Raw genomic sequence first — 52608 nt, 5'->3', positions numbered from 1 at the left:
ATTGCGAAGACGCCGACGGCTCCGGCGATCAGCGCGACGATGAACGTCCACTTGTCCGGGTGCCAGATGAACTCCGTCTGCGGTCGATCCGCGGTCACGTCGCTGACGCTGAGCAGCTGCCCGGCGCGCGCGAGCAGCGCCAGGATCGTCACGACGGCAATCGCGAAGACAAAGGACAGGACGAGCAGTCTGGCGCTGCGCCATACGAGATGAGGTCGGGCGAAGACCACACCGGTGCACAGCGCTGCCACCGGGGCGAAGTCGGGGCTGACGACCATGACGCCCACCACCAGCACCGACGAGTCGGTGATCACCGCGATCGCCGCGAGGATCGTCGCCATCACCAGGAACAGGTGGTAGGAGACGGTCGGTCTGCTGGCGGACTCAGCGGTGTCCAGCACTTCGTCCCAGATCACCGCATCGTCCGGGTCGCCCGGTGCAGCCGCCTCCAACTCCTCGGCCCGCCGGAACGGCGTGCTGCTGGGACGGCTGATCAGGATGCCACCGCGCTTGCCCAACCCGGCATCGTCGAGCGCGTCGACGAGGGTGCCGGCCGACTCGCGAGGGCAGTCGCACTCGATCAGGTCTCCGCGTGGATCGCGGCATACGTCTTGCAGCACAACGAGATTCGTCACGCACTCATCCGCTTCGAGGATGCGCACAATGGTCCCGGCGAGATCCGCCGGGGCGGTCAGCCGCAGGTGCACCAGCATGCTGCGAACTCTATGGCGTCCCGGCGGCCGGCGCGGCACACCGCGCGTGCGCTGCGACGAGTCTCGCGCGGATACGGCGCTCCGGCGGGCGGCCGTTAGAATGCTGAACCCGTGGCACTCACTATCGGAATCGTCGGACTTCCCAACGTCGGCAAGTCGACCATGTTCAACGCACTGACCAAGAACAACGTGCTCGCCGCGAACTACCCGTTCGCGACCATCGAGCCGAATGTCGGGGTGGTGCCGCTGCCGGACGAGCGCCTCGACAAGCTCGCCGAGCTCTACACGTCGGTCAAGACGGTGCCGGCCACCGTGTCGTTCGTCGACATTGCCGGTATCGTGCGCGGCGCGTCCGAGGGGGAGGGGCTGGGCAACAAGTTCCTGGCCAACATCCGTGAGGCGGACGCGATCTGTCAGGTGATCCGGGTCTTCGTCGATGACGACGTCGCGCACGTCGACGGCAAGGTCTCACCCGAGTCGGACATGGAGACCATCAACACCGAGCTGATCCTCGCCGACCTGCAGACCCTGGAGAAGGCGCTGCCGCGCCTCGACAAGGAGGTCAAAGGCAAGAAGACCGACAAGTCGGTGCTCGACGCGGCGAAGGAGGCGCAAGAGATCCTCGAAGCCGGAGACACGTTGTTCTCCAAGGGTTTTGACGTCACGCCGATCCGTGAGCTTGGCCTGCTGACCGGCAAGCCGTTCCTCTATGTCTTCAACGTCGACGAGGACCAGCTGACCGACACCGAGCTGCAGGCGTCGTTGCAGGCACTCGTCGAGCCCGCCGAGGCGATCTTCCTCAATGCCAAGCTGGAGATGGATCTCACCGAGATGTCCGAGGAGGAGGCGCTGGAGATGCTCGAGGGCTTCGGCGCCACCGAGTCGGGGCTGCATCAGCTGGCGCACAAGGGTTTTCGCACCCTTGGACTGCAGACCTATCTCACGGCCGGGCCGAAGGAGTCGCGTGCCTGGACCATCCGGCAGGGCTCGACCGCGCCGCAGGCTGCCGGCGTCATACACACGGACTTCCAGAAGGGTTTCATCAAGGCCGAGGTCATCTCGTATGACGACCTCATCCAGCTCGGGTCCGTGGCCGAGGCGCGCTCGCACGGCAAGGCGCGCATGGAGGGCAAGGACTACGTGATGGCCGACGGCGACGTGGTCGAGTGGAGGTTCGCGCTCTAATGCATGGCGTTTACGGAACGTTGCACGCGAAGCACTGGAGGCACAGCCGCGACTGCGACTTCCCGATGTGAGCAAGTGCGCGTGATCGCCTTCAGGGCAGTCGCCAGAACTCCCCGGTGAGCCCACGGTCCTCGAGAGGCCGCTGGTTGTGCTCGCGGGTGCGCGGCGTGAAGTCCGGGTCGATGCGGTCCCCGTACCAGGCCTGAGCGAGGTCCCACACGGTGCGGGCTGCGGCTATGTACCCCTGGCTGGGCGCGTGCTCGTCGGTCCACTGCTCGGCATGCTTGCGCGTGCAGAACAGTCGGATCATCGTGCAGGTGCCCACGACGTCCTCCCACCACTCGGCGGCTGGGCGCGGGAATCGGACGGCGTACTCGCGCTGAGGTGGCGTGTCGGGTCCGGCGGCGATCGAGAGGTGCTCGCCGCACTGAGGGCAGCCGGTGTCGATGCGCACGTCCAGCTTCAGCGCGGCGCTGATGCCGAAGGAGTCCGAGGCGCAGCCGCCCCACCAGCGTCGGTCGTCGTGGCCATCGACGGGGGTCAGGACGAACGCCATCGGCGCGGCGGTGAACGGGTGCGCCATTCGGATCCGGTCGCCCTGGGCATTGAGCACGAGAGCGTGGGCATCGACGAGCTCGTGGAGCAGTTCCTGCACGCGAGAGGGATCGCTGCCGGTGCTGCTGGCGAGCTCTCCCACGGATGGGGCGCGCCCCTCGGCGGCGAGCGTCTCGTAGACGAGATCGCGAATGCGGCGGCTCGCAGGGTACTGCATCGGGTCGGGACTCAGTCATGGAACCGTGCTCCTTTCACGACGCGGTCCACGGCGTTGCGAGGTCCGCGCACGGCGATGCCGACCAGGTCAAGGTCATCCGATGAGACTGCCGCGACGGCAGCGCGGTTGGCCTCGTCGTGGCCGGTGGCGAACAGCTCGCGGGTGTAGATCGCCAGCGCTATGTCTAGGCGCGAAGCCGCCTTGCGACGAGCCTCCTGCAGCAATGCACCGTCTCCGGTCATCACGAGGACGGGCTCGCGCAGCATGGGCAGGTAGTCAACGCCGTCGGCGTCGCGGTAGGGCTCCCCGGTCAGTCCCTCATCGCTGATGGCGATGCCGGACATGAGGAACGCGGTCACGTTCAACTCCTGCCAGGGGACCAGGCCCTCTGCGAGCACGACCACCACCTTGGTGTCGAACCGTCTCGCCGCGGGGATCTCGGGGGCCATGGTCTCTTGGGTCATCGCTTCTGTTCCTTCTTCTGTTTTGATCTGTCAGGTAGTCCGTATCATTGCCGGGCGACGAGCAGCGGCTGGCTCACGGCACCGAGGTATCCGTGCGTGTCGTAGAGGTCTTCGGCGGTCACGTGGCGACCATCGGGCGAGATCACGGTCCGCACATCCATGTGCATTCATTCCGAGGCCGGTTCCCGACCGAGGGTGAGGGGCATGGTCGGTGAGATGAACGCCCACTCCTGCTGTGAGAGCTCGGCGGAGAGGCCGTTGGCAGAGTCGGAGACGATCGCCAGGCGCTGGACGGGGCTGGTCGTCTCTTCGGCGACGAGCGGGATGTGCGGTCTGGCCCAGACGCTCGCGGGGCCCGTCTCTCGGTATGAGCCGTCGACGAAGCGCACTCGATGGCTCGGCCGTAACCCCAGTCGGGGGCCATGCCAGGGAAGAACAGCTGCTGCTGTGCGGCAGGCATCGGTAGCACTGTCAACTACACCGGGAGCACACTTCACCGGGGTGCGTCTCCCGGTGTCTGCGGAGGTACTCGGCCCCCATGGAGAAGCGGGGCGCAGCCGCGTCGGATCGGGAGGCATGCATGATCACCGCGTCACGGATCGATTGGTCGTTGCTCGGGCGCGGGTAGGCATCGCGCACCGGCTGAGCGAGTTCCGCGGGTAGGTAGGAGACGTGGCCGCCGTCAGTGAAAACGCCTCGATGGACCAGGCTTGTCAGAAGCCCAAGCCGGTCGGCGATACCGATGGTGCTGTGCAAGGCGATCGCCTCCCAGATGCGATCAGTCCGGGCCCCGGAGAACCGTTGCGATCGGAGAAATGTGGCCGCGAGGTCTGCGCCGTCGACTTCAAAGCGCGCCTGTGCGGTCGCCGTCGATCCGAGTCCGAGGTCGTGAAGAATGCACGCGGCGAACAGCGCTTGCTCGTCGTAGTCGGCATCGTGCACGCTGCCCTCATACTCGGCGAGGGCGCGGGCGAAGAGGAAAGACCGGATGCTGTGATCGACAAGGAGCTCATTTTCGGTCTCACGGATCAGTTCGAGGCAAGAGGCCGCGAACGGTGTTTTCGGCAGGGCAAGTGAAGAAGTCATGGCACCACGCTACGAGTTGACGCAGCCGACCAGAAGTGGCACGTGTGTCAAACATTGCTAGGATCAGGCCATGATTCTGCCTGCTCCGCACCGCGTCGCGGTGCTCGTTCTGCCCGGAGTCTTCCCGCTGGAATTCGGGACCGTGATGCAGGTGTTCGGCCGCGACGAGAACTACCAGGTCACAGTGTGTTCCGAGCGGCCCGGGATGATCTCGAGCACAGGCTTCTCGCTCTCGGTCCCCTCGGGTTTGGACGCGTTGCGGTTCGCCGACACTGTGGTCGTGCCCGGGTGCGAGGACAACGGAGTTGCACCGTCCCCGCTCGTGCTCGAGGCACTTCGTGGAGCTCACGCTGCCGGTGCCAGGATCGCGTCGATCTGCGCAGGCGCATTCGTCCTGGCGGCCGCGGGCCTGCTTGATGGGCGTCGCGCCACGACACATTGGCAACGGCTCGACGAGCTCGCGCAGCAATACCCTCAGACCCGTGTCGACGACGCATGTTTTTTCGTCGACGACGGTGACATCCTGACTTCGGCCGGCGTGACCGCAGGAATTGACCTCTGCCTACACCTTCTGCGTCGCGATCTCGGCCCGTCGGCCGCGAACAAGCGCGCCCGCTCGTTGGTTGTATCGCCCTACCGTCCAGGCGATCAACGCCAGCTGGCTGGTCAGCTCGTGCACCGTGCGCGCGGCGACGATCTGGCCGGGATCCGCGCATGGATCCTGGAAAACCTCTCCGAGCACCACGACATCGACAGTCTCGCCAGGCGGGCACACATGTCGAGACGAACTTTCCTTCGTCGGTTCCGCCAAGAGACCGGCTCGTCCCCGACCGTATGGATCACCGCTTCTCGCATTGACCACGCGAGGACCATCCTCGAGACAACGGATGCCCCCATAGAGCGACTGGGCGCGCTCACCGGTCTCGGGTCCCCGGCATCAGTCCGAGCTCTCTTCGCGAAGTATCTCGGCACATCACCCAGAGATTACCGAGCCGCATTTCGCGGTCCTTCTTCCGCTCCTCCGTCACCGGGCCCGAAAGGATGCGGTCGCGAATCCGCTCCATGACGTGCGCCGCTGGGGCCCCGATCATGGCGACGCTGTCACTGGCGAAGGTATCTGGGACTTTGTGCTCGTCGTGAACGACTACAACAACGACGTGCGGCGTGACATCAACCAGCTTGGTCGCGAGTCGGGGCTGCTTGACGAGTCCGAGCTCGATCCAAACTCCCCGTTGCGCTACAGGGTCCGGGTGCGGCGCTGGTCGGAGATCCTCGAGTCTGCGGATCAGCGCTTGGTCTACTACAAGCGCGGGCTGCAGCACAACGCTTCACTCCTCGACGTCAAGCGGTACCTGCGTGAACACCGTGCAGATGTGCTGCCGGAGGGGCTCTTCTCGGAGGACGATCCGAACCAGGCCGGAGTCTCATCGGTGCGCCTTGAGCTGTGCAGCGACTGGTGTCAGCGGCTGCACACGCACCGAACCGTCACCAGAGGTTGTTCTGTACCGGAACTCGGTGGAATTTAGGTTTTCGCTTTGATCTCTGGCAGCGACGAACGTGTGCCGGCCAGCAATCTGTTGCCTAGTCGCGCTCGTCGTGCACGTCTGCGCGGCGGCACTAGTTGGGAGCGTGCGGAAGTGGCGTCGTCGCCCGCGCAGAGTAGATCCAGCAGGCGGCGCTCGACGGTGGTGAACTCATCGCTCGGGCTGCGATCCGTGCGGCGGGTCATGGTTACAGGCTATGGGAATAGCTCGTAGTGGCGGCGAACCGGGATACAGTGACCGGGTGATCGATGACCGAGCCGCGCAACTCTTGCGCGAGCGCCCCGCCGACCGGACGTGGTTGCTGTGTGACGACGTGCCTCGCACCGATTTCGACGAAGCAGCGGCCGCGGCGGGCATCGCACCGATCGGGTGTGCGTGGATTGAGATCGATCAAGAGCGCGCACGGCAGATCCTCGTCCATCTGCTCAGCACTTCGATGGCCCACGGTCACGCGTTGATGCCGGCGCATCGTGCCCGATGGCTCGCAGATCAGTTCCTCAGCAGTGCCGGGAAGTTCGGCACACGATTCGCTACGAATACCGAGGGGCTTCCTGAAGCGAGCGGAGCATCCTGGAAGCCGGCCACAGAGCACGTGTTCGATGCGGGTGTCATCGCATTGGGCAGCTCCGGGGCATCGTGCTACTGGGTAGCGGAAGATAGCTGACCGGGCAGAGCGCACGCGGGCGGGATCTTCCGGCCCCCAGCGCAGATGTTTCTCCGTGCCTGAATGCGGTGGAGTTCCGGTTTAACGTCTAGCGTTATTGACGCCGGTCGTTATATCCTGGTTTCGTGATCAGATCGTTCGGGAGCAAGGACACCGAACGATTGTGGCGTCGTGAGCGAGTGCGCTCGATCGATCATCGGATCCATCGGGTCGCACTGCGCAAGCTTCGTCAGGTGGGATCGGCGGAGTCCATCGAGGATCTTCGGGTCCCGCCGGGCAACCGGCTCGAAGCGCTCAAGGGTGACCGCGCCGGGCAGCACAGCATCAGGATCAACGACGAGTGGCGGATCTGGTTCGTGCGGACCGACGCAGGACCGGAGGAGGTGGAGATCGTTGACTACCACTGAGAAGATTGCCCCGATCCACCCTGGGGAGGTCCTCATGGAGGACTTCATCGAGGGCTTCGGGATCACGCAGAACAAGCTCGCCGTGTCGATCGGCGTCCCGCCTCGGCGGATCAACGAGATCGTGCATGGCAAGCGGGGGATCACGGCGGACACCGCGCTCCGGCTCGGCAAGCTCTTCGGCACCACCGCACAGTTCTGGCTGAACCTGCAGACGCTCTACGACCTCGACCTCGCAGAGGATCGCGCGGCTGAGCAGATCGACGCCATCGTGCCGCTGCAATCCGCATGACCTTCAGCGGGATGGACGCCGCTGAGGTAGTCCGAGTCGTTGGCTGGCTCGAGGAGCGATCAGTCGTCTACCAGGTCAACGGCGGGTGGGCCGTTGACGCTCTGCACGGTTCCCAGACCAGATCGCATGGTGATCTGGATGTGTTCGTCGACTCGACGACGGTCGACGCCCTCATGGAATGGTTGCTCGGTCGCGGATACAGCATCGTGGAGGACTGGCGTCCGATCCGAGTTGAGCTGCGCGCCGGCGACAGGGCGGTCGACATCCATCCGATGGACGTGGACTGTGTCGGCGACGGGGTCCAGCAGGGCTTCGGTGAAGACTCGTTCGTCCACCGAGCGCGCGAGCGCGCGGTCGGAGTGATCGGAGATCGCTCGGTAGTTGTCGCGTGCGCCGCGCGACTCATGGCGCTGAGGCTCGGTTACGACCTCCGGCCGGAGGACCGCCACGATCTCGACGTGCTTGGGAGGTTGGTCACCGACCACTCTTGAGGTCCGTGGCGGGTAGTTGACGCAGATGGTTGTCCGTGCCGGAACTCAGTCGAGTTCCGGTTCAACGTTTAGTCGCGTTCCGCCTCAACATCTGATTCGAGTGCCCGGATCTCCCACAGGGAGATCCGGGCACTCGATCTACGTGCGACCAGCAGGCGAGTCGCCGCAGCATGGGGCTAGCGAAATGTTCGGCTGATCGCGCTGCCAGTCTGGAACAGGGTGATCCACACCAGGAACTTCTGGATGGGACGCAGCGGCCATGCGACAAGTCCTCGCCACCCTCGGCGTCGCGACCAAGACCTAGTGATCCGCAGCTGTGTGCCACCGGTCGCGTTCGCCAAGGCGAATTCAGTCAGAACCGAATTGCTCTGCGCGACGTCGGGATAGCCGAAGCTCCATGCGATCCTGTCCGGTCGGTGAATTGCGATGAGCTCAACACTGTGTCGACGAAACTGAGGTTTGATCTTCACAGGCTTGCCGTCTGGATAGGTTGCGGGTGCCGTGCCCTCCCAGACCGTACCCGGCTTCGCTTCTTGACTGGTCTGGTCGAGAGTGCCGATGCTCGGCTCCCACTCGGGGATACGTGCGGGATCTGTGAGGAACGACCACACTTCGTCCAGTGGTGCGGATATGAAATTCTCAGTCGTTCCCGTGGTCCGCCCCTTCACTTTCGCTGAGACGGGCATGGACTTCATAGAGCGCGAGTCGGCCCGATCGAGGCGTTCGATGAGCGCATCGGATGTCGTGCCAAGGCGGCCGAGGATATCCGTGATAAGGCCGCTGGGTTCTGCGACGAGTTCCCGCAGAACGGCGGCAGCGTCGCCTGGCTTGCCTTTGCTGCTGGACTTCGCGATGAGGTCCCGAGCGCGACGAGTCCACTCGTACCCATCCGTCTCATGGAACACGATGCGCCCGGCCTCGGGGAACGACGCCTCGATGCCGAGTGAGGTCAGCTGTGCATCACGTTGTTCCTCCACGGCGAGACGGGCGCTATCAAGGTCGATACCCAGCTCGCGCAGTGCGCGGCCGGCGGATTGGTCGTTGATGACCAATGCGAGGAACAGGTGGTCGATGTCGGCTTCGCGGAGCCCGAGCCGGGATGCTTCCTCCATGGCGGCCAGGGAAAGCGCTTGGCTGGTCTGAGCGGCGCGGACGAGTCTGTTCATCTGTTCCTCCTGGATGTCGAGATCGCGGGGTCAATTCTTTTGGAGTGCTTCTTGTGGGCGGCTTGTCGCGTCACTCCGAGCGCGTCGGCGATCTCCTGCCAACTCATGCCTGAACGCAACGCGGCCTCGACCTGCCGAAGTTCCAAGGTGTCCGCGAGCACGCGTAACGACGCTACGGCCCGCAATCCTGCTTTCGGGTCGCTGGTATCGGCTGCTACTGCTGCGATCCGTGGAGACTCCATGACGTCAACCTACGTTGCTAAGCAATGGGTTGTCAACCTGGGTTGCTTCCTTGCTCGGCGGGCTCGATAATCGCAGGGCCAGGAGAAGGTCGGCACTTCGAGGGATTCGCTGGGTTCTCAGAGGTTGGTACGTGCGGCGACGTGGTGGAATTTAGATTTAATGTCTAACTATCGCACAATCGGACTTCTGTTTCGATAGGTTCGGCTAGCGGCTAAAGAAAGACTGATCCCATCGGTATGCCTGGCGTTGTTTAGAAGCTCTCCGGCCGCCAGCCCGATAGGTATTTGTCCGCGAGTTGAAGAACATTGTCGTCACCCAGATTCTCGCGCACATTGCTCACGACCTCTTCGACTGTGACTTCAGATTCGAATAGCTCGACGAGAAGCTCCCAGGCGAGACGATCTTCAGATCTGACCTGTCGAGAGCCCATCGATTGCGATCGTGCAGTGGACTTAAGTGAGTGCAGTACCGCTCGCAGCAGAACAGGATCGTCATTTGACGTCAGAGGTGCTTCGCCTGTTGCTGTTTGGGCGGCATCGTAGATGCGCCAGGCATCCCACTCGCGCCACGGCTCGACTGGTGAGGTTCGCTGGAGTCGTGCAACAAACTCCTCATGGATCCGAGCTGCGAACGCTTCACTAACGAGTTTGTGCCCCGCGCCTTCGCGATAGCCCACGCTGTGGATGAAATTGAGCTGGGATGAGTACGTTTCGATGCCGCCGAGGATCTGTGAGACTAAGGTTTCTCGCTCTGCCTCATCTCCTACGCGGCGGAGGAGTCGAAGGACAACGCGACCAACAGAGATCTCGCGGCGGCCGATGTCGAAGAAGCCTCGCTCCTCCTTCTCGGGAATGGCGTCGATGAGGTTCAGAAGCGTGATTGATCCAGGGACGACCATCTCGGTCGTAAATTTTGCTTCTAATGAGGTGAGACCTTCGAGGACGGATTCGAGCTGCTTAGGGTCCAAAGCGGTCAGGTACCCCCTGAGCGCTACTCCGTCGCTGAGAAGCTCAAGGGCCTGTTCGGAGCTTCGAAACGCGACGAGTTCGTCGGGTGCGACTCGGTCGAAGTAGAGGTTGAGGAAGTCGATGTGGGCTATCCGGTGTGCGGTTCGCCAGACACTCAGCCAGTCAGGTCCATAGTGGTTGTTCTCGACGTATTGCACCGCGACCGGGAATACGCGTCTGAATAGCGCCCGAACAACTTCGTCTTCATCGGGGAACTTAGCGAGGAGTGCAGTAATAGTCTTCTGGGCCCGGTCGTCCTTGCGTCCCATGATCTCGCGTGTGCTCGTGAGCTCATTTCGAAGCTTCGATAGTTGATGGACGAGTTCAGGACGGAAGACGCGAAGTGCCTCCATTGCGAGAAGATCGACCAGATCGACTTCAACGCCGAGACTCTTAATCGTCGACCTGGCGGAGATCGCGTAACGCGTAACGTCACGCATGTTCGAAAACAGAGGATCGATCACTTCCCAATAGACGTCACTCCATCGACTGTCGTCGAGTGTGGCGTTCGCGACGGGGGAGAGGATGCGGTTCAGTTCTTCGAAAACCTGGGACCGCAGCAGCTTCTCTGGCGCATGTGGAACATTGAAGCTCAACTGGACGATTTTCTCGAGGTACGCCCGTCCGGGGATGCCGTCTTCGGTGAGGGCCTGTTCCACGCGTTCTCTGTCAAAAGCAAGCACGTAAATGATGTTTGGAAAGCTCGCCGTCAAACGGACGAGTTTGAAGATTTCGCGGATCTCGAGAGTGGTGAGACGGTCGATGTCGTCAATGACGACCACGATAGGTTGCGCGAGTGAGGCGAGTTCCTTCGTGATCTCTTCCCGTACTTTCTTGGCGCTGCGCTCTTCGTCCGTTGTCTCAGCAAGTCCGCCGAGCGCGGCTGCGGCGGCCTCACCGACAGCCGCTGCACCCGGAAGCGGAATGAACTGAGACACAGGTTTGAGGATGCTGGCGTACTGAGCGAGCCAGTCCGCAGTCTTCCCGAAGCGGCTCTTGCTTTGAACGTTGAGCTCCGCTGCGATCTCAGTCAAGAAGAAGTTGACGAGCTGGTTCGAGCCGGAGAACATCCAAGGGTTGAAGTCGACGACGGTGAGAGTGGGCGCGGTCGCAAACTGTTCGCGCATCAGGTTGATGAATGAGCTCTTTCCGTGCCCCCAAGGCCCCAAGATGCCCACCACGAGTCCCTGGCTCGCGTCGAGCTCCCGGATCGACTCCGCGAAGTCGTGCGCGACCGGTGCACGCCCGAGGTCGTCTTCGCCCGAAGAGGTGATCGGCGCGTCGATCGGAGGTCTCTGTTGGGGGTGATCGCTGTTCATAGTGCTAGCAAAGCACGGCCGCCTTGAACCTTGCGGGAGCACCTGGCGCGCAAGCTTCGTGTCGATGCAAGCCGCCATAATTAAAGGTCGGGCCGGGCGGATGTGGAGCGCCTCGCCGCCGCGGCCCTCGCCCCATCGGGGATCGCCATCGTCGCGCCAGCCCTTGTTCTTGAAGCCCTGATCGTGGCCGACGTCCTTGCGGCACGGTCCCATGCTGCGCACCCGGTGACGGGCGAATGCACGGAGGGCGGTTCCCGCAGACTGCCCTACGTGTGGGCACGTGGTGGAGTTCCGTTTCAACGTGTGACTTTCGCGCTCCGAAAGGTGTGGTGCTGACCGCCCCCGTTCCCTCGAGGGGAGGTGGCAGGGGGCATCGTCCTATGGGGCAGGATCGGTCCTGCCGTGGCTGGATCGACGGCGCTATCATGAGTGATAGCAGAGGAGGTGATCGCCGATGTCATCCATCGTCGTTCGCGGGCTTGACGACGCAGTGAAGCAGCAACTCGCCACGCAGGCCAGGGAGCACGGCCGGTCCATGGAGGCCGAGGTCCGCGACATCCTCACCAAGGCCGCTCGGCGACCACACGTCGGCTTGGCGTTGCTGGCTGCGGCGCAAGAAGTCGGCGGCGTCCAAGAACTGCCGGTCCCAGCGCGTGATGACCTCGCACGGTCGGTGGACTTCGAGTGATCGTCCTGGACACGAACGTCATCTCGGAGATCTTCCGACCCTCACCGGAGGCGCGCGTCGTCGATTGGCTTGGGTCGCTGACAGGTGACGTCGCTATCACGTCCGTGACTCTCGCCGAACTGCTCGCCGGTGTGCGGAGGCTGCCGGACGGTCGACGCAAGGCAGAGTTGACAAGGCACATCGGATCAGCGCTTGAGCCGTACAGGGGGAGTCGTTCACTGCTGCCATTCGATGAAGCCGCAGCGGAGTGCTACGCCGACGTGCTCGTCGCCCGAGAGAGGGCGGGCGCACCGATCAGCACCGCCGATGCCCAGATCGCCGCGATCTGCCTTGCTCACGACGCGAGCTGCGCGACGCGCAATGTGAAGGATTTCGAGCACACGGGCGTGACTCTGGTCGACCCTTGGACAGCTCCCTGACGACGAGTCGATCGATCGACGTCGGCTTCCCGGCCAAGCGTGATGGCGGTTGACCGATGATGGCCGTACGCGTTGGAACTCGTAGAATTTGGATACTCAAACTGACATCTGGTCGGGGGATCCAGGTAGCAAGCATGGGTCCGAGCAGGCGGGTGGCCGTGGTCGGAAGGGCTTGCAGTCGGTGTGAAACCAGGCGAGCGCGACCGCGCGCCGCGACCCATGACACTAACGGCCGGGGGTCAGGCCGCTGTATCGGGTTCGTTGTACCGCAGCAGTACGACGCCGCCGTTGAACGCGCGGCTCTCGATCAGCGTGAGATCACGCATGCTGGTTTCGTCTGAATACAGGCGTCGGCCGTGACCTACCACGACCGGGTAGACGAACAGGCGAAGTTCGTCGACTACGTGGAGCGCCAGGAGTTGCTGTGCCAGCGAGATGCTTCCGGTCAGCACGATGTCGCGGCCATCGCGGTTCTTGAGTTTGCGGATCTCGTGCTCGAGGTCTTCGCCGCCGCGCAGGATCGTGGTTCCGTCCCAACGAGGGTCCTGGATGCTTTGGGAGACGACGTATTTCTCGACGTGGTTGAGGTGGTCGGTGACGCCGGTGTTATCCCCAACTTGGCGTGGCCAGAAGCCGCGCATCTCTTCGAAGGTGATGCGTCCGACGAGGAACCCGTCCGATGCGGCGGCGTGCTCCCGGGTGGTCTGTGCTAATTCTCGTCCCTGCTCGGAGTCGTCCGTGGGGTCGAACCAGGAGCCGTCGTTCTCGACTACTCCGTCCAGGGTGATGTTCTCGGTGATGACAAGGCGTCGCGTCATTTGCTTGCTCCTCCACTTGTGTTCTTCCCATCGGCAGTTTTGGATCTGAAGGCGCGGACCTTGGCCCTATTGCCGCAGCGGGCCATGGAACACCATGTGCGCCTGCCAGCGCGAGACAGGTCGAGGAAGATCATCGGGCAGTCTGGACCGCTGCAGTTGCGTAGCCTGTCCCGGCGGTCGCGCAGGTGGATGATCGCGTCGCGTGCGATGGTCGACAGGGCCTGGGTCGTTGACGGGATGTCCTCCGGGTCGTGGCCAGGGAATGCCGGCGGTATGTCGGGGCCGGCTGCGATGCGCGCGACGAACGCGATATCGCCTTCGTTCGTATCCTCGCCGATTCCTGCGGAGGCCTTGACGAGTCGGGTGAGGTGCACACGCAGCGCGAGCGCCAGCGCCAGCTCATCTGCGGTGGCAGCGGCGAGCCGAGACGCAACGTGTTCACTGAGCCAGGAATCGAGCTCTTGGGCGGTTAGGACCATCCCTTCGCGCCAGGGGCCGACGCCGAAGTCACCGGTGTAAACGAAGTCGAGGAACAGTGCGCCGGGGTCAAGCAACCACGACTGCCCATCCCAAGTCCGGATCTGCTGCGCCATACCTGATCCTTCTCTAACCATACTAACTGGTTACGAGTAACCGTAATGACAGGTTACCCCCGTGCGGGCAGGCGTCAAAGGCCTCAAGGTGCTTCTGTGCGCACGGCCCGTCGACAAACCTGCACTCTCGCGGGCGTCGGGCGACACGTTCCATGACATGCGGGTGGTCATCGTGAGGCCAGGAACGATTGCCGGAGTTGCGCGCGATGGCCCTACGTGGATCCCCGCTGGTCGAGCGCTCGACGCTTGTATGATATCGCGATATCATCGCGATGGAGGTGGTCACGATGACGAACCTGCTGATCCGTGGACTGAGTGAGGCTGCCGTCGAGCACATCGATGCCGAGGCAGCGGCGCTGGGGCTGTCGCGCAACGAGTTCCTGCGCCGGCGACTGGAGCAGGACGCCTCGGCTCCGGCCGCCGCGACGGTCACTGCCGATGACTGGGGTCGCTCGGCGGCGGCCTTCGGGGACCTTGGCGATCCTGGCGTGATGGATGACGCGTGGCGGTGACCAGCTGGCTGGTCGACAAATCGGCATACGTGCGGATGCAGACCGGGCAGGCGGCGAGCATTGCCGAGTGGAACTCGCGCATCGAGCGTGGGCTGATGCGTCTTTCGGCGGTGACGCGGCTCGAACTCGGCTTCTCCGCACGCTCGGGTGACGCAGGTCGCGAGGCGTTCGGGCTGCCGCCTCTGTCGCTCATGCCGATCGAGCATCTCACCCCTGCGATGGAGGACCGCGCCTTCGAGGTGCAGATGCTACTTGCCGACCGTGGCCAGCACCGCGCTCCGTCCATCCCGGATCTGCTCATCGCAGCGACAGCGGAGAAAGCTGGGCTGACGGTCCTGGCCGTTGACAAGGACTTCCATCTCATCGCTGAGGTCACAGGTCAGCCAGTGGAGACGCTCGCCTTGGTCTGACTCATCAGACCCGTGCCGCCAGGTCATGAGATGGCTGTACGTGCCGGAACACGGTGGAGTTCCGGTTCAACATTCAGTGGTCGGCGCTGATCTGTTCCGCGACTAGGTCTGCAACGCTTCGTGGGGGCCGACCGAGAAGACGGGTGAGCGTCGCGTCGGTCTGGGAGAAGTGGCCGTGTCGGGTGGCCTGAAACATGGACAGGGTGAAGCGGGCGGCAGGCTCCGGTATGCCGCACGCGACCTCACCCGCGACCCAGGTCTCATCGTCGACGTCGATGCGTTCGATCGGACGGCCCGTGAGTTCAGTTGCTGCTGCTGCGAAGTCGGCGAGAGTGATCGGTGAGGACGGGACGAGATCGACAGGTCCGTCGAACTCGGCGTCGCCGGTGAGGATCGACGCTGCAGCTTCGGCTGCGTCTCGTCGATCCACCCAGGCGAGCGGCCCGTCGGCAGGCTTGGCGATCCGTCCGGTGCGCTGCCACGGCCCGAGCAACTGATCGAGGTCTCCGTAGAACCCGTTCCGCAACGCTGTCCACGGCACACCCGTCTCTGCAAGGTGCGTCTCCGTCGCCGCGTGGATGGCGAGCGGCGGATACGGGGTGTCGAATCCTGTGCCGTGCGCGCTGGTATAGAGAATCCGCCGGGCACCTGCCGCGACGGCCGCATCGATCGCACGGCGATGCTGGGCGACGACATCGGCTGCGAGGTCGCTCGAGGAGACGAGCAGCACCTGGTCGGCGTCGGCGAAGGAGTGACGAAGGGCTTCGGGGTCGTCATACGTCCCCTGACGCACTCGGACGCCGCGCCGGGTGAGTGCGTCGGCGCGAGACGGGTCTCTGACGCTGACGCCGATCTGCGCTGCGGGAACCCGCTGCAGGAGATGCTCGACGGTGGCGCCGTTGAGGCTCCCCGTCGCTCCGGTCACGACGATCACGGCGGTGCCCTTTCATCGATGTGCTCTCGCCGATCCGTTCCCGGCGAGCGAAGTTGACCACATTGGTCAATTTCTTGTGGAGTACGATGATGAGCGAAGTTGACCTCGTGGGTCAAGTTTGTGGCTTGGAGTGACGATGAGCAGTGGAGGTGGCTCCGTGGCGTTGCGGTCCGATGCGCGCCGCAACGTCGAGCGGATCCGCACGGCGGCGATCGACGTCTTCCGCGAGCAGGGCCTTTCGGCGCCGCTCGAGGAGGTTGCTGCGGTCGCCGGCGTGAGCAAGGCGACCATCTTCAACAGGTTCGGTGGCAGAGTCGGCCTCATCGATGTGGTCATCGAGGACGTGGTCGCACAGGAGCTGCTGGCAGTCATCGAACGCGCTCGTTCGGTGCCGCACGTCGACACTCGGATCCGCACCTACATCCGCGAGTTGCGGGGCCTTCAATACCGCCTGCGCGCCGTCAATGAGGTTCTGCTGCAGGAATTCCCGGCCTCCGAGCCATTGATGGCCCTGTGCCGCGCGGGTGAGCGGTTCCATGGCGAATTGGTCGACAAAGGGCAGGCGGCCGGTGTCCTGTCGCTCGAGCTCAGGCCTGGCGACTTCCACGCTTTGGCTATCGACACGGCCCTCGCGCTCAAGTATGGCAACCGCCCCCCGCAGGGGGACTACGACCGGCGCACGATGTTCGTGCTCGACGGGTTCTGCCCAAGGGTCTGATCGGCAGGTCTGATCGGCACGACGCCGCTGGTCCGCCGGGCACGAGGCTCGTGGCCACGCACCCGGCGTGGGTGCTTCACGGAAGCGCCGCGAACGCCTTCTTGGTGTCGCGATACCAGCCCATCGCCTTCATCGGGTGGCGCCAGCGGTTCTTCATCTCTTCGTGCGCCGGGGCGTGGGCGGTGTCGCCACCGCGGACGCTCTCCCGCAGATGGCGGTCCTGCGCCTTGATGATCTCGTCGGCGGTCTCGCCGCATAGGTCGGTGTCGCACGGGCCGCCGAGCTGGCGGCAGGTCATGGTCTTCATGGTGGTCTCCTTCTGATGGGCAGGATGCTCGGGCGATGGCAGGGTCAGCGGAGGGCTCGTAGCACCAGCGTCTCGATCTGTCGCTCGACCTCGTCGGTGATCTCGGTGATGGCGAAACTGGCCGGCCACATGGTGCCGTCATCCAGCTGGGCGGCATCGCTGAAGCCGAGCGTGGCGTAGCGGGCCTTGAACTTCGCGGCGTGCTGGAAGAAGCAGACGATCGTGCCGTCGAGTGCATAGGCCGGCATGCCGTACCAGAGCTTCGGTGCGAGTTGCGGCGCGCTTCTGGTCACGATCGCGTGGACCCGTCGTGCGAGGTCCCGATCGTGCCCAGGCAGTTCGTCGATCCGGGCGACGACGGCCTGCTCGGACTCGGCGGCCTTCTGTGCTGCGGACGTCCGCTTCCGGGCGGCGCGGGTCTCACGTGCCCGCTCCTTGATGGCGGCCCGTTCCTCGGCGGAGAAGTTCTCCCCGTCGCCGGGAGTGCTCCGCTCCGTGCGTGTCGAGGTGCTCGCGGTCATGGCTGTGGTCCTCTCGTTACGATCCACTAGCGGCACGATGCGTGCCGTTGAGCCCAGTGTGCGCCGATGGCGCCATACTGTCAACGGCACGCATCGTGCCGGTATGGTGAAGTCATGACCCGTCGAAAGCAGCAGCCGCCCGCGGCAGCGCGGCAACCACGGCGGCGCGGCGAGGAGCGGACTCGGGAACTGCTCGAGGTCACGCTCGAACTCGCGGCCGAGGAGGGCTACCGCGGACTGACCGTCGAGGCCGTCGCGCGTCGCGCCGGCGTCGGGAAGCACACGATCTACCGGCGTTGGCCGTCCATCGCCCAGCTGCTGTTGGATGCGTTGAACCACGTGTGGATCAGTGACCTCGACTACCGCACGACTGGCGAGATCCGAGCCGATCTCCGCGAGCAGTTCCTGCGGTCCAGTCGGGCGTTGTCCACACCGCCGATCGGTCCCATCTATCGGGCAGTCATCGCCGAGGCGCAGGCTGACCCGGAGCTACGCGCGACCTTGCACGAGCGATTCCTCGCGACCGTCGAGCGGCGCACGTTGGAGCGCATTCTGCTTGCCCAGCGCAATGGCGAGCTCGACCCCGTAGCCGACCTCGAGATCGCGGCCGAGGTGCTTGCCGGGACGCTCTACTATCGCTGGTTGCTCACGCCCCGCCCGATCGACGAGCGCACGATCGACGGCCTCATCGACCTCTTCCTCGCTGCCTACGGCACGCACGACGCCCCGTGATTCTCATGGCGGGGGCGGTGCGTAGGTCGGTCAGTCCGGCCTCGGTTGCCTGCGGTTCTGCTTGATCTCGGAGCGCTCTCGCTTGCTCGTCAGTCGGCGCTGATTGGAGCCGCGGGTGCGCCGGGTCGGCCGCCGCGGCACCGAAGGTATGACGGCGTCGCGCAGCAGCGTCGCCAGACGCTCCCGCGCTGCGGCGCGATTGCGACGCTGGGAGCGGTGCTCGGAGGCGCTGATCGTGAGCACCGTGCCCGCGAGGCGAGAGGCAAGCCGCTCGAGCGCGCGTTGACGCTGCACCTCCGTGAGCGCTGTCGTCGTCCCGATATCGAGGCTGAGTTGCACTCGCGAGTCTGCAGTGTTGACGCCCTGGCCGCCCGGCCCGGACGAGCGGGAGAACTGCTCCAGCAACTCGCCGGTCGGCACGGTCATGCCCCGGGGTGCGCCCGGGCCCGGTGAGATGTGCAGGTTGTCCACGCCGCCCAGTTTGCCTGCTTCGGACCCATTGGCTGTCACCGTACGGCGGGCTCAGGGTGTGCGGTCCTCGGCGACGGTGAAATGGTCCACGTCTCCTGGCGACTCCAATTCGTCCAGGACGGCGATCGCCAGGTCGGCAGCGCTGATCCGGGAGGCGCCGTCGGCGTCGGTGAGCAGGGTGTCGGTGCCGCGCCTGTACCGCCCGCTGCGCGTGCCCGGCTCGAGGACGGCGGGCGGACTCAGATAGACCCAGTCCCGGTGGGTGTGGTTCCGGCACAGGTGGAATTGCTCCAGGCTCGCTGCCGCGACCGGGCGCCATACCTCCGGCACGTAGACCCGGTCGTCGATCAACAGCCGGTTGGTGTCATCGGGTGAGCGCAACGGAGCAGCGCCGCCGACGACGAGGACCCGCGTGCCGCGCCGCCCGGCGACGTCGAGGAATCCTCCTGTCAACGCAGCAAGTTCGCTCTCCGCGCCAGGACGCAGTCGGATGGTCAGGACCGCGGTATCGACCGTCGCCAGGACCGAGTCGACCGCGGCTGTGTCGCCGACGTCGAGGGCGCAGCTCGTGAGGCGGTCGGCGGTGACAGCGCCCTGCGGAGTTCGAGCGACGCCGGTGAGGTGATGGCCCCGAGCCAGCCCTTCGGCGACGATCGCGCTACCCGCCATGCCGGTCGCTCCGAATACGGCAATCTTCATGAGGTGTGCCTTTCGAGGTGTTTCGAGGGGGTCAACTGCCCGGCGACCATGGCCGTCAATGCGACTGAGAAGCCAAGCAATTGAAGGAGATTGAGAGCCTCGCCGGCGATCACCGCGCCGAGGAACGCGGCCATCAGCGGAGACAGCAGTCCGAGCAGTGCCGTCGCGGTGACCGGGAGGCGCCGGATGCCGGAGAACCACAGGCCATACGTCAGCAGCGCGCCGACGAGTGTGAGCCACAGGTAGCCTGCGACGGCGGGTGCGTCGATGCCTGCGGGCACGCCGTCGATGAGCATGGCGGGCAGCGTGAGCACGACACCGGCAGCAGCGAGTTGCCAACCGGCCAGGCCGAGTGCGGAGACGCCGGCTGGGCGCCCCCACTTCTTGGTCAGCACGACACCGGTCGCCATTGATCCGGCTCCGGCGAGCCCCGCAACGAGCCCGATGGGATCGAGTCCGGCCTCCGGCCCCAGCACGACGAGTGCGACGCCGACGAGTCCGACGACACCCCACCCGACCCGCCAGATCGACAGCCGTTCGTGCAGTATGCCGACCGCCAGGAACGCCACGACGATCGGTTGCGCGGCCCCGAGCGTGGCCGCGACGCCGCCGGGCAGATGCTGCGCGGCCACGAAGAGCAAGGGGAAGAAGGCCCCCATGTTCAACGTGCCCAGCACGAAGCTCTTCCACCACCACGAGCCGTGTGGCAACCGGCGCGTGATCAATAGTGCGATCACACCTGCCGGGAGCGCGCGCATCATCGCAGCGAAGAGCGGATGTCCGGGCGGGAGAAGGTGCGTGGTCACGATGTATGTCGAGCCCCACACCATCGGTGCGAGAGCGGTCAGTGCCGTCACGTCGAGACGGGCCGGACTGACGGTGGGCGCGGTGGCGGTCGGGATCGTTGTCGTGCTCATTCATCCATCGTCAGCGCGTGTGAACCATGAGTCCAACACATTGTTTTCATTAGAATCATGCACTGACATCATGTATTTATGGAGCTTCAACAGATGCGTTACGCGGTTGCAGTTGCGGAAGAACGCAGCTTCACCCGGGCTGCAGAGCGCTGCCATGTCGTGCAGTCAGCGCTGAGTCACCAGGTCAAGGCACTCGAACGTGAGCTCGGCACAGGACTTTTCGTCCGGAACAGCAGGCGCGTCGACGTCACGCCTGCCGGCGAGGCGTTCGTGATCGCGGCCCGTGCAACACTCGAGTCCGCCGAGCGAGCGGTCACCGACGCTGCCGCAGCCAACGGGCAGATCCGCGGGACGTTGACGGTCGGTCTGATACCCACCGTGACCGCGCTCGACGCGTCGGCCGCGTTGGGTGCATTCCACCGCGCACATCCCGACGTGCGGATCAACGTGCGCGGCGGGGGTAGCGACGAGTTCATCTCGGCGATCGCAGACGGCGCAGTCGACGTGGCGGTCCTCGGCCTGCCGGGCCCGTTCTCGCACAAGGGCGTTCGAGCGAAGGTGCTCGCCCACGAACGTCATGTCGCGGTCATGCCCGCCGGGCACCGGCTCGCCTCGCGTCGCCGGCTGCGACTGGCAGATCTGGCCGACGAGACGTTCGTCGACTTTCCCGCCGGTCGTCCCGGGCGTGCCCAGACCGACCTGGCGTTCGCGAGGCAGCGCCTCAGCCGTCAGGTCGCGATCGAGGTGATGAGCGCGGACCTGATGCTCGGCCTGGTCCGACACGGGCTCGGTGTCGCGCTGCTCACGCCCCAGGTGATCCCGCAGGACGCAGGCCTGCGCACGATCGCCGTCGTCGACGGACCCACTCGCGCCGAATATCTCGCGTGGAGCGCGTTCAACCCGTCACCGGTCGCCGGTGCCTTCCTCGAGAGCGTTGCCGCCATACGGTGAATCACTCGGTGTCGCGGGGGAGTTGGGGGTAGTCGGGGATCGGGTAGACGCCGACGGCGAAACCGTGCACCACGTCGCCACGTCGGGGGAGCGTGTCGAACTCCTCGACCAGGGCCTTCATCCGACGCCAGAACTCCTTCTTCTGGCGTTCGTCGATCCGGGCATGCCGGATGAAACCCCACAGCTGCCCTTCGCTGTATGCCGGTCGCGACTCGCGAGCCGCGACCTCGAAATCGTTGAAGTCCGTGGGTGTTTCGCCGTTGCCGGCTTCCGATGAATCGAGCGACACGTAGAACATCTTGGCCGTTCTGCCGTAGAACGCCTCGTCAATGGCCCGGACCCTGCGCGTGCGAACAACCCGCGCCATGCCGGCTTCCGTGAGCACCTTGACGTGATGGGCGACAGTGCTCTTCGGCCGGCCGACAGCCGTGCTGATCTCGGTGACGCTCGCCGCGCGCTCATGCAGGAGGCCGAGGATCGTCGTGCGCAACGGATTGCCGAGTGCACGCACCTGGGCGGGCGTCGAGAGCGCCAGCTGGTCCTCGAGCTCGTAGTCGGGTGTCTTGCCGTCCATGGCAAAACATACTAGCGTGACCGAACGTTCGAAATTATTGGTTCATTAATGTGGAGTTGCTTATGGCCGAGATCATCCTGTTCCATCACGCCCAGGGGCTGACCCAGGGCATGCGGGCTTTCGCCGACGCCCTGGGCGCCGCAGGGCACACCGTGCACGTGCCCGACCTTTACGACGGGCGGACCTTCGACACGCTCGAGCCGGGTATCGACTACGCACGCGAGATCGGCTTCGACACCGTGCGCGAGCGCGCCGCTGCCGCAGCCGCATCGCTGCCGGAAAGCCTTGTCTATGCAGGATTTTCGTTGGGCGTCTCGTCGGCGCAGCAGCTCGCGCAGACTCGCCCGGGCGCGGTTGGAGCGCTCCTCTTCGACGCGTGCATGCCGGCTTCGGAGTTCGGCTCCTGGCCCGACGGATTGCCCGCGCAGATCCACGGTGGGGTCGACGACGAGTTCTTCGAGGAGGACCTGCCATTCGCTCGAGAGCTGGCAGACGCGGAGCCGACCGCCGAGCTGTTCCTCTACTCCGGCACCAAGCATCTCTTCGCCGACTCCTCGCTGGCGTCGTATGCCGAGCAGGCCGCGGAGCTGCTCCTGGAGCGCACGAAGTCCTTCCTCGCTGCGCTCTGAGCTCGCAGAGGCGGCATTGCGTCATACGCTGGTCCGCGTGAAAACAACTGGGGCGGAACGGTATCGCGAACGTAGGCTGACCAGATGATGCCGAAAGCCACGGCACGCCTCCGGTTCCGCGAGATGGCGGAGGACGACCTCGACGCGATGTCCGCCCTGCTCGGAGACCCCGAGGTGATGCGGTTCTATCCACGGTCGAAGACGCGTGATGAGGCACTCGCCTGGATCCGGTGGAATCAGCACAACTACGCGGACCACGGCTTCGGCCTCTGGATCGTCGAGACCCACGACGGCCGGTTCGTCGGCGATTGCGGGCTGACCTGGCAGCTCGTCGAGGGGGAGCAGATCCTCGAGGTCGGTTACCACACAGTGACTGATCTGCAGGGTCACGGCTACGCGACGGAAGCCGCCCGTGCGTGCGCCGCTCTGGCGTTCGGGCCGATCGGCAGCACGCACCTGGTGGCGATCATCAAAGCTGCCAATGTCCCGTCGCAACGGGTCGCCGAGAAGATCGGGCTCCGCCTCGAGCGGACCGCCGAGGTGCACGGCGGGCCTGTCGTCATCTACGGAAGTGATGCTCCCGAATTCGCTTGACGGCGAATGCCGGTGCGAGGAACGTACCTCCGGGAGTGATTCACGATGACCGAGCAGGGGAGCGCACCGACGGTCGTGTTGGTGCACGGGGCATGGCACCAACCGTGGCACTGGCACGAGGTGGTGGGCCGACTCACTGCGGGAGGGCGTGCGGTCGACCTGGTCGACCTGCCCAGCTGTGGGCCGGATCGCGGTGACCTGTATGACGATTCGGCTGCGATCCGCGCCGTGCTCGATCGGCATACGGACGTGGTGCTGGTCGCGCACTCGTATGGCGGGATCCCGGCGACCGACGCTTCAGCGGGGCACCCCGCTGTGCGTCGGCTGGTCTACCTGTCGGCATACATGGCCGATGTCGGCGAGAGTCTGGGCGGCTTCGAGCCGCCGGCCAGCGAGCCGAACATCCACCCGGAGACGGATCTGGAGATGGTCGACGAGCGCACGATGGTGATGAAGCCGGATCGCGCGCCGGACGTGCTTTTCCACGACTGCCCGGACGTGGGTGCCGCCGTCGACCACCTGCGCGGGATGAACCCTGCAGTGCTCGGTCAGTCACCCGAATCCATTGGGTGGCAAGGCATTCCGTCGACGTATGTCGTGACGACCGACGATCGCGCGACTGCGGTGAGCGTGCAGCGCCAGCTCAGTCAGCGCGCCGACTCGGTCGCTGAAATCCCTTCTGGCCACTCGTCGTTCCTGGCACGCCCCGACGACGTGTCCCGGATCATCGAGGATGCTGTCGCGACGTCATACCGCTGATCGTGCGTATGACGCGAGCCGGGTTGCCGACCGCCACGACGTCGGCCGGGATGTCCTTGGTGACGACCGTGCCGGCGCCGATCACGCTGTTGTCGCCAATGGTGACGCCCGGGCAGACGATGACTCCGCCACTGAGCCAGACGTTGTCGCCGATGGTGATCGGCTGCGCTGCCTCCAGCTTGTCGCGCCGAGGCTGCGGGTCGATCGGGTGGGTCGGGGTGAGCAGTTGGACGTTCGGGCCGATCTGGCAGTCCTCGCCGATGGTGATGGCGGCGACGTCGAGTGCGGTGAGGTTGTAGTTGGCGAAGGTGCGCGCGCCGATCGAGATGTTCTCGCCGTAGTCCACGAACAGCGGCGGCTTCACGTACGCTTCCGCGCCGAGGTGACCCACGAGTTGCTCCAGCAGCGAGCGTGCCTGCGGGTCGTCGGCCACCACGGCTCGGTAGTAGGCGTCGGCCAACTCCATGCCACGCTGCGCCAACCGCGCGTTCTCCGGATCGTCGGCAATGTAGAGGTCACCGGCCAGCATCCGCTCGCGGTTGGTCCGGGTGTCGCCCGCGAAGTGGTCCTGCATGCCGTCGAGGGTAACGATCCTGCGCGAGTGCTCCGTGGACTAGCTCGGGCGACGGGCGACCATCAGGCCGATGCTGCCGCGCTGCACGACGTCGTCGTCCTGATTGGTGAGGGTGAGCTCCCGGTCGAGGATGCCGGCCGTGCCGCTGCTGGTGGCGCGCACACCGGTGATGACGAGTGTGCAGCGGACCGTGTCACCGGCCATGATCGGTCGCTCGAATCGCCATCCGTCGATGCCGAGCAGCGCGATCGAGCATGCCTCGAAAACACCCAGCCGGGAGACCAATCGCATCGCGACGGACAGGCCGAGCACGCCGTGCGCGATCGGCTCGCCGAAACGGCCACCGGCGCTGTGCACTGCGTCGGTGTGCACGGGGTTGGTGTCCCAACTCCAGCCGGCGAAGGAAGCGATGTCCGCCTCGGTGATGGTGCGTCGCTGGGTGCGGAACTCCTGGCCGACCGCGAAGTCCTCGAAGAACCAGTCGGCAGGCGGCATACGTCCTGTCACGAGAGCAGCGCTCTCACTGCGTGCCTGCGCTTCGCTTGACCAAGTCGCGCCACTCGTCGTTGTCCATGCCCGCGGCGACCAGCTTGGCGGGGTCCTGCTCGGAGCGGACGAAGACGTGACATGTGTCGCCGTCCTGTGCGAGAACGACGTCGCTGGTGTCGCGGTCGCCGGCGTCGTTCCACGTGCTCACACTCACCAGTGCCTTCTGCGGGCTTGCCTCCAGGACCGCATCCGCGTCGGCATCCTCGGCGCCACGGTCGCCGGACGGCAGCCGCTCCCAGAGCCGGTCGTAGGTGTCGTCGGTCTTGCGCAACGAGTAGAAGTGAATGCCGAGCGCGTCGATCAGCACCTCGAGAGTGACGCCGTCGGGCTGCGGCATCAGGATGAACCGCCACGGGTGATCGGGCTCGGATCCCGTGACGCGAGCATCGATCACGGTGCGCGCCCGATGCTGCAATGCCGTCGCGAGGCCGAGGTCGCCGCGGATCTCCAACTCGTCCGAGCCGGCCTCGGTGGTGATCAGGTTGCGCGCCACCAGGGAACGCACCGCCTCCGCCACCAGGGCGGGGTCGGGCTCCTGCTCCAGCAGATGCGCGATGCCGCCGACGGCGTAGATCTCGGCGAGGGTGTAGCCGCCCAGCGGCACGGGGCCGGTGTCGACGAGTTCGACCAGGGCTTCCAGCGAGTGCTCCGGTATGCCGACCCGGTTCGCCTGGCTGCTCATGTCGTCTCCTCGTTCTTCTGGTCGGTGTGCTTGTCGGATGTGCCGGGACGGCTGTCGGCCGGCAGGCGTCGTGTCACGGTGCGCAACTCCCGGTCGCCGCCGCGGAGCACCGTCGGGCGGGTCACGCCGGCATCCGGCAGCGACCAGGACGGCGTGAACTGCGACGCGTCGGCCAGCACCGCGAGTGCCGACTCAGCCGGGGACGCCTCGACATACACCTCAGAGGCTCCGAAGAGTCCGCGCCCGTTGCGTGACCGGGGGTTGAAAACGAGCTCGGCCAAGGTGTTTCGGCGGTCCGGGGGCGGGAAGCGTCGCGCCAGGTCGGGAGACGCCGATGTCGTGTCATCCAGGTCTTCGACCCGCTCCAACGTGTCGGTGAGTCGTTCCTCCGCCTTGGGCGACACGGGGACTCGAGCCGACAGCGCAGGCGAGAGGTAGACCGGATGGCGTTCGGTCTGCTTCGACAGCCCCCACGGGCCGACGTTGCTCTTGGTGAAGCGATAGACGACGTAATCCCACAGGTGCCGGATGTCATTCATCGTGGGCAGGTGCAGCCCCGGACCCATGGCGGCAGGTGTCTTCTCCAACTGCACCCAGGTGCCGGTTTTCGTTCGCCCGTGCAGCTTTTCGCGCACCAGCGGCCCCTTCAGCCCGAGATCGGGGAATTGCTTCTTGTCGACCTTGGGGTGATGACTGGACAGGCGTTGATGCGTCTTGGGGAAGTTCCAGCGCTCGTAGAGAGCGGGGTCGTCGACGAGCACGTGCCCGCCCCACAACACCTCGCACAGTTGTGGCACGTCGAGCCCGTGGCGTTCGAGGTCGGCGATGATCGTGGCCTCGGCGGGGGTGAGGCGGTCCCCGGCGAGGGTGAGCCCCTCGCGGAACTCGCCGGCCCTGGACGTTATGTCGATCAACAGCTTCACCCGGGTGCGGACCTGCTCGGCCGCGGCGCCGCTGAGGACCGCGGCCGCCCCGGTGTCGGCGGACTTGGCATCGGTCATCCCAGCACCGTAACGCCTATGTCCCGGATTGCAGGGCGTGCCTGTCAGCGGCCGGGCTCAGTGACGCGGCTTCCTGTTCCAGAGCTGGTGGGTCAGGCCGCTGGGCGAACTGATCTGCTCGATGTCGAAGCGGTCCTCGACACCCTCCAACTCGCCGAAGAGGCTGGTGCCGCGGCCGAGGGTGATCGGCACGATGGCGAGGTGGAGGAAGTCGATCAGGTCAGCTTCGAAGAACTGCCGCACGGTGGACGGGCCGCCGCCGATGCGGATGTCCTTGCCCGGTGCCGCGTCCTGAGCCAGCTGCAGCACCTCCGCCGGTGATCCGTCGACGAAGTGGAAGCTGGTGCCGTTGTCGAACCGGATCGTGTCCCGGGGATGATGCGTCAGCACGAACACCGGTGTCAGAAAGGGTGGTTCGTCCTCCCACCACCCTTGCCAACCGTCGTCCGGCCAGTCGCCGGTCTGCGGGCCGAACTTGCGACGGCCCATGATCTCGGCCCCGATGCCCTGCGCCCAGAGTGAGGTGAGCGCCAGGTCGACGGTGATCGGTGCATCGACGCCCTCGATCCCGTGGATGCCGCGACCGTCGAATCGCCCGAACAGACGCTGGGCATCGCCGATCGGCTGATCGAACGTGACGTGCTCGGCAGCGGCGAAGCCGTCGAGTGAGACGAACATATTGTGCACGCGGGTGCGGCTCATGGTGCCTTCCATCGAGGTGCAGAACATCTGAGAGCCTAGGAGCCTCATGGGACAACCGCGCGAACTCACTTTCCGAGAGGCGATCGCGGCCGACGTGCCGGCGATCGTCACGTTGGTCGAGTCGGCATACCGAGGTGACACCAGTCGCGCTGGCTGGACGACCGAGGCCGATCTGCTGCACGGTCGTCGCACCGACGAGGGTCTGGTGAGCGAGATCCTCGACGCACCGAATTCCGTGCTGGTGGTGGCTGTCGGAGCCGGCCACCCCGCCGACCACATCGTCGCGTGCTGTCAGCTCGAGAAGCGTGCAGACAGAGCCTATTTCGGACTCTTCGCGGTGTCCCCGAGTGCTCAGGGCAGCGGCATCGGCAAGCAGCTGATCGCGTATGCCGAGGCGTATGCCGCGCAACAGTGGAGCAGCACCCGGATGGAGATGACCGTGATCCGGCAGCGCGCGGACCTCATCGCGTTCTACGAACGGCGCGGCTACCGGGACACCGGCATCCGCTCGCCCTTCCCGTATGGCGACGAGCGTTTCGGCACACCGCAGCGGGACGACCTCGAATTCACCCTGCTGGAAAAGGAACTGGCGACCGAGCGCTGAACGTCAGCGCTCCCGCTGCGCCGCACCGAACAACACCGGGCCGCCGTCGCCGAGCGCCATCGCGAGCTGCTTGACAAAGCGGGGGAGCAGCTCGGGGAGGTCGTCGACGTCGAACCACCGCACATCGTTGGACTCCTCGTCACCGACACGCGCTTCGCCGGCAACCCACCGGCAGCGGAAGGCGTGATCGAGATATTGGCAGCGGTCACCGTTGTCGTAGGCGATCGGCCGGAGGGCAGTGACAGCCAGCAGGCGCTCGACCGCGATCTCGACGCAGGCCTCCTCCTGCGACTCCCGCGCTGCGGTGACGTCCGGCTCCTCGCCCGGATCGCAGATGCCGGTCACCGGAGTCCAGCGGGCGTTGTCGGCCCGGCGCACGAGGAGCACCTGCGTGCCGTGCTCGCCCTCGCGCAAGATGTATGCCGATGCCCCCGGCATCCAGAGCAGGTCGGTGCCGATCTTCTCGCGCAGCGCGGCGACATACGGCGGAGTCGACATGCCCTCGATTCTAGGAAGGGACGGTGGCGTTCTGGCAGACCCATCCTTCGGGGGTCTCACCGGCGTGCAGGAAATCGGCCAGGTCGTCGTGCGTCGCCTCGTCGAGGTCCAGATCCGCCCGCGGGTAGATGATCGGCTCTTCCTTGGTGTTGTGCTGATCGAGCAGCGCGAGCAACTCGCGACACCGGTCCAGCAGCGCGGTGTTGTCGGCCGTGTCGTCAGCCCCGGTGAGCTCGGACTCGATGACACCCATCGCATCCCAGAGCGCACCGTGCTCGCGCAGCATGACCATGACCGGCATCATCAGCCCGGCCGCTCGCAGCGGTGGGAAGAGGAACGTCTCCTCGAGGTAGATGTGTCGTCGCAGCGCGGTCATCGCGCCGAGTAGCGGCTGGGCGCGGACCTCGCCGCGCTCCGTCCCGGCAACGAACTCCTCGATGCCCGAGTCGATTTCGCGGTGTTCGCGAGTCAGCGCCGTCGCCAGCTCACCCATGGGTGTCGAATCTTCGGACATCTCTTCGGGCATCGGACTCTCCTTGTGATTGTCAGGCGGCCATGAAACAGCCGAGCACGAGCAGGACCAGGCTGAGCGCACCGAGCGCGGCCCGCATCATGCCTGCCGTCCGGTGGCCGGAGCGGATCGCCGGGTCGGTTGCCGCGTCGCGGCCGGCCGTGACCGCGTCGTGCCGCAGGCGCGTCATGTGTCGTGCCTGTTGCACGGCAGCAGCCAGCAGCGCGACGAGCAGCACCGCGACGATCGTGCTGATGATCAACACCGCGTCCCACGAGTGGTGTCGGGCGGCCAGGGCGCCGCTGATCAGCGCGACCGCGAGGGCGGGGGTCCCGACGCGCAGGTAGGCCCGGCCCAGTGAGCGGAAGAACCTGACGCGCTGGGCAGGATCCAGAGTGGTGGTCGCGGTCCGCGCGACAACGGCGATCGCGACGTACCCACCGATCCAGACGCTCGTGCTGAGAACGAGGACGGTGATCAACACACCGTGACCGAAGCTCGACATGTTTGTCACAATAGACGGTTGTAAAAAAGGTCGGGCACCCGGCCCGGGTGGTGAAACTGTCGGCCAGTCAGGCGCTCAGTGCTGCGGCTGTGCGTCCCAGTTGCGCGCCCACTGGACCACGTCGCGGACGGTGGCGTCGGGGTCGTTCGCGAGGGCGCGCAGGACTGCGGCCGGGACCGCAGGATTGGCAGCGACCCAGCAGCGCACGCCGGCCACGGGGTCCTGCGCGAGCTCGTGCAGCAGCGACGCTGGGGTGCGGGGTTGCCGTGCGACACACTGCCGCACGGTCGGGTCGGTGTCGCGCGCGAGCAGCTCAAGCACGTCTGCCGGACACCGCTGGTTGAGTGCTGCGCTCTGCCGGATCGCGGGGTCGTTGCTGTGGGCGAGGCCGCGGATGCGGCGCAGAGTGCCCTCGGTGACCGGCGGGCTCGGGTGTGCCGCGCGGATCTCCTCGGGCGTCATCGGCTCGTCGGGCACCTCGCGCAGCGCTGCGCGTTGTGCGGCGGTCAGGAAGGTCACGCAGGACATCGCAGTCTCCTCGGCTGGCGGATTCCCACCGTATGACGCACCGGCGACACCCGCTCGGCGGGCCCTGTCACGAGCCGAAAAGAGTTCTCACTTCGGGAGTTTCGGCGAGGGACGTGTCAAGGCCGGTCAGCTCGGCGTACGAGCCCTGCGCGGTCGGGCTGCGCACCGCCAAGGAACCGGCGGTCACAGCCGAGCGCAGCGCGCGTGCCCGGCATGCACCTGCGGCGAGTTCTGCGCAGTAGACGCCGCAGAAGGCGTCACCGGCCCCGGTCGTGTCGACCACGTCAACGCTCGGAGCGGCGGCATACAGGGCCCGCTCCGTAGTGCACGAGATGGCGCCTCGACCGCCGAGAGTGGTCACCACCGTGTGTGCACCGCGATCGAGCAGCATGCGCGAAGCGCTCACGACGGCCTCCGGATCTGCGTCGCAGGAGAGCTCCGTGCCGGACACTGTGGCGAGTTCGTGCTCATTGACGATGAGCACCTCGCAGCGACGGAGAAGTTCGTTCGGCAGCGGTCTGCCCGGAGCGGCATTCAGCACGAATCTTCCCGGCCCGGAGGCTGCCAACTCCACGATCTGCAACGGGATCTCGAGCTGGCAGAGCAGAATGTCGTCGTCGCGCACCGGCAGATCGAGGTCGGTCCACCGGTGATTCGCGCCCGGCACGACCAGGATGGTGTTGTCACCCGACGCGACGGTGATCCACGCGCTGCCGGTGGGTTCGTCGTCGAACCGGTGGATCGGGCCGCAGTCGACTCCGGCGTCCTGCAGAGCCCTCAGTGCCGTGTCCCCTTCTGGATCCGTGCCGAGAACACCGGCCATCACTACGGATGCGCCCGACCTCGCAGCAGCAACAGCTTGATTCGCGCCTTTGCCCCCGACCGATTCGGTCAGCGATGTCGCGAGCAGCGTCTCACCTGGTTGCGGAAATCGATCGAGCACGATCGTGCGGTCGACATTGATCGACCCGACGACGACTACGCATGCGGTCATGACGGTGCCTGCTCCTTGCGGGGATGGGCCAGAGCACTGCTCAGCGTATGACGTCGCTCGCCAACCACACGGCTGCCTTCACTACGCCTTGCAATGGGAAAGTGTGTTGAGCTAGGGGCATGACACACGACACTTTCTCCCTTGCTGGGCACGACGTCCACCGGATCGGATTCGGCGCGATGCAGTTGCCCGGCCCCGGCGTCATGGGACCGCCGCGCGACCACGACGAGGCGATCGCGGTGCTGCGTCGCGCGGTCGAGCTCGGGGTGAATCACATTGACACAGCACAGTTCTACGGACCGAAGGTCTCCAACGAGCTGATCCGTGAAGCCCTTCATCCGTATGCCGACGACCTCGTGCTGGTGTCCAAGATCGGGGCACGCCGCGACGCCGAAGGCGGCTGGCTGCCGGCGCAGCAGCCGGACGGCCTGCGGGAACAGGTCGTCGAGAACCTGCAGACGCTGGGCGTCGACCGGATGCCGGTCATCAACCTGCGGGTCATGCCCGAGGAGGAGATCGGCGCGGAGAACCACTACCCCCTGGAGGATCAGCTCGCCGCGATGCAGGACATCGTGTCCGAGGGGCTCCTGGAGACGTTCGGTGTCAGCAATGTGTCTCAGACGCAGGCGCGTTCGGCCATCGACGCGGGTGCGGTCTGTGTCCAGAATGCCTACAACCTGCTGCACCGCGACGACGAGGCGACGTTGCGGTTGTGCGCCGAGCGCGAGGTGGCCTACGTGCCGTTCTTCCCGCTGGGTTCGGCCTTCCCGGACATGCCGAAGGTTCCCGACGATCCCCGGGTGCGTTCGCTGGCCGAGAAGCTCGGTGCGACTCCGTCCCAGATCGGTCTGGCGTGGCTGTTGCGCGAGTCGGAGACGGTGCTCCTCATCCCAGGGACCTCGTCGATCGCCCACCTGGAGGAGAACACCGCCGCCGGACGGATCGTGTTGTCCGACACGGAGGTTGCCGAGCTGGAGGGACCGCTAGCGTCGGAGTGAGTCGCGTCCGAGTAGTGCGCGTCGTCACCGAGTGCGCGGTGGCCAGGGCACGAAGACGCTTGTCCTCTCCCGGTACTCAGCGATGCCGGGTCGCCCGTCCATCGCGCGCTCGGCCAGCCGGACACCGCTGCCCCAGACGAGCAGCCCCACCATGGCGATCGGTGACACCACGGTCAGCACCCCGGGCCAGCCGGTGGCAGCGACCAGGAAGATCCCGACCCAGACACACGCGTCACCGAAGTAGTTCGGGTGCCGCGACCAGCCCCAGAGTCCGCGATCCATGATCCGCGGACGCGGATCCTGCCTCTTGTACTGCTCGAGCTGGTGATCGGCAACTGCTTCCACCACGGTGCCGGAACAGGCCGTCACAACGCCGAGAACCGCGATCCACCAGCGGGATCCGTCGGGATCCGAGGACACCGCGGCCACCTGAACAGGCAGCGTGACGACCCACTGCGTCAGGCCCTGTATGCCGAAGACGCTCAGCATCATGGTCGTCCGGGATCGGCCTTCGGCCATCCGGACGTAGCGCGGGTCGTCCCGGTCGTGGCCGCGCATCCTGCGCCATACGTGGGAGCCCAAGCGAGCGCCCCAGGCACAGACGATCACGGTCAGCACGACGCGGCGCACGATGCCGCCCGGACCCGCCAGCAACCCGAGCAGCGCCACTGCTGCCATACCCGGACCCCACACGACGTCCGCGACAGCCCAGCGGCCGACCCGGGCGGACCACCCGGCAGCGCCGCACTGGATGAGCACGAGCAGCACGGCACTGGCGAGGCTCATCCGGACGAAGTCAGCCACGCGGGTCGCTCCACGTCGCAGGCCGAACGCCCGGCAGCCCGGTCGGACCCTGCCGGCGCCGGACAGCGACGATCTGGTCGACGCCCATCCGGCCCTCCTCGAAGGCGAGGAGGCCACCGGCCAGGTAGAGCTCCCAGACCCGCACGGTCTCCGGCGGCACGAGCCGCTCGATCTCGCGGCGGTGCCGGTCGAAGCGTTGTTGCCAGGACCGGACCGTCCACGCGTAGTGCTCCCGGAGAGCATGGACGTCCCGCACCTCCAGGTCCGACTGCTCCAGGAGTTCGATCGTGTCGCCGACCGGGCGCATGGTCATGTCCGGGGCGATGAACGCTTCGATGAACGGACCACCGCCCGGGTGCTTGCCACGACGACTCATCTGCTGAACCACGATGCGGGCGTCATCCGTGGCCGCGTCGTGCAGCACGCGGGCGTAGTCGGGATAGCCCTTGTCACCGGCGTGTTCACCCATCTCCAACGATGCGACGGCGTCATACCTGCCGGTCACGTCGCGATAGTCGCGCAGCTGGACGTCGACGCGGTCCTGCAGCCCGCGAGCATGGATCTGCTTGTCGATGAAGGCCTTCTGCTCCGTCGAGATCGTGACACCGGTGACCACGGCGCCGAAGTGCTCGGCCGCATGCAGACTCAGCGAGCCCCAGCCGCAACCGACGTCGAGCAGCTGCATCCCGGGGCGCTGGTCCAGGCCTGCCTTGCGGCACACCAGGTCGAGCTTGTCCCGTTGGGCGTCCTCGAGTGTGTAGTCGGCCGTCTCGAACCCGGCCAGGTCTCCGTCGGTGACGTACGCGCAGGAGTAGGCCATGTGCGCGTCGAGGATCAGCGCGTAGAAGTCGCTGTCGACGTCGTAGTGACCGTGTATGACGTCCCGGTCGCGCATGCGGGAGTGCAGCCTGCCGGTGACCTTCAGTTGTGCCGCCGGGTCGGCCGGCCGGCGACCGACGACCCCGTCGATGGTGACCACACCGCGCAGCGCGGACATCACGTCGCGCATGCGGGGCCCGGGGTCGGCCAGGCCGCGTTCGGCGCCGATGCGACGAACGTGTTGCAGCACCTCCCCAATAGGCGCGGCCAGCTCCAGCTCGCCCGCGACATACGCCTGCGCGGCGCCGAGTTCGCCCGGATGCCAGAGCAATCGACGTAGCGCTTGAGGCCCCCGCAGTCGCACCCGCGGTGCCTGTGGGTCCCCGGCGACGCTGCCGTCCCAAGCGCTCAGTCGCACCGGCAGCCGACCCCGCAGCACGGGCCGCAGCGCGTCCTGGATGGCGTCGGCAACACCTGTCATCTGCACTGAGCTCATGCCGCACTCCCGTCCTTGACGAGGGTGAACTGGTGCACGTCGAGGTAGCCGGCGCGGAAGCCGCCTTCGGAGTAGCGCAGGTAGAAGTCCCACATCCGGCGGAAGGTCTCGTCGAAGCCGAGTTCGTCCACGCGCGAGGAATTCTCGGCGAACGTGTTCGCCCACGTGTCGAGTGTCCGCACGTAGGAGTCGCCCAGGACGAGGTCGCCCGTGACCCGAAGTCCTGCCCGTGCCGCGGACTCGGTGATGAGCCGCACGGACGGGAGCGCGCCTCCCGGGAAGATGTACTTGTGGATCCAGGTGTACGTGTGCTGGGTCGTCAGGGCGCGGTGATGCGGAATCACGATGGCTTGTATGGCGGCGCTGCCGCCGGGCCGGAGTGCCGCCGCGATCGTCGCGAAGTAGGTGTCCAGGAAGTCGAGGCCGACCGCCTCGATCATCTCTACCGACACGACAGCGTCATACCTGCCCTGCACATCCCGGTAGTCCTGTAGCTCGACGCGCGCAGTGGTCGAGACGCCCGCCGTCCTGAGCATCGCGTCGGCCCACTCCTGCTGCTGCCCGGAGAGCGTGATGCTGTGCACGGCGGCTCCGCGGCGCGCTGCACGCAAGGCGGATCCGCCCCATCCGGAACCGATTTCGAGCAACGCGGTGCCACTGGTGACTCCTGCTTCGTCGAGTAAGCGGTCCATCTTGCGGCGTTGTGCGTGGACCAGATCGTCGCCGGGGCCGAACAACGCGCTCGAGTAGGACATGGTCTCGTCGAGGAACGAGGCGAAGAGTTCGTTGGACAAGTCGTAGTGCCGCTCGACGTTGCTGCGGGAGTGCGTGCGGTCGGGCCGGTCGCCGGACGGCTGGCGTTGCAGCACCAGAGCACGGAGTGCGCGCAGCGGGCGCGGCACCAGCGTCTCGACGCCGCGGGCGAACTGCTCGATCAACAGGGCGAGTTGGTCACTGTCCCACTCTCCTGCGAGGTAGGACTCGCCGAATCCGATCATTCCCGTTGTGCCGATCCGTCGCATCATCGTGGCCGGGTCGTGAATGGTCATCGTCGGTGCGCTGGTCCGCTGGTCGGCGCCGAGTGTCCGGCCGTCGGGGAGCAGCACCCGGATCTGCAGGCGGGAGACGGCATACCGAAAGATGCGGGTGGCGACAGCGCCGGAGACCGCGGCTCGCCAGCCACGTGGGGTCCTCGCGACATCCGGCCAGCGGGCGGGGTCCACCGTAGGGGTGGGGGCGTCCTGTCCCGGACGCCGGGGACGCAGCGGTCGGCGCGTGGCAGGCGCGGTTCTGGGGGCTGTGCGGAGAACTGTCATGTCAGCTCCTCGGAGTGATCGGGTCGGGGGTGGATCGGCAGCCGCCGTGCCCAGAGCCGGATGCCCTGCAGCCGAATCCGGACAGTGACGACCTGTGCCGCGAGCGGCAGGTGCAGTGCGAGTCGCACCCGGTCGCTGAGGGACCGCGGTCGAATGCCGCGCCAGGTGGCGACGAAGGGTCGTTCGCCGGGTCGGTGGAGCGTGACTCGTACGTCGAAGCCGGATCGGTCCGGTGGTGGAACCGACATCGTGTAGCTCCCGCTCACATCGTTGAACGGCGAGACGTAGAAACGCTTCTCGGCGCGTGCGACCCCTTTGCTGTCCGGGCGGAGGAGGTAGGCATGTCGCTGCCCATAGGTGTTGCGAACCTCGGCGATGACGGCGACCGGATCGCCCGTGGGATCGGTGCACCAATAGAGCGTGAGTGGGTCGAACGCATAACCGGCGGTGGCGGCGCCGCTCAGCGCGACGATGTGCCAGGAGGACGCGTCGAGGTCGTGGGTCGCGGCGAACGCGACGATGTTGTCGCGCCAGTCGCCGGAGTCACCAAGATGATCGGAAGCGCGAAATCGGATGAATGTCCGTTGCCACCAAGGGATTCCGCTATTCGGGTCCCGGCCATCGAGTGGGATCGCCCAAGTCACAGTGCGGTAGGTGAAGTCGTGCTGCAACGGTGTTGTTCGCACGTGCCGCACTGTCGCCAAGTATGCCGTCGGGGTCACCAGTGGCCCCCTAGCGCTTCAGCGGCACGCTTACCGGATAGCGCGCCGTCCTCGTGGAAACCCCACCCGTGGTAGGCGCCGGCGAACACGATGCGGCTCTCGTCGATCTCGGGGAGGCGGGCCTGCGCGCGCAGGAATCCTGCCGAGTAGAGCGGGTGCTCATAGGTCATGTCGGCGATGACCGAGGCCGGGTCGACCCGGTCGTCGCCTCCGAGGGTCACGATGAATCGGTGGCCGGCGGCGGCCGGTAGCCGCATCAGGCGGGTCAGGTCGTAGGAGACCAGCACGCTGTCATGTCGTTCGATGGGCAGCCGGTAGTTCCACGATGCGCGTGCACGGAGCGATTGCGGCAACACCGACGAATCCGTGTGCAACTGAGCCGGATTGACGCTGTAGGGCATCGCACCGAGCACGCTGGCCTGTGCAGCTGTCGGGGATTTCAGCATCGTCAGGGCTGCGGATGGGTGCGTGGCGACCACGACTCCCGCGAAGTCCTGCTCACTGTGGTCCGTCTGCACGGTCACGCCGTGCTGCCGGGAGACAACAGCACGGACCGGTGTGCCACAACAGATCTCGATCTGCGGGTTGTCGAGCAGCTTGTCGACATACGTCCGAGATCCACCGACCACGGTGCGCCAGGCGGGCGAGCCGGAGACGGACAGCATTCCGTGGTGGTCCAGGAAGGTGAGCAAGCTACGTGCGGGATATGACATGGCATCGTCAGGCGCGCAGGACCAGACAGCAGCGACCAGCGGCCTGGCGAAGTGCTCCAGGAAGGTCGCCGAGAAGCCGCGATCGGCCAGCCAGTCGCCGATGGAGGTCAGCGTGTGGTCAGCCGAGTCGTTGAGGAAATCGGTTGCAGTGGAATGGAATCGACGCACTTCCCACAGCATGCGCAGGAACGCGGGTCGTGCCACGGTGCGGGTGTCGGCGAGCACTCCGCCGATGCCTTTGCCGCCGGCATATTGCCAGCCGGTGCGTTCGGAGAAGACCGACATGCTCATGTCGGTCGGACGCGTGGGTATGGCGAGCTCGTCGAACAACCGGCACAGGGTCGGGTAGGTCCGGTCGTTGTGCACGATGAAACCGCTGTCCACCCGGGTCGTGCTGCCGTCCGGCAACGCGACGTCATGCGTGTGCGCATGACCGCCGGGACGGCCGTCCGCCTCGAAGACCGTCACCCGCGCTGACCGGGCGAGCACGTGAGCGGCGACGAGTCCGGAGACGCCACTGCCCACGACCGCGAAATGATCCACCACAGCTCCCTCGACGATTCACCTGTCGCCGGGGGTTCGTCGCCATACGGCGACCGGATTGGTCGATCAGCTCATGAATATCTGCACGATCGGTTTGGTGGTCGGCTGCTTCGAGCCTCCGGCCGGCTCGACGGTGACCGCGGCGCCCTTCGCGTGATTGATGCTGCCGTTGAGGACAGTCGGCTTCCCTGGTTGCAGCAAGCCGGCGTTCACCATTCCCTTCGGGGTGATGAGCCACGCCTGGTAGACCTTGCCGTCGGACGCCGGGTCTACGCCACGCAGCGTCGCAACCGCCTTCTCCTGGGCGGTGGAGAAGATCATCTCGAGCGAGCCGCCGTTGACCGGCTTGCTCGCGTGTTGCGCGTCGGGTGCATCGGTGACCTTCGCGACCGCCGATACCGGGGTCGGCTCGCTCTGCCAAGGCTTGCTCGCAACGGTGATGCCGCCGCCGATCACGACGATCGCCGCAGCCGCTGCCGCGAGCCATCGGCCGGGGTGACGCGTGCGCCGGGCAGCCGAGGGACCGCGGTGTGTGGTGGCGCTCGCCTGTGCGTGCTCCTGTGGCGAGCGCGCAGCCTCGGCGAGGACCTTCGCACGTAGCTCGGGTGGCGGGTCGACCGGATCGACCGAGGAGCCGAGCCCGGCAGTGGCCTCCTGCCACTCGGCCACCTCGGCGCGACACTGTTCGCAACCGGAGAGGTGCTGATCGGCACGCCGGCGACTCACGTCGTCCAGCGCGTCCATCGCGTAGTCGATGGGCTCGATGTGCTCATCGCTCATGATTCACCTCCCAGTGTCGCGCGGAGCCTGGCCAGCCCGTCGCGGATCCGCGACTTCGCCGTGCCTAGCGGTATGTCGAGTCGACGTGCCACCTCGGCATGCGAAACACCCTCGAAATAGGCGAGTTCGACTGCTTCGCGTTGCAATGCCGAAAGGCTGGCGATCGCGGCCCGCACGGTCTCGGCGCGTAGCGTGCCGTCGACGTGCTCAGCAGTCGAGTCGTAGGCCGGCTCGGCTTGTGTAGCGACGTATGCCGTGTCGCGGCTGCGGGCCGCCTCGCTCGAGCGGACCCGATCCACCGCCTTGCGGTGCGCGATCGTGAACAACCAGGAGAGTGCGGAGCCACGCGCCGGATCGAAGCGCGGGCTGGTCCGCCAGATCTCCAGGAAGACCTCTTGCGTGACCTCCTCGCTCATCGCACGATCGACCAGGATCCGCTGGACGAGGCCGTGGAGCCGGGATGCCGTTGCGTCATACAGCTGGGCGAAGGCCGCGTCGTCGCCCTGGCCGACCTGCCGCAGCAGGTCGGCCAGCGCGGGAATGTTGCGGACGGCCACGTCCCCCATTCTTACCCGGGAGCCCTCCGTAACGATCATCGACATGGCTCAGGTCCGTGCCATCGGACTTACTTGCCCATCAACACCGTGTCGAGGATGTAGACCGTGGCGTTCGCCGTCTGCACGTTGCCGCACACCACCTTCGAGTTGCCGTCCACCGTGAACTTCTCACCGGAACCGGAAACCTTGATAGTGGTCCCCGCGAGCGACTTGTGGCTGCCGGCAAGCTGCTTCGGAGTCAGCTTGCCCTTCACCACGTGCCCGGTCAGCAGGGTGGTCAGTTGCTTCTTGTCGGCGAGGACCGCGTTCAGCTGCTTCTTGGGCAGCTTCGCGAAGGCCGAGTTCGCCGGCGCGAAGACCGTCAGTGCCGGTGCGTTGTTGAGCGTGTCGACCAGACCCGCCTTCTTGACCGCCGTCGTCAGCGTGGAGAGCGCGGGGTTGTGGGATGCGGCTGTGGCGACAGGGTCTTGCGCCATACCGTCGAACGAGCCCTTGCCGCTCTTCGGAACGGTCGAGCACGCGGGGCCGAACGGTTTCGCGGCGTTCGCGGCGTCGCCCATGCTCGAGCCTCCGCCGCTCGATTTCATCGCCGACGAGCTCGCCATCGGACTGCCGGCTGCGCCGCTGCCACTCGAGCCACCGGACCCGGACGAGCCACACGCGGTGAGCGAGGCGGCCAGCAGTGCTGTGGTGCCCAGTGAGAGAGCGATTCGTGACTTCATGAGGACTCAACTCCTATGACTGTATGTGCCTGAGGACACTGGCGATTCGGAGCTGAAGGCCGAACGGATGGGTCCTCCAGCTGGCAAATCAGTGGACGACGAAGGTTCTCTCCTCGATGCCGCTGGACCCGCTGGGGAAAACGCCGGCGCGCTTCGCGGTCTGCACCCGGTCATAGCCGTAGACGACCCGTGCACGCACGCTATGGGTGCCCTTCTTCGAGGTGTCCCACGCGAAATACCACTGACGCCAGTAGTCGACGTTGACCTCCGGTCCCATGGTCGCGTCCTGCCACCGGCCGTCGTCGATGCTGACCTGGACCCGCACCACGCCGCGACGCTGTGCCCACGCGGTGCCGCCGACCATGACGCGCCCCGATTTCACGGAGGCGAACGACTGTGGAACATCAATGCGGGCAGTGGGTTTGATCTCCCCGCGGGTCGTCCAACCGCGCTCGGTCCAGTACGCCTTCCTGTCCGCGTAGGTCGTCACCGTCAGCCGAGTGACCCATTTGGTGCAGCCGAGCATCCCGTAGAGGCCGGGTGTCACGAGTCGTGCTGGGAAACCATGGGTGCGGGGGAGCGGCTGCCCGTTCATCGCGACCGCGAGCATGGCGCCGCGCCCGTCCGTGAGGGCGCCCAGCGGAGTGCTGATGGTGAAGCCGTTGAACGATGTGCTGAGGACCTGCAGGTCGGGTCGATCCGGATCCTTGACCCGGGCAGCCTTCAGCAGGTCGCGGGTGAGCACCCCGCGCCACGTCGCGCCGCCGGCATACCCGCCGCCGACGGGATTGCTCACACAGGTGATGGTGATGTTGCGCTCGACGAGCGGGCGTCGCAACAGCTCTGAATAGCTTATTTCGTAGGGGCTTTCGACCTCACCGTCGATCTGCAGCGACCAGCGGGAGGCATCGAGCGTCGGGACGGACAGCTCCGTGTCGACCCGGTAGAACTTTGCGTTCGGTGTGCGCAGTGGGGTCACACCACGGATCGACGCATCCAGGCCGCGCGGCAACGCCGGGGCGCGCTCGGCAGGTGCGGGGATGCGCACGTTCACGCCGGATCGGGAGTCGGTCAACTGCTTGGAGCCGAGGAAGCCGACCACGGCCGCCGTCGTGCCGAGCCCGGTCCCGATGACGAACGCGCGTCGACTGGCACCGCTCGTGTTGTGGCGCTCGACCGGTGTCCGAGCGATCAGCCTGCGCAGTGTCGGCTGGTGGTCCAGCCAGAGCAGCGCGGACAGCACCAGCAGGGACACCATGCCGGCGACGAGTGTCGGTCGGAGATCCGAGACACGGGCGAACGGCCTGTCCAGGACGGCGTAACCCGCCACGGCCATCATTGCGAGCTGTATGGCGACACCGATCGCGACATACCGACGGGCGATCATCCCGGACACGATCGCGATGACGAGCACCCCTGCAAGGACCGAGGACAGCAGCACGAGCTTGTCGTGGGTGCCGAACTGGCGAATAGCCCAGTCCTTCAACGGTGTCGGCGTGCGATCGATGACCGCGGAGCCGACTGCAAGCACCGGAGAGGTGGCCGGGTCGCGCAGCGCCGCGACCAGTTGGCCGGCGGCGAGCCCGACCGCGACCGAGATCAATCCAGCCAGTGCGGCCCGGACCCGTGCGAAGAGCGCATCCGTCATGCACGTGGTTCGTTGCGGCCATCGTGGCGGATGGGTCGGGCGTCAGAGGTCGGTCGTCAGGGAGCGGGTGTCAGAGATCGAGCAGGTAGAGACACATCATTGTCGGAGATCCGTCCGAGTTCGTGTCGGTCGCGGACACGAACTCGCGCACGTAACGGAAACCTGCGCGCTCGGCGACTCTGCGGGACGCGACGTTCTCGGGCTCGATGCGCAGGGCAGCGCGATCGCCGATCCGGTGTTCCCGGATGTAGTCGCACATCAGCGCAACTGCCCGCGTCGCGACGCCTTGGCCGCGCGCCCACGCGTGCGTCGTATAGGAAATGTTGACGTCGCGCTGTTCGAGACCGTCAGAAATGTCCGGGTCGCAGTCGACGTACCCTGCCAACCGATCGTCCAGGCACACGCCGAAGCCGCGTTTTCCTTCTCCGGCAGCCAGATTCGCAGCCAGCTGCTCGAAGTGCCGACGCGTCGCCTCGGTCGTGCCCCGCTCACCGGTCAGCCAGCGGACGATCTCGGCGTCCTCGGCCGAGTTGTGGGCCGCGATGTCGGACTCGCCGAGCGGTCGCAGGGTGACCTCCGGCATCAGCCCAGGGCGGATTCGATCGCCCGCACGACACGGTCGTCGTCCGGGGCGACCTGCGGGCTGAAGCGCTGCACCACGGTGCCGTCGGAACTGATCACGAACTTCTCGAAGTTCCACTGGATGTCGCCGTCCCTGCCCTCCTGGTCGGCGGACCGGGCGAGCTCGGTGTAGATCGGGTGCCGCCCTTCGCCGTTGACCTCGATCTTCTCGGTCAGCGGGAATGTCACGCCATACGTCGCGCTGCAGAACTCCTGGATCTCCTCGGCACTGCCCGGCTCCTGTCCCGCGAACTGGTTGCAGGGGAAGCCGATGACGGTGAATCCCTTGGATTCGTAGGACTTCTGGAGCTCCTCCAGAGCGGTGTACTGCGGTGTCATCCCGCACTTGCTCGCCACGTTGACGAGCAGTGCGGGCTTGCCGCCGGTGAGGTCGGCGAGGGTCGTGTCGGTGCCGTCGAGGCGGGCGATGGACTGCTCGAGGATCGTCATACGCTCAATGTATGCCGACGCCGGGGCAGCAGTTCACGGCAGTGCGGCAGATCGGTGGAGGGAGCAGAGGGTGTCGTTGCGCCCCGCGCTAAATGGCTGTGCCGACGAGACTTCCCACGCCATACGTGATGGCCATGGCGAGCAGTCCGCCGATCACGTTGCGCAACACCGCCGGTCGGGCCGGCGCCTCGCCGAGACGTGCACTCGTCGCACCCGTGAGGACCAGAGCAAGTGCCACGGCGACGAAACAGACCGGGACCCGCCAGTCGGGGCCCGGCAACAGGATCGCGATCAGCGGGATGAGCGCGCCAACAGTGAATGCCACCAGCGATGCGCCGGCGGCGTGCCACGGGTTGGTCAACTCATCGGGGTCGATACCGAGCTCCGCCTCGGCGTGCGCCTCGAGAGCGTTGTGCTCGGTGAGCTCGCTCGCGACCTGGCCGGCGAGCTGCCTGCTGAGCCCCTTGGCCTGATAGATCTGGGTCAGCTCCTCCAGCTCCTCCTCCGGCAGCTCACGCAGCTCCTGCTTCTCCTTGTGCAGCATCGCCCGCTCGCTGTCGCGTTGGGTGCTGACGGAGACGTATTCGCCTGCGGCCATTGACAGTGCGCCTGCCACGAGGCCCGCAACGCCTGCGATCGCGATGTTGTGGCGGTCGGTGGTGGCGCCTGCCACTCCCGCGACGATGCCGGCGACGCTGACGATGCCGTCGTTGGCGCCGAGGACTCCCGCACGCAACCAGTTGAGGCGGCTGCTCAGCGACTCGTCCTGCAGCTCACCTTCGTGCGGCTCTACCGATCTGGTCACGCTTCGGCCTGAGCACCGACCTGAGCGGCGGTCTCGGTGATCCGGTGTGCCAGCTCGATGTCGAGCTGGGTGAGGCCGCCCTCGCTGTGCGTGGACAGCGCCCATCGGATCGTGGTGTAGGAGATCTCGATGTCAGGGTGATGGTTCATGTCGTCCGCGTCAGCCGCGACCTGCCGCACGAACTCGATCCCCTCCGCGAAGGAGGGTGCCTTGTATGTCGCCCGGATCGTGTCGCCGTCGAGCGTCCATCCCGCCAGCGCGCCCAGTTGCCGGGTGATCTCTTCCTCGGTCAAAAGCCTGCTCATACGGTGACTGTCCACCACCGCGCGACTTCCTGCAAGCATGCTCCGTTGGATGCCGGTCGGATGCCCGTCCAATGCCCACTCGATGCCCACCCAATCCCCGTCCGATGCCGAGCGACGGTCCCCCCGCCGAGTGACGGCGGTATGACGCCGTCACTCGGTGAGGAAGCCGTCACTGGCGGATGGGGGATCAGTCCTTGAGATAGGCGAGGACTGCCAGGACCCGGCGGTTGTCGTCGCCGGAGACCGGCAGGTCCAACTTCGTGAAGATCGCGTTCGTGTGCTTGCTGATCGCCTTCTCCGTCACGAACAGCGCGCCGGCGATCGCCGCATTGGAGCGACCCTCGGCCATCAGGCCCAACACCTCACGCTCGCGGTCAGTGAGCCGCTCGGTCTTGCTGCCCTGCGGCCGCCGCGCGATCAGCTGCCGGACCACGGTCGGGTCGAGGACGGTGCCGCCGCCGGCGACCTGCCGGACCGCCTCGATGAAGGCTCCGACGTCGGAGACACGGTCCTTGAGCAGGTAGCCGACGCCACCGTCGCCGTCCTCGAGAAGCTCTCGTGCGTAAAGGTTCTCGACATACTGTGACAGCACCAGGACCGGCAGTCCGGGCTGCTCCTTGCGGGCGTCGATCGCGACGCGCAAGCCTTCGTCGGTGAGGGTCGGCGGCATACGCACGTCGACGATCGCGATGTCGGGGGAGTGCTCGCGCAGGGCACGCACCAGGCTCGGCGCGTTGTCCGCGGTCGCGACGACCTCGATGTCGTGCGCCGCCAGAATGCGCTCCAACCCGTCGCGCAACAACGCGTGGTCCTCGCCGATCACTGCCCGCACGGCACCTCCATGGTCACGATGGTCGGCCCGCCCGCCGGGCTCGACACCTCCATCGTGCCGTCGAAGACGGCCAGGCGTCCGGCGACTCCCTGCAATCCGCTGCCGTTCGGGTCCGCCCGCCCGACTCCGTTGTCGCCGACCTCGACCCGGACGCGATCGTCGGAGGCCCGGATGTTGACCCACCCCGCCGATGCGCCGGAGTGCTTGCCGATGTTCGCCAGGCACTCCGCAGTGCCGAAGTAGACGGCCGACTCCAGCGGCGGGGGCAGATGCGGCGGGTGCAGATCTAGCTCGAAGTCGATCGGCAGGTCAACGGCGACGGCACGTATGGCGTCGGCAAGCCCCCGATCGGCCAACACCGGAGGATGGATGCCGCGCACCACCGACCGGATGTCCTGCAGAGCGACACCCGAGTTGTCCCTGGCCTCCAGCAACAGCTGACGAGCCGCTTCCGGGTCGTTCTCGATGAGTTCGGCGGCGAGCCCGAGATTCATCCCGAGGGCGACCAGGCGCGCCTGGGCTCCGTCGTGCAGGTCGCGCTCCACCCGTCGCAGCTCGGACGCTGCTGCGTCGGCCCCTTGAGCGCGGGACGTGGTGACCTCCTCGACACGTCGGGCCAGCACTGCACTGCGCGAGGCGCCGAGCAGGAAGCGGTCCAGACCGAACCGCCATCGCGCGATGGGCTTCGCCGTGAGCCACCACAGCAGTGCACCGACCACGGCGCCGGAGGCCGAAACCGCAATAGCACCAGCGGTGCTCGTCACCTGCATGCTGTCGCCGTACGGCGTGTCGAAGATGTCCGGCAGCCCCTTCCAGAGCCCGAACCAGACGATCGACCACAGCGGGTAGGCGAACAACGCGATGGTCAGCACCGACAGGGTGAAACCGATGGTGCTCGTGGCCAGCTCCCACAGGACATCGCGCCACCGAGCCGGGTCCTTCGCCCAGTGCTGGATGCGATCAAGGACTCCGAGCCCGTCCGTCGGGTGATATTCCTGCGTGACGGGCTCGTGCAGGATCTCCCGCGCAAGGGCACGCTGTCCTGTCGCGAGCAGCCGGGTCGCCGGCACGGCGACATACAGCAGGGCGATGCCGATGCCGAGCGGGGCAGAGACGACGCCGACGATCGACAGGGTCATCATCGCCAGCGCGGGCACGGCCAGCAGGACGGAGACGAAGTGCGCCAGCATGATCTGCGGGCGGCTCGCGGTTGATTGCACACACCTATCCTGACGTGTCTGCGCCCACGACACAGGTGAGAAATCGCCACTTCCGATGGTGGTGCTAGCCCTACCTCAACTGTGGTGCTGCCGTCACTGACTTCGGCCCGCGATCGGACGAGTGTTGACGACGGTCGGAAACCCTCCGACCACCACAGTCAACCGAGGGAGGGCCGCCAACGTGAAAAGGGTTGGTGCAACACTCAGAATTGCTCGCTGGAGCGTGCGCCACCCGTGGCGGGCGGTCGGCACCTGGATGCTCCTGGTGGTGGCCGCGGTCGCGTGCGGTGCAGCGATCTCCATGCACACCACGACCGATGCCGACTACCGGGTCGGCCAGTCGGGCACCGCTGCCGAGCAGATCCAGCGCGCCGGACTCGACACACCCGACAACGAATTCGTCGTCCTGTCCCGGGCATCGGGCGGTCCGGTCGACGCAACCGTCCGCACGGCTGCGGACCGGATCGCTGCCGACATCCGCACGGACCGTCACGTCCGCCAGGTCGGAGCGCCGGCAGTGTCACCGGACAAGAAACTGGTGATGGTGCCGATCACCATGAAAACCGTTGCCGACGACCAGGATCCGGACATCAGCGGGATCACGGAGGCCGTCGACCAGGCGCAGCCGCGAGCACCCGGCGTGGACATCGTGGCCACCGGTGACACCTCCCTCAACGAAGCGATCAACACCCGGGTGGGTGACGACCTCGGCTCCGCCGAGCTGACCAGCCTGCCGATCACGATCGGGCTGATGCTGATCGTCTTCGCGGCATTGATCGCGGCGGGCATCCCCGTATTCCTCGCCATCACAAGCGTTTTCGCGACCATGGGCCTGATGGGTCCGGTCTCGCTGCTGCTGCCGATGGAGCCCACCGTCACCAGCGTCATCCTGCTGATCGGTATGGCGGTCGGTGTCGACTACTCGTTGTTCTACCTCAAGCGTGAGCGGCAGGAGCGCCAGCGCGGGCTGCGCACCGCGGACGCCGTGGAGATCGCGGCGGAGACATCGGGACACTCGATCGTCGTCTCGGGCGTGGCAGTGCTGGTGAGCATGTCCGGCCTCTACGTGGTCGGGGACGTGACGTTCGCGTCCATCGCGACCGGTTCGATCCTGGTGGTCGCCTTCGCGGTGTTCGGCTCGCTCACCGTGCTGCCGGCGCTGCTGACGCTCTTCGGCGGCAAGGTCGACCGTCCGCGCATTCCGCTGCTGTGGCGCCTCTCCTCGCGTATGGCGCCCGGCTCGGTCAGCGGCAAGGTGCTCGCACCGGTGCTGCGCCGCCCGCTGGTCGCGCTGCTCGTCGGCGGAGCGCTGCTGCTCGGTCTGGCTGTGCCGGCACTGGGCATGAAACAGCAGACCGCCAGCCTGGACTCCCTGCCGCACGACGTGCCCGCAGTGCACGCGATGCAGCAGATCGGCAAGGCATTCCCCGGGGACGGGCCGACCGCAGCCGTCGTGTTGCACGGTGACGACGCGGGCACGCTGCGACAGGACGCGAAAACAGTTGCGAACAAAGCGTTCGCGACCGGTGACTGGAAGGCCGTGGCCGACCCGGTGCGCGTCTCCGCGGACGGGCATACAGCGGTGCTGACCATCGGTAGTAAAGCGAACGAAGGGTCGTTCGCAGCGGGCGACGCGGTCCAGGACTTGCGCGACCACGTCATACCGCAGGCGCTGGGTGACAGGGACGCTACCTGGACGGTCGGCGGCGGAGTCGCCGAGAGCTACGACCAGATGCAGCACCAGTCCGACGGGCTGCCCAAGGTGCTCGTCGTGGTGCTCGGACTGACCCTGCTGATGATGGCCGCGACCTTCCGCAGCCCGGTGATCGCACTGCTGACCACCGCGCTCAACCTGATGTCGGTCGGAGCGGCGTTCGGGGTGCTGACCCTCGTCTTCCAGAACACCTGGGCCGAGTCGATCCTCAACTTCCACTCCACCGGCGGGGTCATCTCGTGGATCCCGATCTTCCTCTTCGTGGTGCTGATGGGGCTGTCGATGGACTACCACGTCTTCGTGCTCAGCCGGGTCAAGGAGAAGGTCGACTCCGGTCTGCCGCCGAAGCTGGCGGTCCGCCAGGGCGTGCAGGAGACGGCCGGTGTCGTGACCAGCGCGGCGGTGGTGATGGTCTCGGTCTTCGCACTCTTCGCCACCTTGTCGATGGTGGAGATGAAGGAGATCGGTGTGGGCCTGGGCATCGCAATTGCGTTGGACGCCACCGTTGTCCGGCTGGTCGTGCTGCCGGCGGCGCTGTCGTTGCTCGGGCGTAAGGCGTGGTGGCCGTCCCGCGGCGGGAGCCGAGTGACCGGCGAGCGTGTCGTGCCTCCGCCATACAGCCTGCGTGAGCCGGTCGGCACCCGCTGACCGGAGAACGTGAACCACGCACGCGGGCCGCTGCTGGAACCTCGGGGGATCCGGCAGCGGCCCGTTCGCGCATCGGTCCGGTCAGGGAGCGGAGAACGGCTGCCCGCCCGCGTCCTCCTGGGTGTTGACCGACGGGGTGTCGGCAGCGGCCATCGGGTCGACGGCGGACGCGGTGACCTCGTGTCGCCGGATCTCGCCGGAGTGGATCTGCTCGGCGTAGTGGCAGGCCACCCGGTGCTCGGCGGGCACACCGTCGATCTGCACCACCCGCAACTCGGGACGCTCGGTGTCGCAGAGCTTCTCCTGCCGCCAGGGGCAGCGGGTGTGGAAACGGCAACCGCTCGGCGGGTTGGCCGGCGAAGGCAGGTCTCCGGCGAGGATGATCTGCTCGCGGCGGTCCTCCACCAGCGGGTCGGGGATCGGCACCGCGGACATCAGCGCACGGGTGTAGGGATGCAGCGGCGTGGCGTAGAGCTCGTCCGAATCAGCTTCTTCCACAAGGGAGCCCAGATACATGACCCCGACCCGGTCGCTGATGTGTCGCACGACGGCCAGGTCGTGCGCGATCACCAGATAGGTCAGTCCGAACTGCTCCTGCACGTCCTCCAGCAGGTTGATGACCTGCGCCTGCACCGACACGTCCAGCGCGCTGACCGGCTCGTCGGCGACGATCAGCTCGGGGTCGACCGACAAGGCCCGGGCGATGCCGATGCGCTGCCGCTGCCCGCCGGAGAACTCGTGGGGATATTTGCGCAGTGCCGCGGCAGGCAACCCGACAGCCTGCAGCAACTCACGCAACCGCGCGTCGGCGGCGGCGGCGTCCTTGGTCAGGCCGTGCGCGCGCATGCCCTCCAGCAGCAGTGACTCGACCGTCTGGCGCGGGTCGAGGCTGGACAGCGGATCCTGGAAGACCATCTGCATGTGCCGCCGCTGGGTGCGCAACGCCTCGCCCTTCAACGTCGACAGGTCGGTGCCGTTGAAGGTCACCGTCCCGTTGGTCGGCTCTTCCAACCGCAACAGGGCACGACCGAAAGTCGACTTGCCACAACCGGATTCGCCGACGAGTCCGTAGGTCTCGCCCTTGTGGATCCGCACCGTCATACCGTCGACGGCGAAGACGTGACCGACAGTCTTGTCGAAGATCACGCCGCGTTTGATCGGGAAGTGGACCTCGACGTCCTGGGCGTCGAGCAGGACCTCACGCTCGTCGTCCTTGCGGGTCTTGGCCAGAGTGAATTGCTCGGTCATTGCTGGTCTCCCGACGGCCACGGGTTGTGGCATCGCAGTGCATGGTCTTCGAGTGCCGCGGCGTCCTGCTCCAGTGCGGGCGACTCCTCCCGACAGGCTTCGATCGCTCGCGAGCAGCGCGGCGCGAACGCACAGCCGGAGGTCCACGGGATGTTGTCGGCGACCGAGCCCGGTATGGCGTGCAGCTGCTCCCGCTCCCCGTCGAGCCGGGGGATGGAGCCGAGCAGGCCGTTGGTGTAGGGGTGTCGCGGGCTGGCGAAAATCTCGTGACGAGAGGCAGTTTCGACGATCCGACCGCCATACAGGACGTTGACCTCGTCGCACAGCCCGGCCACCACGCCGAGGTCGTGCGTGATCATGATGAGCGCGGTGCCGGAGTCGACCACGAGCTCCTTGAGCAGGTTGAGGATCTGCGCCTGGATCGTCACGTCGAGAGCCGTGGTGGGCTCGTCGGCGATCAGCAGCCGCGGTTTGCAAGCCAGCGCCATCGCGATCAGCGCACGCTGGCGCATCCCGCCGGACAACTGGTGTGGATATTCCTTCAGCCGACGGGACGGGTCGGGTATGCCGACCTTGTCCAGCAGGTCCCGCGACTCCGCCATCGCCGCCGACTTCTTCATGCCGCGGTGCCGCTGCAGCACCTCGGCGACCTGGATGCCGATCGAGACGACGGGGTTCAGCGAGGAGAGCGGGTCCTGGAAGATCATCGCCACGTCGCGACCGCGCCGGTCGCGCATCTCGCGATCGTCCAGGGTCAGCAGGTCCGTGCCGTCGAACGTCGCGGACCCGGCGACCTTGTTGCCGCGATCGGGCAGCAGACCCATGATCGCCAGCGAGGTCACCGACTTGCCGCAGCCGGACTCGCCGACCAGGCCGACGGTCTGGCCGGGGCGCACGTCGAAGGTGACACCGTCGACGGCGCGGAACGGCGTCTGGCCCTTGCTGCCGAACTCGACGACCAGGTCGCGCACCGACAGCAGGGTGTCTGTTGTTGTGGCGGGTGCCGGGACGGTCATCCCCGTCACCTCCTGTTCCGTGGGTCGAGGGCTTCGCGCAGTGACTCACCCATCAGTGTGAAGCCGAACGCGACCACCACGATGCAGCCGGCCGGCCAGAACGCGATGTGCGGTTCGATGTCGAAGAGGTCCTGTGCCTTGCCGAGCATCTGACCCCACTCGGGGGAGGAGTCGTCCGGGTTGCCCAGGCCGAGGAAGCTCAGCGATGCCGCCTCGATGATCGAGACCGCGAGCACCAGGGTGGCCTGCACCAGCACCGGACCCAGTGAGTTGGGCAGCATGTGTCGGAAGGTGATCGGCCCGCGCTTCACACCCAGGGCCCGCGCTGCCAGCACGTGATCGCTGGATCGTTGACTGAGCATCGAACCACGCAACAGGCGGGCGAAGATCGGGATCTGGACCACGGAGATCGCGATGATCAGCGTCCACTGTGACGGCTGTCCGAAGAGCGTGGCGACGGCCAACGCGAGCAGCAGCGACGGCAGCGACAGCATCACGTCGACGATGCGCATCACCACGGTGTCGACGCGGCCGCCGAACGAGCCGGCGATGGTGCCGAGCACGAGCCCGCCGGTCAGTCCCGCGAGGGTCGCGAGCACGCCGACGATCAGCGTTTGGCGAGATCCCAGGATCAGACGCGACAGCAGGTCGCGTCCCTGGTTGTCGCCGCCGAGCGGGTAGCCGGACTGCGGCTTCGGGATCGGGTCGTTGGTGGTGACCTGGCTGATCAACGGGTTGGCGGTGCCGCTGTGTGGCGCGATCAGCGGGGCGAAGATCGCCAGCAGTACGAACGCGAGCGTGATGGCCGCGCCGATCAGGAAGACCGGGTTGCGTCGCAGCCGCAGCCAGGCGCTGCCGATCAGGCTGAGCCCGCCGGACTCGCTGACGTGGCCGGCATCGGGTATGTCGGAGCCGGCCCCCGCGGTCGCGGCGAGCGCATCGATCCGGTCCTTCTTGCGTTGCATGGGACTCATCGCATTCACCTCGTCCGGATCCGGGGGTCGATGATCGCGTAGGCGACGTCGACGAGCAGATTGACCAGGATGTAGCCGAGTGCGGCGGCGAGGATCAACACCTGCAGCACGGCGTAGTCACGCTGGCGGAACGCTTGGGCCAGCGCATCACCGAGGCCGGGGTAACCGAAGACGGTCTCGGTGAGCACGGCACCGGTCAGCAGTGCGCCGACCTGCAGGCCGATCGTGGTCACGACCGGCAGCAACGCGTTGTGCAGGATGTGCCGGCCGCGGATGATGCGCTCGGACAGGCCCTTCGACTTCGCGGTCCGCACGTAGTCCTCGTTCATGACCTCCAGCACCGACCCGCGGGTGATGCGGAAGATCACCGCGAAGGGGACCGATGCGAGGGTGATGGCGGGCAGGATCAGGTGTTTCAGAGCGTCCCAGGCCGCGTCCCACTCTCTGGTGAGAAGCCCGTCGAGGACGTAGAAGTTCGTGATCCGGGTGGCGTCGATGTCGGCATTCTGCCGCCCGGCGGGAGGGAAGACGTGCCACTCGATCGAGAAGAAGTACTTCAGCACGAACCCGAGGAAGAAGACGGGGATCGCGACACCGACCAGGGACACGACGACCGAGCTGGTGTCCAGGAAGCCACCGTGGCGCTTGGCGGCGAAGTAGCCCAGCGGGATCGCGGTGACGATCGCGATGATCAACGCCAGCACGGACAGCTCGACGGTCGCGGGCAACCGCTGGAAGAACAGGTCGAGTGCGTCGGTGCCGGTCTGCACCTGGGTCGAGGTGCCGAAGTTGCCGTGCACCGCGTTGTCCAGGAAGTGTAGGTACTGCACCGGGATCGACTCGTCGAGGCCGAGTGTCTTGCGCAGCGCGGCGCGGGTCTCGGGGGTGGCGCGCTCGCCCAGGATGGCGTCGATCGGACCGCCGGGAAGTTTGCGCAGCCAGGTGAAGAGCAGGATCGAGACGATGAACAGGACCAGCACGGCCTGAAACAGTCGTCTGACGATGAATCTGAGCACGAGGGTTGGCTCCTAGGGAAGTGATGAGTCAGCGCACGCGCACGAGGCTCCGAAGGGGCCGGCCGGGGACACCGCTGCGGGGCCGTGGGGCGGCGGAGCGGACCTCGGCGCGAGCACCGGCGACCGGTGCCACGTGCGGACACCGGTCACCGGTACGAACGACTGCTACTTATCGACCTTGGCGGTCCACAGGTGCTCGTCGGTCAACGGGCTGGGAGTGACACCGCTGACCTTCTTGCTGAAGACGATCGCGGGCGGGGAGCTCGAGATCGGCAGGCCGGGGAGGTAGTCCTCCATGATCTGCTTGTTCAGCTTCTCGTATGCCGCGGCACGCTTGCTCTCGTCGACGATCGAGTCGTTGTCGGCCAGTGCCTTGTGCAGCTTGTCGCCCCACGGGTAGGCGCCGACAGACATCTGACCCTTGGGGTCGGAGAAGAAGTTGCCCAAGAAGTTGTCCGGTGTGTTGTAGTCGCCGGTCCAACCCATCAGGTATGCCGCGGCGTTGCCGTTCTGGGTGCCGGTGACGTAACCGCCGGCCCACGATGCGGGCTTCGGGGTGACCTTGACGCCGATCGCCTGCCAGTCCTTCTTGATGGCGTTGAAGATCTTGTCCGGCGCGGGCATGTAGGGCCGGGTCACCTCCGTGGGGTACCACAGGGTGATCTTCAGGTTGCTCTTGCCGGCCTCCTTCAGCAGCTGCTTGGCCTTCTTCGGGTCGTACTTGTAGGGCTTGAGCGACTTGTTGTAGCCGGCAACGGTCTTGGGGATGAACTGGGTCGCGACCGATGCGCCGTCCGGCAGCTGCGACTTGACCAGCTGATCACGGTTGATCGCGTAGTAGAGGGCCTTGCGGACGCGCAGGTCCTTCAGGTCCGGGTCCACCTTGGCGTTCAGGCC

At 66.3% G+C, this 52608-nt stretch carries 67 protein-coding genes (2 of these 67 cut by a window edge); 20 read left to right on the top strand and 47 right to left on the bottom strand.

The features are described 5' to 3' along the window. A protein-coding gene (locus ACSZL9_RS07335) for a DUF389 domain-containing protein (RefSeq protein ID WP_446664807.1) crosses the window boundary here: on the bottom strand, nt 1-713 show its 5' portion. It extends 244 nt beyond the left edge of the window; only the first 713 of its 957 coding nucleotides appear in the window; the start codon lies at nt 711-713; the stop codon falls past the left edge of the window. A 111-nt stretch (nt 714-824) separates the two neighbouring features. Here ACSZL9_RS07335 and ychF point away from each other — a divergent pair, with 111 nt between their 5' ends. After that, a complete protein-coding gene (gene ychF, locus ACSZL9_RS07330) occupies nt 825-1898 on the top strand; it encodes a redox-regulated ATPase YchF (protein WP_446664806.1) in 1074 nt (357 codons plus the stop codon). A 91-nt stretch (nt 1899-1989) separates the two neighbouring features. Here ychF and ACSZL9_RS07325 read toward each other — a convergent pair whose 3' ends face one another. The 4 genes from ACSZL9_RS07325 to ACSZL9_RS07310 form a co-directional block, all read right to left on the bottom strand. Next, on the bottom strand, nt 1990-2670 hold the full coding sequence (locus ACSZL9_RS07325) for an alkylmercury lyase family protein (protein ID WP_446664805.1): 681 nt from the start codon (nt 2668-2670) through the stop codon (nt 1990-1992). Nucleotides 2671-2681: 11 nt separating this feature from the next. Continuing rightward, complete coding sequence (locus tag ACSZL9_RS07320) at nt 2682-3134, bottom strand: DUF2000 family protein (protein ID WP_446664804.1); 453 nt, start codon at nt 3132-3134, stop codon at nt 2682-2684. A 167-nt stretch (nt 3135-3301) separates the two neighbouring features. Beyond that, nucleotides 3302-3712 (bottom strand): hypothetical protein, encoded by a 411-nt coding sequence (locus ACSZL9_RS07315; protein ID WP_446664803.1) that lies wholly within the window; start codon nt 3710-3712, stop codon nt 3302-3304. Next, nucleotides 3606-4220: an HD domain-containing protein gene (locus ACSZL9_RS07310; RefSeq protein ID WP_446664802.1), complete on the bottom strand. Its 615-nt coding sequence runs from the start codon at nt 4218-4220 to the stop codon at nt 3606-3608. Before ACSZL9_RS07310 ends, ACSZL9_RS07315 begins: the two co-directional genes overlap by 107 nt. 70 nt (nt 4221-4290) lie before the next feature. On the opposite strand from ACSZL9_RS07310, the gene ACSZL9_RS07305 reads away from it, so the two are divergent. The 6 genes from ACSZL9_RS07305 (at nt 4291) to ACSZL9_RS07280 (ending at nt 7615) form a co-directional block, all read left to right on the top strand. Beyond that, entirely contained in the window at nt 4291-5286 is a 996-nt protein-coding gene (locus ACSZL9_RS07305) for a GlxA family transcriptional regulator (RefSeq protein ID WP_446664801.1), read from the top strand. 1 nt (nt 5287) lies between these two features. Next, nucleotides 5288-5746, top strand: a complete 459-nt coding sequence (locus ACSZL9_RS07300; RefSeq protein ID WP_446664800.1) for a hypothetical protein — start codon at nt 5288-5290, stop codon at nt 5744-5746. A 259-nt stretch (nt 5747-6005) separates the two neighbouring features. Continuing rightward, nucleotides 6006-6428: a hypothetical protein gene (locus tag ACSZL9_RS07295; RefSeq protein WP_345077280.1), complete on the top strand. Its 423-nt coding sequence runs from the start codon at nt 6006-6008 to the stop codon at nt 6426-6428. A 125-nt stretch (nt 6429-6553) separates the two neighbouring features. Then, nucleotides 6554-6835: a type II toxin-antitoxin system RelE/ParE family toxin gene (locus tag ACSZL9_RS07290; protein ID WP_096798691.1), complete on the top strand. Its 282-nt coding sequence runs from the start codon at nt 6554-6556 to the stop codon at nt 6833-6835. Beyond that, the gene (locus ACSZL9_RS07285) at nt 6822-7124 is read left to right on the top strand and encodes a HigA family addiction module antitoxin (protein ID WP_077342947.1); all 303 of its coding nucleotides are present in this window, start codon (nt 6822-6824) and stop codon (nt 7122-7124) included. The genes ACSZL9_RS07290 and ACSZL9_RS07285 overlap by 14 nt, the downstream gene beginning before the upstream one ends. Nucleotides 7125-7135: 11 nt before the next feature. Further along, on the top strand, nt 7136-7615 hold the full coding sequence (locus ACSZL9_RS07280) for a nucleotidyltransferase domain-containing protein (RefSeq protein ID WP_446664799.1): 480 nt from the start codon (nt 7136-7138) through the stop codon (nt 7613-7615). A 176-nt stretch (nt 7616-7791) separates the two neighbouring features. On the opposite strand, the gene ACSZL9_RS07275 is transcribed toward ACSZL9_RS07280, so the two are convergent. The 3 genes from ACSZL9_RS07275 to ACSZL9_RS07265 all read right to left on the bottom strand — a co-directional run bounded on the left by ACSZL9_RS07275 (nt 7792) and on the right by ACSZL9_RS07265 (nt 11563). Next, the gene (locus tag ACSZL9_RS07275; RefSeq protein WP_446664798.1) at nt 7792-8781 is read right to left on the bottom strand and encodes a Clp protease N-terminal domain-containing protein; all 990 of its coding nucleotides are present in this window, start codon (nt 8779-8781) and stop codon (nt 7792-7794) included. After that, nucleotides 8778-9023 carry a hypothetical protein gene (locus ACSZL9_RS07270; protein WP_118912208.1) on the bottom strand — a complete coding sequence of 82 codons (246 nt, stop codon included), beginning with the start codon at nt 9021-9023 and terminating at the stop codon, nt 8778-8780. The genes ACSZL9_RS07275 and ACSZL9_RS07270 overlap by 4 nt, the downstream gene beginning before the upstream one ends. A gap of 251 nt (nt 9024-9274) precedes the next feature. Further along, nucleotides 9275-11563: a KAP family P-loop NTPase fold protein gene (locus ACSZL9_RS07265; protein WP_446664797.1), complete on the bottom strand. Its 2289-nt coding sequence runs from the start codon at nt 11561-11563 to the stop codon at nt 9275-9277. Between the two features lie 241 nt (nt 11564-11804). Between ACSZL9_RS07265 and ACSZL9_RS07260 the strand changes: the two genes are divergently transcribed. After that, complete coding sequence (locus ACSZL9_RS07260) at nt 11805-12038, top strand: FitA-like ribbon-helix-helix domain-containing protein (RefSeq protein WP_446664796.1); 234 nt, start codon at nt 11805-11807, stop codon at nt 12036-12038. Continuing rightward, entirely contained in the window at nt 12035-12457 is a 423-nt protein-coding gene (locus ACSZL9_RS07255) for a PIN domain-containing protein (RefSeq protein ID WP_446664795.1), read from the top strand. The genes ACSZL9_RS07260 and ACSZL9_RS07255 overlap by 4 nt, the downstream gene beginning before the upstream one ends. Before the next feature lie 239 nt (nt 12458-12696). On the opposite strand, the gene ACSZL9_RS07250 is transcribed toward ACSZL9_RS07255, so the two are convergent. Further along, nucleotides 12697-13275, bottom strand: coding sequence for a dihydrofolate reductase family protein (locus tag ACSZL9_RS07250; protein WP_446664794.1), 579 nt, complete (start codon nt 13273-13275; stop codon nt 12697-12699). Next, on the bottom strand, nt 13272-13868 hold the full coding sequence (locus ACSZL9_RS07245) for a CGNR zinc finger domain-containing protein (protein ID WP_446664793.1): 597 nt from the start codon (nt 13866-13868) through the stop codon (nt 13272-13274). The genes ACSZL9_RS07250 and ACSZL9_RS07245 overlap by 4 nt, the downstream gene beginning before the upstream one ends. Before the next feature lie 287 nt (nt 13869-14155). On the opposite strand from ACSZL9_RS07245, the gene vapB reads away from it, so the two are divergent. Together vapB and ACSZL9_RS07235 are read left to right on the top strand one after the other, a co-directional pair. Next, nucleotides 14156-14380 carry a type II toxin-antitoxin system VapB family antitoxin gene (gene vapB, locus ACSZL9_RS07240; protein ID WP_446664792.1) on the top strand — a complete coding sequence of 75 codons (225 nt, stop codon included), beginning with the start codon at nt 14156-14158 and terminating at the stop codon, nt 14378-14380. Beyond that, nucleotides 14371-14790, top strand: a complete 420-nt coding sequence (locus ACSZL9_RS07235; RefSeq protein ID WP_446664791.1) for a PIN domain-containing protein — start codon at nt 14371-14373, stop codon at nt 14788-14790. Before vapB ends, ACSZL9_RS07235 begins: the two co-directional genes overlap by 10 nt. Before the next feature lie 73 nt (nt 14791-14863). Here ACSZL9_RS07235 and ACSZL9_RS07230 read toward each other — a convergent pair whose 3' ends face one another. Then, nucleotides 14864-15724, bottom strand: coding sequence for an NAD(P)H-binding protein (locus ACSZL9_RS07230; RefSeq protein WP_446664790.1), 861 nt, complete (start codon nt 15722-15724; stop codon nt 14864-14866). Between the two features lie 157 nt (nt 15725-15881). On the opposite strand from ACSZL9_RS07230, the gene ACSZL9_RS07225 reads away from it, so the two are divergent. Next, entirely contained in the window at nt 15882-16442 is a 561-nt protein-coding gene (locus tag ACSZL9_RS07225; protein WP_446664789.1) for a TetR/AcrR family transcriptional regulator, read from the top strand. Nucleotides 16443-16518: 76 nt separating this feature from the next. Here ACSZL9_RS07225 and ACSZL9_RS07220 read toward each other — a convergent pair whose 3' ends face one another. Beyond that, nucleotides 16519-16749: a hypothetical protein gene (locus ACSZL9_RS07220; RefSeq protein WP_446664788.1), complete on the bottom strand. Its 231-nt coding sequence runs from the start codon at nt 16747-16749 to the stop codon at nt 16519-16521. Between the two features lie 44 nt (nt 16750-16793). Continuing rightward, entirely contained in the window at nt 16794-17270 is a 477-nt protein-coding gene (locus ACSZL9_RS07215) for an iron chaperone (protein ID WP_446664787.1), read from the bottom strand. Between the two features lie 114 nt (nt 17271-17384). Here ACSZL9_RS07215 and ACSZL9_RS07210 point away from each other — a divergent pair, with 114 nt between their 5' ends. Next, the gene (locus ACSZL9_RS07210) at nt 17385-18002 is read left to right on the top strand and encodes a TetR/AcrR family transcriptional regulator (RefSeq protein ID WP_446664786.1); all 618 of its coding nucleotides are present in this window, start codon (nt 17385-17387) and stop codon (nt 18000-18002) included. Nucleotides 18003-18032: 30 nt separating this feature from the next. Here the strand turns inward: ACSZL9_RS07210 and arfB are convergent, their stop codons facing one another. The 3 genes from arfB to ACSZL9_RS07195 are packed head-to-tail and all read right to left on the bottom strand — an operon-like array spanning nt 18033 to nt 20089. Continuing rightward, on the bottom strand, nt 18033-18473 hold the full coding sequence (gene arfB / locus ACSZL9_RS07205) for an alternative ribosome rescue aminoacyl-tRNA hydrolase ArfB (protein ID WP_446664785.1): 441 nt from the start codon (nt 18471-18473) through the stop codon (nt 18033-18035). A 51-nt stretch (nt 18474-18524) separates the two neighbouring features. After that, nucleotides 18525-19172, bottom strand: coding sequence for an NAD(P)-dependent oxidoreductase (locus ACSZL9_RS07200; protein WP_446664784.1), 648 nt, complete (start codon nt 19170-19172; stop codon nt 18525-18527). Next, on the bottom strand, nt 19169-20089 hold the full coding sequence (locus ACSZL9_RS07195) for an EamA family transporter (protein ID WP_446664783.1): 921 nt from the start codon (nt 20087-20089) through the stop codon (nt 19169-19171). Before ACSZL9_RS07195 ends, ACSZL9_RS07200 begins: the two co-directional genes overlap by 4 nt. A gap of 78 nt (nt 20090-20167) precedes the next feature. On the opposite strand from ACSZL9_RS07195, the gene ACSZL9_RS07190 reads away from it, so the two are divergent. Further along, the gene (locus ACSZL9_RS07190) at nt 20168-21040 is read left to right on the top strand and encodes a LysR substrate-binding domain-containing protein (RefSeq protein WP_446664782.1); all 873 of its coding nucleotides are present in this window, start codon (nt 20168-20170) and stop codon (nt 21038-21040) included. A 1-nt stretch (nt 21041) separates the two neighbouring features. Here the strand turns inward: ACSZL9_RS07190 and ACSZL9_RS07185 are convergent, their stop codons facing one another. Then, nucleotides 21042-21614, bottom strand: a complete 573-nt coding sequence (locus ACSZL9_RS07185; protein WP_446664781.1) for an ArsR/SmtB family transcription factor — start codon at nt 21612-21614, stop codon at nt 21042-21044. A 62-nt stretch (nt 21615-21676) separates the two neighbouring features. On the opposite strand from ACSZL9_RS07185, the gene ACSZL9_RS07180 reads away from it, so the two are divergent. The 3 genes from ACSZL9_RS07180 to ACSZL9_RS07170 all read left to right on the top strand — a co-directional run bounded on the left by ACSZL9_RS07180 (nt 21677) and on the right by ACSZL9_RS07170 (nt 23596). Then, on the top strand, nt 21677-22243 hold the full coding sequence (locus tag ACSZL9_RS07180; protein ID WP_446664780.1) for a dienelactone hydrolase family protein: 567 nt from the start codon (nt 21677-21679) through the stop codon (nt 22241-22243). A gap of 84 nt (nt 22244-22327) precedes the next feature. After that, nucleotides 22328-22837, top strand: coding sequence for a GNAT family N-acetyltransferase (locus ACSZL9_RS07175; RefSeq protein ID WP_446664779.1), 510 nt, complete (start codon nt 22328-22330; stop codon nt 22835-22837). Nucleotides 22838-22882: 45 nt separating this feature from the next. Further along, on the top strand, nt 22883-23596 hold the full coding sequence (locus ACSZL9_RS07170) for an alpha/beta fold hydrolase (protein WP_446664778.1): 714 nt from the start codon (nt 22883-22885) through the stop codon (nt 23594-23596). Here ACSZL9_RS07170 and ACSZL9_RS07165 read toward each other — a convergent pair. Genes ACSZL9_RS07165 through ACSZL9_RS07145 form a run of 5 tightly spaced genes read right to left on the bottom strand, consistent with a single transcriptional unit; the run spans nt 23562 to nt 27104 of the window. Further along, nucleotides 23562-24170, bottom strand: a complete 609-nt coding sequence (locus ACSZL9_RS07165; protein ID WP_446664777.1) for a sugar O-acetyltransferase — start codon at nt 24168-24170, stop codon at nt 23562-23564. The genes ACSZL9_RS07170 and ACSZL9_RS07165 overlap by 35 nt on opposite strands. 39 nt (nt 24171-24209) lie before the next feature. Beyond that, a complete protein-coding gene (locus ACSZL9_RS07160; RefSeq protein ID WP_446664776.1) occupies nt 24210-24665 on the bottom strand; it encodes a MaoC/PaaZ C-terminal domain-containing protein in 456 nt (151 codons plus the stop codon). Between the two features lie 25 nt (nt 24666-24690). Next, nucleotides 24691-25401 carry a hypothetical protein gene (locus tag ACSZL9_RS07155; protein ID WP_446664775.1) on the bottom strand — a complete coding sequence of 237 codons (711 nt, stop codon included), beginning with the start codon at nt 25399-25401 and terminating at the stop codon, nt 24691-24693. Beyond that, nucleotides 25398-26402 (bottom strand): hypothetical protein, encoded by a 1005-nt coding sequence (locus ACSZL9_RS07150; protein WP_446664774.1) that lies wholly within the window; start codon nt 26400-26402, stop codon nt 25398-25400. The genes ACSZL9_RS07155 and ACSZL9_RS07150 overlap by 4 nt, the downstream gene beginning before the upstream one ends. Nucleotides 26403-26459: 57 nt before the next feature. Beyond that, the gene (locus ACSZL9_RS07145) at nt 26460-27104 is read right to left on the bottom strand and encodes a dihydrofolate reductase family protein (protein WP_446664773.1); all 645 of its coding nucleotides are present in this window, start codon (nt 27102-27104) and stop codon (nt 26460-26462) included. A gap of 46 nt (nt 27105-27150) precedes the next feature. Here ACSZL9_RS07145 and ACSZL9_RS07140 point away from each other — a divergent pair, with 46 nt between their 5' ends. Beyond that, the gene (locus tag ACSZL9_RS07140) at nt 27151-27708 is read left to right on the top strand and encodes a GNAT family N-acetyltransferase (RefSeq protein WP_446664772.1); all 558 of its coding nucleotides are present in this window, start codon (nt 27151-27153) and stop codon (nt 27706-27708) included. Nucleotides 27709-27711: 3 nt separating this feature from the next. On the opposite strand, the gene ACSZL9_RS07135 is transcribed toward ACSZL9_RS07140, so the two are convergent. The 5 genes from ACSZL9_RS07135 to ACSZL9_RS07115 form a co-directional block, all read right to left on the bottom strand. Beyond that, a complete protein-coding gene (locus ACSZL9_RS07135; RefSeq protein WP_446664771.1) occupies nt 27712-28206 on the bottom strand; it encodes an NUDIX hydrolase in 495 nt (164 codons plus the stop codon). A gap of 10 nt (nt 28207-28216) precedes the next feature. Then, a complete protein-coding gene (locus ACSZL9_RS07130; protein WP_446664770.1) occupies nt 28217-28732 on the bottom strand; it encodes a hemerythrin domain-containing protein in 516 nt (171 codons plus the stop codon). Nucleotides 28733-28751: 19 nt separating this feature from the next. Beyond that, nucleotides 28752-29222 carry a hypothetical protein gene (locus ACSZL9_RS07125; protein ID WP_446664769.1) on the bottom strand — a complete coding sequence of 157 codons (471 nt, stop codon included), beginning with the start codon at nt 29220-29222 and terminating at the stop codon, nt 28752-28754. Between the two features lie 75 nt (nt 29223-29297). After that, on the bottom strand, nt 29298-29750 hold the full coding sequence (locus ACSZL9_RS07120; protein ID WP_446664768.1) for a hypothetical protein: 453 nt from the start codon (nt 29748-29750) through the stop codon (nt 29298-29300). A gap of 67 nt (nt 29751-29817) precedes the next feature. Next, nucleotides 29818-30744, bottom strand: coding sequence for a ribokinase (locus ACSZL9_RS07115; RefSeq protein ID WP_446664767.1), 927 nt, complete (start codon nt 30742-30744; stop codon nt 29818-29820). Nucleotides 30745-30863: 119 nt separating this feature from the next. On the opposite strand from ACSZL9_RS07115, the gene ACSZL9_RS07110 reads away from it, so the two are divergent. Beyond that, nucleotides 30864-31742: an oxidoreductase gene (locus ACSZL9_RS07110; RefSeq protein WP_446664766.1), complete on the top strand. Its 879-nt coding sequence runs from the start codon at nt 30864-30866 to the stop codon at nt 31740-31742. Between the two features lie 24 nt (nt 31743-31766). Here ACSZL9_RS07110 and ACSZL9_RS07105 read toward each other — a convergent pair whose 3' ends face one another. The 15 genes from ACSZL9_RS07105 to ACSZL9_RS07035 all read right to left on the bottom strand — a co-directional run bounded on the left by ACSZL9_RS07105 (nt 31767) and on the right by ACSZL9_RS07035 (nt 45095). Next, entirely contained in the window at nt 31767-32546 is a 780-nt protein-coding gene (locus ACSZL9_RS07105; protein ID WP_446664765.1) for a DUF1295 domain-containing protein, read from the bottom strand. Beyond that, the gene (locus tag ACSZL9_RS07100; RefSeq protein WP_446664764.1) at nt 32539-33861 is read right to left on the bottom strand and encodes a class I SAM-dependent methyltransferase; all 1323 of its coding nucleotides are present in this window, start codon (nt 33859-33861) and stop codon (nt 32539-32541) included. The genes ACSZL9_RS07105 and ACSZL9_RS07100 overlap by 8 nt, the downstream gene beginning before the upstream one ends. Next, the gene (locus ACSZL9_RS07095; RefSeq protein WP_446664763.1) at nt 33858-35177 is read right to left on the bottom strand and encodes a class I SAM-dependent methyltransferase; all 1320 of its coding nucleotides are present in this window, start codon (nt 35175-35177) and stop codon (nt 33858-33860) included. Before ACSZL9_RS07095 ends, ACSZL9_RS07100 begins: the two co-directional genes overlap by 4 nt. Further along, the gene (locus tag ACSZL9_RS07090; protein WP_446664762.1) at nt 35174-35899 is read right to left on the bottom strand and encodes a DUF1365 domain-containing protein; all 726 of its coding nucleotides are present in this window, start codon (nt 35897-35899) and stop codon (nt 35174-35176) included. Before ACSZL9_RS07090 ends, ACSZL9_RS07095 begins: the two co-directional genes overlap by 4 nt. Then, complete coding sequence (locus ACSZL9_RS07085) at nt 35896-37155, bottom strand: NAD(P)/FAD-dependent oxidoreductase (RefSeq protein ID WP_446664761.1); 1260 nt, start codon at nt 37153-37155, stop codon at nt 35896-35898. The genes ACSZL9_RS07090 and ACSZL9_RS07085 overlap by 4 nt, the downstream gene beginning before the upstream one ends. Before the next feature lie 66 nt (nt 37156-37221). Then, nucleotides 37222-37935 (bottom strand): anti-sigma factor, encoded by a 714-nt coding sequence (locus tag ACSZL9_RS07080; protein WP_446664760.1) that lies wholly within the window; start codon nt 37933-37935, stop codon nt 37222-37224. Then, complete coding sequence (gene sigK, locus ACSZL9_RS07075; protein ID WP_446664759.1) at nt 37932-38537, bottom strand: ECF RNA polymerase sigma factor SigK; 606 nt, start codon at nt 38535-38537, stop codon at nt 37932-37934. Before sigK ends, ACSZL9_RS07080 begins: the two co-directional genes overlap by 4 nt. A 23-nt stretch (nt 38538-38560) precedes the next feature. Beyond that, on the bottom strand, nt 38561-39214 hold the full coding sequence (locus ACSZL9_RS07070; protein ID WP_446664758.1) for a fasciclin domain-containing protein: 654 nt from the start codon (nt 39212-39214) through the stop codon (nt 38561-38563). An 88-nt stretch (nt 39215-39302) separates the two neighbouring features. Then, complete coding sequence (locus tag ACSZL9_RS07065) at nt 39303-40862, bottom strand: molybdopterin-dependent oxidoreductase (RefSeq protein WP_446664757.1); 1560 nt, start codon at nt 40860-40862, stop codon at nt 39303-39305. 70 nt (nt 40863-40932) lie between these two features. After that, entirely contained in the window at nt 40933-41445 is a 513-nt protein-coding gene (locus ACSZL9_RS07060; RefSeq protein WP_446664756.1) for a GNAT family N-acetyltransferase, read from the bottom strand. Beyond that, nucleotides 41445-41933: a glutathione peroxidase gene (locus ACSZL9_RS07055; protein ID WP_446664755.1), complete on the bottom strand. Its 489-nt coding sequence runs from the start codon at nt 41931-41933 to the stop codon at nt 41445-41447. The genes ACSZL9_RS07060 and ACSZL9_RS07055 overlap by 1 nt, the downstream gene beginning before the upstream one ends. Before the next feature lie 88 nt (nt 41934-42021). Beyond that, nucleotides 42022-42738, bottom strand: coding sequence for a VIT1/CCC1 transporter family protein (locus ACSZL9_RS07050; protein WP_446664754.1), 717 nt, complete (start codon nt 42736-42738; stop codon nt 42022-42024). Next, nucleotides 42735-43043 (bottom strand): 4a-hydroxytetrahydrobiopterin dehydratase, encoded by a 309-nt coding sequence (locus tag ACSZL9_RS07045; protein WP_446664753.1) that lies wholly within the window; start codon nt 43041-43043, stop codon nt 42735-42737. The genes ACSZL9_RS07050 and ACSZL9_RS07045 overlap by 4 nt, the downstream gene beginning before the upstream one ends. A 187-nt stretch (nt 43044-43230) precedes the next feature. Beyond that, a complete protein-coding gene (locus ACSZL9_RS07040; protein ID WP_446664752.1) occupies nt 43231-43875 on the bottom strand; it encodes a response regulator transcription factor in 645 nt (214 codons plus the stop codon). Continuing rightward, nucleotides 43863-45095, bottom strand: a complete 1233-nt coding sequence (locus ACSZL9_RS07035) for a sensor histidine kinase (protein ID WP_446664751.1) — start codon at nt 45093-45095, stop codon at nt 43863-43865. The genes ACSZL9_RS07040 and ACSZL9_RS07035 overlap by 13 nt, the downstream gene beginning before the upstream one ends. 223 nt (nt 45096-45318) lie before the next feature. Here ACSZL9_RS07035 and ACSZL9_RS07030 point away from each other — a divergent pair, with 223 nt between their 5' ends. After that, nucleotides 45319-47457: an MMPL family transporter gene (locus ACSZL9_RS07030; RefSeq protein WP_446664750.1), complete on the top strand. Its 2139-nt coding sequence runs from the start codon at nt 45319-45321 to the stop codon at nt 47455-47457. 81 nt (nt 47458-47538) lie between these two features. Here the strand turns inward: ACSZL9_RS07030 and ACSZL9_RS07025 are convergent, their stop codons facing one another. The 5 genes from ACSZL9_RS07025 to ACSZL9_RS07005 form a co-directional block, all read right to left on the bottom strand. Next, the gene (locus ACSZL9_RS07025; protein WP_446664749.1) at nt 47539-48705 is read right to left on the bottom strand and encodes an ABC transporter ATP-binding protein; all 1167 of its coding nucleotides are present in this window, start codon (nt 48703-48705) and stop codon (nt 47539-47541) included. Next, nucleotides 48702-49721, bottom strand: coding sequence for an ABC transporter ATP-binding protein (locus ACSZL9_RS07020; RefSeq protein WP_446664748.1), 1020 nt, complete (start codon nt 49719-49721; stop codon nt 48702-48704). The genes ACSZL9_RS07025 and ACSZL9_RS07020 overlap by 4 nt, the downstream gene beginning before the upstream one ends. Nucleotides 49722-49726: 5 nt before the next feature. Further along, on the bottom strand, nt 49727-50686 hold the full coding sequence (locus tag ACSZL9_RS07015; RefSeq protein WP_446665118.1) for an ABC transporter permease: 960 nt from the start codon (nt 50684-50686) through the stop codon (nt 49727-49729). Nucleotides 50687-50700: 14 nt separating this feature from the next. Continuing rightward, nucleotides 50701-51711 (bottom strand): ABC transporter permease, encoded by a 1011-nt coding sequence (locus tag ACSZL9_RS07010; protein ID WP_446664747.1) that lies wholly within the window; start codon nt 51709-51711, stop codon nt 50701-50703. Nucleotides 51712-51876: 165 nt separating this feature from the next. Then, nucleotides 51877-52608: the final stretch of an ABC transporter substrate-binding protein gene (locus ACSZL9_RS07005; protein WP_446664746.1), read on the bottom strand. The gene runs 939 nt beyond the window's last position; the window shows 732 of its 1671 coding nt (coding positions 940-1671); its start codon lies off the right edge, out of view — the gene reads right to left on this strand; its stop codon occupies nt 51877-51879.

This window comes from Flexivirga sp. B27 (assembly GCF_052905685.1).
Note: the sequence above shows the minus strand (reverse complement) of the source record. Positions and strands in the feature narration are given on the sequence as shown.

Bases quoted from the DNA above. Each gene is read 5' to 3' on its own strand.
- ACSZL9_RS07150 (WP_446664774.1), bottom strand. From the start codon at position 26,402: ATGACCGATGCCAAGTCCGCCGACACCGGGGCGGCCGCGGTCCTCAGC.
- ACSZL9_RS07025 (WP_446664749.1), bottom strand. From the start codon at position 48,705: ATGACCGAGCAATTCACTCTGGCCAAGACCCGCAAGGACGACGAGCGT.
- ACSZL9_RS07210 (WP_446664786.1), top strand. From the start codon at position 17,385: ATGACCCGTCGAAAGCAGCAGCCGCCCGCGGCAGCGCGGCAACCACGG.
- ACSZL9_RS07320 (WP_446664804.1), bottom strand. From the start codon at position 3,134: ATGACCCAAGAGACCATGGCCCCCGAGATCCCCGCGGCGAGACGGTTC.
- ACSZL9_RS07325 (WP_446664805.1), bottom strand. From the start codon at position 2,670: ATGCAGTACCCTGCGAGCCGCCGCATTCGCGATCTCGTCTACGAGACG.
- ACSZL9_RS07130 (WP_446664770.1), bottom strand. From the start codon at position 28,732: ATGCCCGAAGAGATGTCCGAAGATTCGACACCCATGGGTGAGCTGGCG.
- ACSZL9_RS07245 (WP_446664793.1), bottom strand. From the start codon at position 13,868: ATGGCGCAGCAGATCCGGACTTGGGATGGGCAGTCGTGGTTGCTTGAC.
- ACSZL9_RS07120 (WP_446664768.1), bottom strand. From the start codon at position 29,750: ATGTCCTGCGTGACCTTCCTGACCGCCGCACAACGCGCAGCGCTGCGC.
- vapB (WP_446664792.1), top strand. From the start codon at position 14,156: ATGACGAACCTGCTGATCCGTGGACTGAGTGAGGCTGCCGTCGAGCAC.
- ACSZL9_RS07200 (WP_446664784.1), bottom strand. From the start codon at position 19,172: ATGAAGATTGCCGTATTCGGAGCGACCGGCATGGCGGGTAGCGCGATC.
- ACSZL9_RS07310 (WP_446664802.1), bottom strand. From the start codon at position 4,220: ATGACTTCTTCACTTGCCCTGCCGAAAACACCGTTCGCGGCCTCTTGC.
- ACSZL9_RS07165 (WP_446664777.1), bottom strand. From the start codon at position 24,170: ATGCAGGACCACTTCGCGGGCGACACCCGGACCAACCGCGAGCGGATG.
- ACSZL9_RS07060 (WP_446664756.1), bottom strand. From the start codon at position 41,445: ATGCCGGAGGTCACCCTGCGACCGCTCGGCGAGTCCGACATCGCGGCC.
- ACSZL9_RS07020 (WP_446664748.1), bottom strand. From the start codon at position 49,721: ATGACCGTCCCGGCACCCGCCACAACAACAGACACCCTGCTGTCGGTG.
- ACSZL9_RS07195 (WP_446664783.1), bottom strand. From the start codon at position 20,089: ATGAGCACGACAACGATCCCGACCGCCACCGCGCCCACCGTCAGTCCG.
- ACSZL9_RS07260 (WP_446664796.1), top strand. From the start codon at position 11,805: ATGTCATCCATCGTCGTTCGCGGGCTTGACGACGCAGTGAAGCAGCAA.
- ACSZL9_RS07015 (WP_446665118.1), bottom strand. From the start codon at position 50,686: ATGCAACGCAAGAAGGACCGGATCGATGCGCTCGCCGCGACCGCGGGG.
- ACSZL9_RS07155 (WP_446664775.1), bottom strand. From the start codon at position 25,401: ATGAGCAGCCAGGCGAACCGGGTCGGCATACCGGAGCACTCGCTGGAA.
- ACSZL9_RS07115 (WP_446664767.1), bottom strand. From the start codon at position 30,744: ATGACCGCATGCGTAGTCGTCGTCGGGTCGATCAATGTCGACCGCACG.
- ACSZL9_RS07185 (WP_446664781.1), bottom strand. From the start codon at position 21,614: ATGGACGGCAAGACACCCGACTACGAGCTCGAGGACCAGCTGGCGCTC.
- ACSZL9_RS07110 (WP_446664766.1), top strand. From the start codon at position 30,864: ATGACACACGACACTTTCTCCCTTGCTGGGCACGACGTCCACCGGATC.
- ACSZL9_RS07045 (WP_446664753.1), bottom strand. From the start codon at position 43,043: ATGAGCAGGCTTTTGACCGAGGAAGAGATCACCCGGCAACTGGGCGCG.
- ACSZL9_RS07145 (WP_446664773.1), bottom strand. From the start codon at position 27,104: ATGAGCCGCACCCGCGTGCACAATATGTTCGTCTCACTCGACGGCTTC.
- ACSZL9_RS07215 (WP_446664787.1), bottom strand. From the start codon at position 17,270: ATGACCGCGAGCACCTCGACACGCACGGAGCGGAGCACTCCCGGCGAC.
- ACSZL9_RS07275 (WP_446664798.1), bottom strand. From the start codon at position 8,781: ATGAACAGACTCGTCCGCGCCGCTCAGACCAGCCAAGCGCTTTCCCTG.
- ACSZL9_RS07125 (WP_446664769.1), bottom strand. From the start codon at position 29,222: ATGTCGAGCTTCGGTCACGGTGTGTTGATCACCGTCCTCGTTCTCAGC.
- ACSZL9_RS07180 (WP_446664780.1), top strand. From the start codon at position 21,677: ATGGCCGAGATCATCCTGTTCCATCACGCCCAGGGGCTGACCCAGGGC.
- ACSZL9_RS07160 (WP_446664776.1), bottom strand. From the start codon at position 24,665: ATGCCGCCTGCCGACTGGTTCTTCGAGGACTTCGCGGTCGGCCAGGAG.
- ACSZL9_RS07175 (WP_446664779.1), top strand. From the start codon at position 22,328: ATGATGCCGAAAGCCACGGCACGCCTCCGGTTCCGCGAGATGGCGGAG.
- ACSZL9_RS07190 (WP_446664782.1), top strand. From the start codon at position 20,168: ATGGAGCTTCAACAGATGCGTTACGCGGTTGCAGTTGCGGAAGAACGC.
- ACSZL9_RS07055 (WP_446664755.1), bottom strand. From the start codon at position 41,933: ATGACGATCCTCGAGCAGTCCATCGCCCGCCTCGACGGCACCGACACG.
- ACSZL9_RS07100 (WP_446664764.1), bottom strand. From the start codon at position 33,861: ATGAGCTCAGTGCAGATGACAGGTGTTGCCGACGCCATCCAGGACGCG.
- ACSZL9_RS07265 (WP_446664797.1), bottom strand. From the start codon at position 11,563: ATGGGACCGTGCCGCAAGGACGTCGGCCACGATCAGGGCTTCAAGAAC.
- ACSZL9_RS07305 (WP_446664801.1), top strand. From the start codon at position 4,291: ATGATTCTGCCTGCTCCGCACCGCGTCGCGGTGCTCGTTCTGCCCGGA.
- ACSZL9_RS07315 (WP_446664803.1), bottom strand. From the start codon at position 3,712: ATGCCTCCCGATCCGACGCGGCTGCGCCCCGCTTCTCCATGGGGGCCG.
- ACSZL9_RS07250 (WP_446664794.1), bottom strand. From the start codon at position 13,275: ATGACGCGACGCCTTGTCATCACCGAGAACATCACCCTGGACGGAGTA.
- ACSZL9_RS07065 (WP_446664757.1), bottom strand. From the start codon at position 40,862: ATGACGGATGCGCTCTTCGCACGGGTCCGGGCCGCACTGGCTGGATTG.
- ACSZL9_RS07080 (WP_446664760.1), bottom strand. From the start codon at position 37,935: ATGAGCGATGAGCACATCGAGCCCATCGACTACGCGATGGACGCGCTG.
- ACSZL9_RS07170 (WP_446664778.1), top strand. From the start codon at position 22,883: ATGACCGAGCAGGGGAGCGCACCGACGGTCGTGTTGGTGCACGGGGCA.
- ACSZL9_RS07270 (WP_118912208.1), bottom strand. From the start codon at position 9,023: ATGGAGTCTCCACGGATCGCAGCAGTAGCAGCCGATACCAGCGACCCG.
- ACSZL9_RS07095 (WP_446664763.1), bottom strand. From the start codon at position 35,177: ATGACAGTTCTCCGCACAGCCCCCAGAACCGCGCCTGCCACGCGCCGA.
- ACSZL9_RS07140 (WP_446664772.1), top strand. From the start codon at position 27,151: ATGGGACAACCGCGCGAACTCACTTTCCGAGAGGCGATCGCGGCCGAC.
- sigK (WP_446664759.1), bottom strand. From the start codon at position 38,537: ATGTCGATGATCGTTACGGAGGGCTCCCGGGTAAGAATGGGGGACGTG.
- ACSZL9_RS07280 (WP_446664799.1), top strand. From the start codon at position 7,136: ATGGACGCCGCTGAGGTAGTCCGAGTCGTTGGCTGGCTCGAGGAGCGA.
- ACSZL9_RS07135 (WP_446664771.1), bottom strand. From the start codon at position 28,206: ATGTCGACTCCGCCGTATGTCGCCGCGCTGCGCGAGAAGATCGGCACC.
- ACSZL9_RS07220 (WP_446664788.1), bottom strand. From the start codon at position 16,749: ATGAAGACCATGACCTGCCGCCAGCTCGGCGGCCCGTGCGACACCGAC.
- ACSZL9_RS07070 (WP_446664758.1), bottom strand. From the start codon at position 39,214: ATGAAGTCACGAATCGCTCTCTCACTGGGCACCACAGCACTGCTGGCC.